This is a genomic window from Neoroseomonas soli (assembly GCF_018129065.1).
Lineage (GTDB): Bacteria > Pseudomonadota > Alphaproteobacteria > Acetobacterales > Acetobacteraceae > Neoroseomonas > Neoroseomonas soli.
In genome coordinates, this window is the sequence record NZ_JAAEDM010000023.1 from 1 (window position 1) to 55482 (window position 55482).

General features: G+C 70.3%; 55 protein-coding genes and 1 tRNA gene (1 of these 56 only partly in view). 42 read left to right on the forward strand and 14 right to left on the reverse strand.

Going from position 1 to position 55482, the window contains the following annotated elements; translation table 11 throughout:
* A partial coding sequence (locus GXW76_RS10675; RefSeq protein WP_211862006.1) for a hypothetical protein occupies positions 1 to 668 on the forward strand: 668 nt, incomplete at its 5' end.
* Between the two features lie 82 nt (positions 669 to 750).
* Here the strand turns inward: GXW76_RS10675 and GXW76_RS10680 are convergent.
* Positions 751 to 1452 carry a ribonuclease activity regulator RraA gene (locus tag GXW76_RS10680; RefSeq protein WP_211862007.1) on the reverse strand — a complete coding sequence of 234 codons (702 nt, stop codon included), beginning with the start codon at positions 1450 to 1452 and terminating at the stop codon, positions 751 to 753.
* A gap of 191 nt (positions 1453 to 1643) precedes the next feature.
* On the opposite strand from GXW76_RS10680, the gene GXW76_RS10685 reads away from it, so the two are divergent.
* The gene (locus GXW76_RS10685; RefSeq protein ID WP_211862008.1) at positions 1644 to 1970 is read left to right on the forward strand and encodes a hypothetical protein; all 327 of its coding nucleotides are present in this window, start codon (positions 1644 to 1646) and stop codon (positions 1968 to 1970) included.
* 35 nt (positions 1971 to 2005) lie between these two features.
* On the opposite strand, the gene GXW76_RS10690 is transcribed toward GXW76_RS10685, so the two are convergent.
* The 3 genes from GXW76_RS10690 to GXW76_RS10700 form a co-directional block, all read right to left on the reverse strand.
* Positions 2006 to 3547, reverse strand: coding sequence for a calcium-binding protein (locus GXW76_RS10690; RefSeq protein WP_211862009.1), 1542 nt, complete (start codon positions 3545 to 3547; stop codon positions 2006 to 2008).
* 447 nt (positions 3548 to 3994) lie between these two features.
* A complete protein-coding gene (locus tag GXW76_RS10695) occupies positions 3995 to 4648 on the reverse strand; it encodes a CoA transferase subunit B (RefSeq protein ID WP_211862010.1) in 654 nt (217 codons plus the stop codon).
* Positions 4649 to 4659: 11 nt separating this feature from the next.
* Positions 4660 to 5397 (reverse strand): CoA transferase subunit A, encoded by a 738-nt coding sequence (locus tag GXW76_RS10700; protein ID WP_211862011.1) that lies wholly within the window; start codon positions 5395 to 5397, stop codon positions 4660 to 4662.
* A gap of 123 nt (positions 5398 to 5520) precedes the next feature.
* Between GXW76_RS10700 and GXW76_RS10705 the strand changes: the two genes are divergently transcribed.
* A tRNA-Ala gene (locus tag GXW76_RS10705) sits at positions 5521 to 5596 on the forward strand.
* Positions 5597 to 5949: 353 nt separating this feature from the next.
* Here the strand turns inward: GXW76_RS10705 and GXW76_RS10710 are convergent.
* Complete coding sequence (locus tag GXW76_RS10710) at positions 5950 to 7920, reverse strand: oxidoreductase (RefSeq protein WP_211862012.1); 1971 nt, start codon at positions 7918 to 7920, stop codon at positions 5950 to 5952.
* Between the two features lie 168 nt (positions 7921 to 8088).
* Here GXW76_RS10710 and GXW76_RS10715 point away from each other — a divergent pair, with 168 nt between their 5' ends.
* From GXW76_RS10715 to GXW76_RS10765, 11 genes are all read left to right on the forward strand, one after another.
* A complete protein-coding gene (locus GXW76_RS10715) occupies positions 8089 to 8919 on the forward strand; it encodes a GntR family transcriptional regulator (RefSeq protein ID WP_211862013.1) in 831 nt (276 codons plus the stop codon).
* A complete protein-coding gene (locus GXW76_RS10720) occupies positions 8916 to 10136 on the forward strand; it encodes an ABC transporter substrate-binding protein (RefSeq protein ID WP_211862014.1) in 1221 nt (406 codons plus the stop codon). Before GXW76_RS10715 ends, GXW76_RS10720 begins: the two co-directional genes overlap by 4 nt.
* Before the next feature lie 65 nt (positions 10137 to 10201).
* A complete protein-coding gene (locus GXW76_RS10725) occupies positions 10202 to 11074 on the forward strand; it encodes a branched-chain amino acid ABC transporter permease (protein WP_211862015.1) in 873 nt (290 codons plus the stop codon).
* Entirely contained in the window at positions 11071 to 12042 is a 972-nt protein-coding gene (locus GXW76_RS10730) for a branched-chain amino acid ABC transporter permease (protein ID WP_211862016.1), read from the forward strand. The genes GXW76_RS10725 and GXW76_RS10730 overlap by 4 nt, the downstream gene beginning before the upstream one ends.
* A gap of 1 nt (position 12043) precedes the next feature.
* Positions 12044 to 12790, forward strand: a complete 747-nt coding sequence (locus GXW76_RS10735) for an ABC transporter ATP-binding protein (RefSeq protein WP_211862017.1) — start codon at positions 12044 to 12046, stop codon at positions 12788 to 12790.
* Complete coding sequence (locus tag GXW76_RS10740; protein ID WP_338150937.1) at positions 12783 to 13484, forward strand: ABC transporter ATP-binding protein; 702 nt, start codon at positions 12783 to 12785, stop codon at positions 13482 to 13484. The genes GXW76_RS10735 and GXW76_RS10740 overlap by 8 nt, the downstream gene beginning before the upstream one ends.
* 47 nt (positions 13485 to 13531) lie before the next feature.
* A complete protein-coding gene (locus GXW76_RS10745; RefSeq protein WP_211862018.1) occupies positions 13532 to 13777 on the forward strand; it encodes a hypothetical protein in 246 nt (81 codons plus the stop codon).
* The gene (locus GXW76_RS10750; RefSeq protein ID WP_211862019.1) at positions 13774 to 15453 is read left to right on the forward strand and encodes a hydantoinase B/oxoprolinase family protein; all 1680 of its coding nucleotides are present in this window, start codon (positions 13774 to 13776) and stop codon (positions 15451 to 15453) included. Before GXW76_RS10745 ends, GXW76_RS10750 begins: the two co-directional genes overlap by 4 nt.
* Positions 15450 to 17510 (forward strand): hydantoinase/oxoprolinase family protein, encoded by a 2061-nt coding sequence (locus GXW76_RS10755; protein ID WP_211862020.1) that lies wholly within the window; start codon positions 15450 to 15452, stop codon positions 17508 to 17510. Before GXW76_RS10750 ends, GXW76_RS10755 begins: the two co-directional genes overlap by 4 nt.
* A complete protein-coding gene (locus tag GXW76_RS10760) occupies positions 17507 to 18121 on the forward strand; it encodes a cysteine hydrolase family protein (protein ID WP_211862021.1) in 615 nt (204 codons plus the stop codon). Before GXW76_RS10755 ends, GXW76_RS10760 begins: the two co-directional genes overlap by 4 nt.
* Entirely contained in the window at positions 18118 to 19515 is a 1398-nt protein-coding gene (locus tag GXW76_RS10765; protein ID WP_211862022.1) for an FAD-dependent oxidoreductase, read from the forward strand. Before GXW76_RS10760 ends, GXW76_RS10765 begins: the two co-directional genes overlap by 4 nt.
* A gap of 70 nt (positions 19516 to 19585) precedes the next feature.
* Here GXW76_RS10765 and GXW76_RS10770 read toward each other — a convergent pair whose 3' ends face one another.
* Complete coding sequence (locus GXW76_RS10770) at positions 19586 to 21967, reverse strand: transketolase (protein ID WP_211862023.1); 2382 nt, start codon at positions 21965 to 21967, stop codon at positions 19586 to 19588.
* Between the two features lie 132 nt (positions 21968 to 22099).
* Here GXW76_RS10770 and GXW76_RS10775 point away from each other — a divergent pair, with 132 nt between their 5' ends.
* Entirely contained in the window at positions 22100 to 22645 is a 546-nt protein-coding gene (locus tag GXW76_RS10775; RefSeq protein WP_211862024.1) for an Lrp/AsnC family transcriptional regulator, read from the forward strand.
* A 9-nt stretch (positions 22646 to 22654) separates the two neighbouring features.
* Here GXW76_RS10775 and GXW76_RS10780 read toward each other — a convergent pair whose 3' ends face one another.
* Positions 22655 to 23095 carry an acyl-CoA thioesterase gene (locus tag GXW76_RS10780; RefSeq protein ID WP_211862025.1) on the reverse strand — a complete coding sequence of 147 codons (441 nt, stop codon included), beginning with the start codon at positions 23093 to 23095 and terminating at the stop codon, positions 22655 to 22657.
* Positions 23096 to 23316: 221 nt separating this feature from the next.
* On the opposite strand from GXW76_RS10780, the gene GXW76_RS10785 reads away from it, so the two are divergent.
* Positions 23317 to 24288, forward strand: coding sequence for a metallophosphoesterase (locus GXW76_RS10785; RefSeq protein WP_211862026.1), 972 nt, complete (start codon positions 23317 to 23319; stop codon positions 24286 to 24288).
* Between the two features lie 11 nt (positions 24289 to 24299).
* Here the strand turns inward: GXW76_RS10785 and GXW76_RS10790 are convergent, their stop codons facing one another.
* Complete coding sequence (locus GXW76_RS10790; RefSeq protein WP_211862027.1) at positions 24300 to 24797, reverse strand: CDP-archaeol synthase; 498 nt, start codon at positions 24795 to 24797, stop codon at positions 24300 to 24302.
* A 107-nt stretch (positions 24798 to 24904) separates the two neighbouring features.
* Here GXW76_RS10790 and GXW76_RS10795 point away from each other — a divergent pair, with 107 nt between their 5' ends.
* The 21 genes from GXW76_RS10795 to GXW76_RS10895 all read left to right on the forward strand — a co-directional run bounded on the left by GXW76_RS10795 (position 24905) and on the right by GXW76_RS10895 (position 44565).
* Positions 24905 to 25681 (forward strand): IclR family transcriptional regulator, encoded by a 777-nt coding sequence (locus tag GXW76_RS10795; RefSeq protein ID WP_211862028.1) that lies wholly within the window; start codon positions 24905 to 24907, stop codon positions 25679 to 25681.
* Positions 25682 to 25688: 7 nt separating this feature from the next.
* Positions 25689 to 26825: an acyl-CoA dehydrogenase family protein gene (locus tag GXW76_RS10800; protein ID WP_211862029.1), complete on the forward strand. Its 1137-nt coding sequence runs from the start codon at positions 25689 to 25691 to the stop codon at positions 26823 to 26825.
* On the forward strand, positions 26822 to 27976 hold the full coding sequence (locus GXW76_RS10805; protein WP_338150938.1) for a thiolase family protein: 1155 nt from the start codon (positions 26822 to 26824) through the stop codon (positions 27974 to 27976). Before GXW76_RS10800 ends, GXW76_RS10805 begins: the two co-directional genes overlap by 4 nt.
* Position 27977: 1 nt before the next feature.
* Positions 27978 to 28394 (forward strand): Zn-ribbon domain-containing OB-fold protein, encoded by a 417-nt coding sequence (locus GXW76_RS10810; RefSeq protein WP_211862030.1) that lies wholly within the window; start codon positions 27978 to 27980, stop codon positions 28392 to 28394.
* The gene (locus GXW76_RS10815) at positions 28391 to 28771 is read left to right on the forward strand and encodes a hypothetical protein (RefSeq protein WP_211862031.1); all 381 of its coding nucleotides are present in this window, start codon (positions 28391 to 28393) and stop codon (positions 28769 to 28771) included. The genes GXW76_RS10810 and GXW76_RS10815 overlap by 4 nt, the downstream gene beginning before the upstream one ends.
* A complete protein-coding gene (locus tag GXW76_RS10820) occupies positions 28768 to 29160 on the forward strand; it encodes a MaoC family dehydratase (RefSeq protein WP_211862032.1) in 393 nt (130 codons plus the stop codon). Before GXW76_RS10815 ends, GXW76_RS10820 begins: the two co-directional genes overlap by 4 nt.
* Positions 29161 to 29183: 23 nt before the next feature.
* Complete coding sequence (locus tag GXW76_RS10825) at positions 29184 to 30173, forward strand: Bug family tripartite tricarboxylate transporter substrate binding protein (protein WP_246514105.1); 990 nt, start codon at positions 29184 to 29186, stop codon at positions 30171 to 30173.
* An 86-nt stretch (positions 30174 to 30259) separates the two neighbouring features.
* A complete protein-coding gene (locus GXW76_RS10830; protein WP_338150939.1) occupies positions 30260 to 30979 on the forward strand; it encodes a TetR/AcrR family transcriptional regulator in 720 nt (239 codons plus the stop codon).
* 145 nt (positions 30980 to 31124) lie between these two features.
* Entirely contained in the window at positions 31125 to 32390 is a 1266-nt protein-coding gene (locus GXW76_RS10835; RefSeq protein WP_211862033.1) for an ABC transporter substrate-binding protein, read from the forward strand.
* A 57-nt stretch (positions 32391 to 32447) separates the two neighbouring features.
* On the forward strand, positions 32448 to 33350 hold the full coding sequence (locus tag GXW76_RS10840) for a branched-chain amino acid ABC transporter permease (protein ID WP_211862034.1): 903 nt from the start codon (positions 32448 to 32450) through the stop codon (positions 33348 to 33350).
* On the forward strand, positions 33347 to 34312 hold the full coding sequence (locus GXW76_RS10845; RefSeq protein WP_246514106.1) for a branched-chain amino acid ABC transporter permease: 966 nt from the start codon (positions 33347 to 33349) through the stop codon (positions 34310 to 34312). The genes GXW76_RS10840 and GXW76_RS10845 overlap by 4 nt, the downstream gene beginning before the upstream one ends.
* On the forward strand, positions 34309 to 35103 hold the full coding sequence (locus tag GXW76_RS10850) for an SDR family NAD(P)-dependent oxidoreductase (RefSeq protein WP_211862035.1): 795 nt from the start codon (positions 34309 to 34311) through the stop codon (positions 35101 to 35103). Before GXW76_RS10845 ends, GXW76_RS10850 begins: the two co-directional genes overlap by 4 nt.
* A complete protein-coding gene (locus GXW76_RS10855) occupies positions 35100 to 35873 on the forward strand; it encodes an ABC transporter ATP-binding protein (protein WP_211862036.1) in 774 nt (257 codons plus the stop codon). The genes GXW76_RS10850 and GXW76_RS10855 overlap by 4 nt, the downstream gene beginning before the upstream one ends.
* A complete protein-coding gene (locus tag GXW76_RS10860) occupies positions 35870 to 36577 on the forward strand; it encodes an ABC transporter ATP-binding protein (protein WP_211862037.1) in 708 nt (235 codons plus the stop codon). Before GXW76_RS10855 ends, GXW76_RS10860 begins: the two co-directional genes overlap by 4 nt.
* A gap of 5 nt (positions 36578 to 36582) precedes the next feature.
* Positions 36583 to 37536: a thiamine pyrophosphate-dependent dehydrogenase E1 component subunit alpha gene (locus GXW76_RS10865; RefSeq protein ID WP_246514107.1), complete on the forward strand. Its 954-nt coding sequence runs from the start codon at positions 36583 to 36585 to the stop codon at positions 37534 to 37536.
* A 3-nt stretch (positions 37537 to 37539) separates the two neighbouring features.
* Complete coding sequence (locus GXW76_RS10870) at positions 37540 to 38514, forward strand: alpha-ketoacid dehydrogenase subunit beta (RefSeq protein WP_211862038.1); 975 nt, start codon at positions 37540 to 37542, stop codon at positions 38512 to 38514.
* Positions 38515 to 38525: 11 nt separating this feature from the next.
* Positions 38526 to 39311 carry an enoyl-CoA hydratase/isomerase family protein gene (locus tag GXW76_RS10875; protein WP_211862039.1) on the forward strand — a complete coding sequence of 262 codons (786 nt, stop codon included), beginning with the start codon at positions 38526 to 38528 and terminating at the stop codon, positions 39309 to 39311.
* Between the two features lie 4 nt (positions 39312 to 39315).
* Positions 39316 to 40497, forward strand: coding sequence for a dihydrolipoamide acetyltransferase family protein (locus tag GXW76_RS10880; protein WP_211862040.1), 1182 nt, complete (start codon positions 39316 to 39318; stop codon positions 40495 to 40497).
* 3 nt (positions 40498 to 40500) lie between these two features.
* Entirely contained in the window at positions 40501 to 41673 is a 1173-nt protein-coding gene (locus GXW76_RS10885; protein WP_211862041.1) for an acyl-CoA dehydrogenase family protein, read from the forward strand.
* Positions 41674 to 41684: 11 nt separating this feature from the next.
* Positions 41685 to 43187 (forward strand): AMP-binding protein, encoded by a 1503-nt coding sequence (locus GXW76_RS10890; RefSeq protein WP_211862042.1) that lies wholly within the window; start codon positions 41685 to 41687, stop codon positions 43185 to 43187.
* Positions 43188 to 43203: 16 nt separating this feature from the next.
* A complete protein-coding gene (locus GXW76_RS10895) occupies positions 43204 to 44565 on the forward strand; it encodes an MmgE/PrpD family protein (protein WP_211862043.1) in 1362 nt (453 codons plus the stop codon).
* Between the two features lie 94 nt (positions 44566 to 44659).
* On the opposite strand, the gene GXW76_RS10900 is transcribed toward GXW76_RS10895, so the two are convergent.
* Positions 44660 to 45292 (reverse strand): glutathione S-transferase family protein, encoded by a 633-nt coding sequence (locus tag GXW76_RS10900; protein WP_211862044.1) that lies wholly within the window; start codon positions 45290 to 45292, stop codon positions 44660 to 44662.
* A gap of 57 nt (positions 45293 to 45349) precedes the next feature.
* On the opposite strand from GXW76_RS10900, the gene GXW76_RS10905 reads away from it, so the two are divergent.
* Entirely contained in the window at positions 45350 to 45781 is a 432-nt protein-coding gene (locus GXW76_RS10905) for a PaaI family thioesterase (RefSeq protein ID WP_211862045.1), read from the forward strand.
* 46 nt (positions 45782 to 45827) lie between these two features.
* A complete protein-coding gene (locus GXW76_RS10910) occupies positions 45828 to 47030 on the forward strand; it encodes an acetyl-CoA C-acyltransferase (protein ID WP_211862046.1) in 1203 nt (400 codons plus the stop codon).
* Positions 47031 to 47172: 142 nt separating this feature from the next.
* On the opposite strand, the gene ahcY is transcribed toward GXW76_RS10910, so the two are convergent.
* A complete protein-coding gene (gene ahcY / locus GXW76_RS10915; protein ID WP_211862047.1) occupies positions 47173 to 48576 on the reverse strand; it encodes an adenosylhomocysteinase in 1404 nt (467 codons plus the stop codon).
* Between the two features lie 144 nt (positions 48577 to 48720).
* Positions 48721 to 49437, reverse strand: a complete 717-nt coding sequence (locus GXW76_RS10920; RefSeq protein WP_211862048.1) for a response regulator transcription factor — start codon at positions 49435 to 49437, stop codon at positions 48721 to 48723.
* A gap of 290 nt (positions 49438 to 49727) precedes the next feature.
* On the opposite strand from GXW76_RS10920, the gene GXW76_RS10925 reads away from it, so the two are divergent.
* Positions 49728 to 50900 (forward strand): GTP cyclohydrolase II, encoded by a 1173-nt coding sequence (locus tag GXW76_RS10925; RefSeq protein ID WP_211862049.1) that lies wholly within the window; start codon positions 49728 to 49730, stop codon positions 50898 to 50900.
* Between the two features lie 178 nt (positions 50901 to 51078).
* Positions 51079 to 51576 (forward strand): L,D-transpeptidase family protein, encoded by a 498-nt coding sequence (locus tag GXW76_RS10930; RefSeq protein WP_211862050.1) that lies wholly within the window; start codon positions 51079 to 51081, stop codon positions 51574 to 51576.
* Positions 51577 to 51822: 246 nt separating this feature from the next.
* On the opposite strand, the gene GXW76_RS10935 is transcribed toward GXW76_RS10930, so the two are convergent.
* Genes GXW76_RS10935 through GXW76_RS10945 form a run of 3 tightly spaced genes read right to left on the reverse strand, consistent with a single transcriptional unit; the run spans position 51823 to position 54018 of the window.
* Positions 51823 to 52329, reverse strand: a complete 507-nt coding sequence (locus GXW76_RS10935; protein WP_211862051.1) for a universal stress protein — start codon at positions 52327 to 52329, stop codon at positions 51823 to 51825.
* Between the two features lie 10 nt (positions 52330 to 52339).
* The gene (locus GXW76_RS10940; protein ID WP_211862052.1) at positions 52340 to 53104 is read right to left on the reverse strand and encodes a TIGR02186 family protein; all 765 of its coding nucleotides are present in this window, start codon (positions 53102 to 53104) and stop codon (positions 52340 to 52342) included.
* Positions 53101 to 54018, reverse strand: coding sequence for a sulfite exporter TauE/SafE family protein (locus tag GXW76_RS10945; RefSeq protein ID WP_211862053.1), 918 nt, complete (start codon positions 54016 to 54018; stop codon positions 53101 to 53103). Before GXW76_RS10945 ends, GXW76_RS10940 begins: the two co-directional genes overlap by 4 nt.
* A gap of 128 nt (positions 54019 to 54146) precedes the next feature.
* On the opposite strand from GXW76_RS10945, the gene GXW76_RS10950 reads away from it, so the two are divergent.
* A protein-coding gene (locus GXW76_RS10950; RefSeq protein ID WP_211862054.1) for a bifunctional metallophosphatase/5'-nucleotidase crosses the window boundary here: on the forward strand, positions 54147 to 55482 show its 5' portion. The gene runs 248 nt beyond the window's last position; the window shows 1336 of its 1584 coding nt (coding positions 1-1336); it begins with the start codon at positions 54147 to 54149; its stop codon lies off the right edge, out of view.

Below are 55482 nucleotides of genomic sequence, written 5' to 3' on the forward strand. Positions count from 1 at the left end.
CGCTCGACGGCGCGGCCGGCCCGGTCACCGCGCCGGTCGCCATCGGCGGCACGGCCTGGGGGCCGTGGCAGCGCATCTGCCGCGAACAGACCCTGCGGCCCGGCCGGCCGCCGCAGCGCGATTGCCTGACCGTGGCGGAGGCCCGGCCGGAGGCTGGCGGCATGCGCCTCCTCCTGCAGCAGGAAGCGACGGGGCTGCGAATTTCCGCGCTCCGGACGGCCGAGGGGCGCATCGCGGAATTCGCGGCCGTGCGGACCGATGGTTCCGCCGAACCGCCCGATCCGGCGCGCGACGGCTTGGTCGCGTCCTGGCGGGACCAGTTCGCGACGCTGAGCCTCGAGCGTCGGCGCATTCCGGCGCGCGAGATCTTCGAAATGCCGATGCGCGGTTCGGCGCGGGGCATGCGGTGTCGCGCGGAAAGCACGGCGGCAATCCGTGGCCGTGCCGTCGTGGTGCTGATCTGCGGCGTCGAGCTTGCGGGCACCATGGGAAGCGACGCCGCTCCCATGGAGGTCCAGATCTCCGTACGCATGGCGGTGGATACCAACACCGGCATGTTGGTCGCGCAATCCTACGCGACCCGGATCGAGCGCTTCGCCGTAGCAGCGGACGGGCGACGCCGATCGATTGGGGTGGTGGTCACGCCGACGCGCGTGACGCTGGAATGAAACCCCAGATGGCCAAGGGTTTGACCTTTGGCCATCCGGCGTGACGCGGCGCACGGGGCCATACCCCGCGCGCCGCGGCGCGCTACTTGCGCGAGGCCTCGTAGCGCGCCTTGGTTTCCGCATTCGGCGGATAGAGGCCGGGCAGGGGGACGCCGCGCTCGACTTCCGTCATGATCCAGGCCTCGAGGCGTTCCTGTTCGACCGCGGCTTCCACCACGGCGTCGAGCATCGCCTGTGGGATGACCACGGCGCCGTCGGCATCGGCGACGATGATGTCGCCGGGGATCACGGTGACGCCGCCGCAGCCGATCGTCTCCTGCCAGCCGACGAAGTTCAGCGCGGCGACCGAGGCCGGGGCGACATAGCCCTGGCAGAAGACCGGCAGGCCGGTGCCGATCACGCCGGCGCCGTCGCGCACCATCCCGTCCGTGACCAGCCCGGCCACGCCCTTCTTCGCCATGCGGGCGCAGAGGATGTCCCCGAAGATGCCGGCCGCGGTGTTGCCCATGGCGTCCGCCACGGCGACGCAGCCTTCGGGCATGTCCTCGATCGCTGCGCGGGTGGAGCGGGGGGAGGACCAGGAATCGACGGTCGCCAGGTCCTCGCGCGTCGGGGTGAAGCGAAGCGTGAAGGCGGGGCCGACGATGCGCTTCGTGTTGCCCGGCACGATCGGGCGCGAGCCGGCGATGTAGCAGAACCGTACGCCCTTCTTGAGCAGCACGGTCGTCAGCGTAGCGGTCGTGACGCCCTCGAGGGCGGTCTTCTGGGCGGCGGTCAGGGTCATCGTGTCCTCTCCATGCGCAGGTGCGAGTGCATCGCAGGGGCCGGGTAAACGGGCAAGGGGGCAAGCCGGCGCCGCGCCGGCGGCCTCGGCGTCAGCGGGCATGCGCCACGGTTTCCGGTTGCCTGCCCGCGCCTGGCGCCGGCAACATTCGGGCGGAGGGCAGCAATCGGGCAACAGGGAGACCGGGATCGATGCAGATCAAGGTTGTCGTGGACGGCACGCTGTCAGAAACCATGGAGTTCCCGGAGACGATCCTGGCGGCGCCGGAGCCGCGCTGCCTCCTCTCGACGCGGGATCTCCTGCATTACGTGCCGGAATACCTCTGGAGCCTGCTCAACGACGCGACGAAGCCGCGCGCGGAACGGGAAGGCTGTGCGAAGCGGCGCATCGCCGAGCGTCTGATGGTCGGCGGGCAGGTGACCGAATCGACCATCCACGACGATCGCTACGACCTCAGCGTCCGGACTGCCACCGGGCACGGCGTCGGGATCGGCTTCTACGGCCGGCCGCTTCCCTGACGCCGGCGCGGCGGGCGCGTCAATCCGGGCAGGCGTCAGCCAAACCAGTCGAGCGATGCCTCCGCCGCGGCCCGCCCCAGCAGCGTTACCGAAATCCCGCCGAAGGACATCGCCACCGCCCCTTCGACATCCGCGGCGGAGGCGACCAGCCCCGCCGCCAGGGCGGGCGTCGCAACATGCAGCAGGTCCTGCTCGGGCGCTTCCACGTAGCGGATGCTCAGGCTGTCCAGCGGCACGGAGAGGATCACGCCGCCGAACGCGGCATGATCCTCGATCTCGATGTGGTCGGCGGGCAGCATGCCGGCCAGGCCCAGGCCGAGGTCCACGCGCTCGGCGTCGTATTCGAACCCGAAGGTCTGCAGCAGGTCCCCGTCGCGGTAGGTGCGGACCTGGCCAATGGTGCCCGAGTGCTTGAGGACGACGCCGCCCTCCACCACGAAGGCGCGGCCGTCGGGGTCGGAAATGCCGAGCGTCCCGGTCGGCGCGCGGATCGATCCGCCCTCGCGCACCGTGACGGCGTTGAAGCCGGTGAACTCCCCGGTGTCGGGGTCGTGCACGGCGCCCCAGGCGAGGCCGCCGTATGCCTCCGGGATCGGGGTGCCGGGCTCGAGCTCGTCGAAGGTCAGGGAGACGCTGCGCGAAGAAGGACGGAAATCGGTGATGGTCGCGGCATCGCCCGGCCGCAGCACGAAGACGTCGTCGCCGGCACCGCCGGTCAGCGTGTCGTCCCCGGTGCCGCCGGCCAGCGTGTCGTTGCCGGTGCCCCCGCGCAGCAGGTCGGCGCCCGTCCCGCCGCCGAGCCGGTCCGCCCCGCCGCCGCCGATCAGCGTATCCGCCCCGTCGCCGCCGTAGAGCGCATCCGCACCCGGGTCGACGTCCGGCGCGCCGGGGCCGGAGATCACGCCACCGACCAACAGGTCGTCCCCCGCCCCGCCCGAGAGGGTGTCGGCGCCGGCGCCGCCGAACATCGCGTCTCCTTCGGTTCCGCCCAGGCCGCTGTCGTCGCCGGCATCGCCGTGCAGCGTGTCGCGCCCCGCACCGCCGACGAGGAGGTCTGCGCCCGCGCCGCCGCGCCCGAGGTCGTCCCCGTCGCCGCCCGTCAGCGTGTCGGCGTCGGCGCCGCCCTCGAGGACATCCGCGCCGCTGCCGCCGAGCAGCAGGTCGCGGCCCTCGTCGCCGAAGAGGGAGTCGTTGCCCTCGCCGCCCAGCAGCGTGTCGTCGCCGGTGCCACCCCGCACCAGGTCCCGGTCGGCGGCACCGAGGAGCAGGTCGTTGCCGTCCCCGCCGCCGAGCGTGTCGTTCCCCGCGCCGCCCAGCAGGGTGTCGTTGCCGGCTTCCTCGCCCGGATTGGCTTCCCCGGCCGGGACGGGGCGGTAGCCGGTCCAGCCGATCACGTCGTCGCCGGCGCCGCCGACGAGCAGGTCGTCGCCATCGCCGCCGCGCAGGTCATCTGAATCCGTATAGCCGAGCAGCGTGTCGTCGCCTGTGGATCCGAGCAGCACATCCCGTCGTGCCGTTCCGTCGCGCCGGAGGCCGGTCGTGGCGGCAGCAGGCCCCGCGGACAGGAGGGCGGGCATTGCACTGCTCATTTGATGTTCTCTCCCCGGCTTGATCGGGAGGACATCACGGGCGCAGCGCGGTGTCACCCTTTACGTCGCGACGACCTCCGGCCCCAGCGGGGCGGGCGAGCCCGTGCCCCACCGCGCTGATCGGCAGCGGTACGACCGCGATCGCGCCAAGACGTCCCGCCCCTGGCAAGGGCCCGATTGGGAATGGCAGCTCTGGCCCTTATCCGGGAATGCGCCATCCGGCGCATTCCCGAACGCTCCCTGACCAGGGCCGATGCCGGACGGTCTCGTAGTCAGCGCCGGCAGTTGCCGCCGCCGCTGCGGCCGCGCGGCGATGGAACTCGTCCAGGCACGCCGCCTCATTGAAGCACGGCGCGACGATCGAGAGGGCGGGCCTGACCGGCGCCATGGTGGTCGGCTTGACTGTGGCTCAGTGCCGCGCCGCGCGGTCCTTCCTCATGCCGCGCGGCTGAGCGCGACCTCGAACTCGGCCTCGGTCTTCTCGCGCATCTCGGTTTCCGTGACGCCCGGGGCGAGTTCGGTCAGCACCAGCCGCGTCGCGCCCTTGCGCGCGACTTCGAAGACGCCGAGGTCGCTGATGACCATGTCCACCACCCGCGCGCCGGTGAGCGGCAGCGTGCACTGCTTGAGCAGCTTCGGCTTGCCCCCGGCGGTGTGCTCCATCAGCACGATCACCTTCTTCACGCCGGCGACGAGGTCCATCGCGCCGCCCATCCCCTTCACCATCTTGCCGGGGATCATCCAGTTCGCGAGGTCCCCGTTCGCGGCCACCTGCAGCGCGCCGAGGATGGACAGGTCGATGTGCCCGCCGCGGATCATCCCGAAGGACTGCGCGGAATCGAAGAATGAGGAGGTCGGCAGCTGCGTGATGGTCTGCTTGCCGGCATTGATCAGGTCGGCGTCCTCCTCTCCCTCATAGGGGAAGGGGCCGAGGCCGAGCATGCCGTTCTCGCTCTGCAACTGCACGTTCATCCCGGCGGGGACATGGTTCGCCACCAGCGTCGGGATGCCGATGCCGAGGTTGACGTAGAACCCGTCCTGCAGTTCGCGGGCCGCGCGCGCGGCCATCTCGTCGCGGTTCCAGGGCATGTGCGCTCTCCTCAGGCCTGGGATTCGGCGCCGGCGGCCGCGGCGGCCGGATGCTTGCGCACGGTGCGCTGCTCGATCCGCTTCTCGTAGCCCTGCGGGCAGACGATCATGCGCTTCACGAAGATGCCGGGCGTGTGGATCTGGTCGGCGTCGATCTCGCCGGGGCGGACCAGGTGCTCGACCTGCGCCACCGTGACCTTCGCCGCGGTCGCCATCATCGGATTGAAGTTCCGCGCCGTCTTCCGATAGACGAGGTTGCCCTCGGCATCGCCCATGTAAGCATGCACGATGGCGAGGTCGGCGACGATGCCGCGCTCCATCACGTAGGTCTCGCCGTCGAATTCGCGGATTTCCTTGCCCTTCGCCACCTCGGTGCCGACGCCGGTCTTGGTGAAGAAGGCGGGGATGCCGGCGCCGCCGGCGCGGATGCGCTCGGCCAGCGTGCCCTGCGGGTTGAACTCGATCTCGAGCTCCCCGGCCAGGTACTGGCGGGCGAATTCGGCGTTCTCCCCGACATAGGAGGAGATCATCTTGCGGATCTGCCGCGTCTTCAGCAGCAGCCCGAGGCCGGCGTCGTCGATGCCGGCGTTGTTCGAGACGACCGTGAGGTCCTTCACCCCCGATTCGCGGATCGCCTCGATCAGCAGGGCGGGGATGCCGCAGAGGCCGAAGCCTCCCGAATGGATGACCATGCCGTCGCGCAGCACGCCCGCCAGCGCTGCCTTGGCGTCAGGATAGACCTTGCCCATGGACATTCCCCGATCACGAACCGTGAGGCCTTCTCCCTACCGTTCCCTGCGCCGCGCCGAAAGGGGGCGATGCCCCCCTTGCGGGGTTTGGCGGCGGAGGTTATACGGCGCGCCTCTTCCCGGGGGGCCATAGCTCAGTTGGGAGAGCGCTTGAATGGCATTCAAGAGGTCCGGGGTTCGATTCCCCGTGGCTCCACCACCCCCGCTTTCTTCAATTAGATCAGTAGGTTAGGGCCTGTTTCCACACAGGCTTTTCCTGCATGCATGGCTGCCGGCCAGGCTGCCTTTCCAGGCCGACAATCCGACACAAGGACCCTCCCGCCACACCCAAGCAGGGCAAGGCAGCGGGTTCCGTCTCTACACTCCGCCACGCGCAATGGCCGCCGAGGCCCACGCAAGGGCGCATAGGTCAGGGCAGCAAGGTACGCCTGGGCCTTCGGCGAAGACGCCGCGCCGAGTTGCGAGGCCCGCAAGCCAGGCGGGTGCATCACGCCAGGCGCGTACGGCCGCCCCGGGCCGCGATCCCGGGGACCGGCGTGCGTGCGATGCGCGTCAGATCGCCCGCGCCAGTTCGTGGCCCTGGTACACTGCCTCCAACGCCGTGCGCGGCGCCAGGCAGTCGCCGATGGGCTTCACCGGCACGCCGAGCGCCTTCAACTCCGCCAGCAGGCCATCATTCGCGATGCGGTGGCGCGCGACGACGAGGCCGGTGAAGCCCGGCAGATCCTCCACCTCTCCGGTGGAGACATCCTCCACGGACAGCCGCGCACCGTCCCAGCGGTGCACCTTGCGCAGCAGCGCAAGCCGCACCTTGCGTTCCCGCAACCGCTTCAGGTTGCCGAGCGTGCTGTAGATCGTCGTGCGCCAGGCGAAGGCCGCCGCCGGCGTGAACACCGTCACTGACCTGCCGAGGTCGGCGAGATACTCGACCAGGCCCAGCGTGCTGAACTCACCCGTCAGGTCGTGGACCGCAATCGTCGTCCCGAGCCGCTCCGGCGCCTCGGTGGCTTCCTCGAGCGTCAGGCTCAGCCCGGCATCGGAGACGGGCGACGGCGCATTGACCGATCCGGTGGCGAGCACGACCTGGTCGGCGCCAAAGGCGGCGATCGCCTCGACGGTTGCGGTGCGGCCGGTTTCCACCTGGACGCCATGGCGCGCGAGCACCGCGGTCTGGGCCTCGACGAGGCGCAGGAATTCCCGCCGCTTCGGCACGCCCTCGAGCCAGGCGAGCTGACCGCCGAGCCTCGCTCCGGCCTCCCACAGCGTGACCCGATGGCCACGTGCCGCGGCGACGCCAGCAGCCTCGAGCCCGGCCGGACCGCCACCGACCACGAGCACGCGCTTCGGTTGCGCGGCGCGGTCGTGCGCCGGCTCCGCCCAGACGCCTTCCATGCCGGCCATGGGATTCACCAGGCAGCGGATCGGAACGTTCTTCTCCAGCATGCCGGCACAACCCTGGTTGCAGGCGATGCAGGGGCGGATCTCCTCCGCGCGCCCTTCGAGCGTCTTCCGCACCAGCGCGGGTTCCGCGATATGCGCGCGGGCCATGCCGATGGCGTCCGCATCCCCGGCGGCCAGCGTCGCTTCGGCCTGCGCGAGCGAGTCGAAGCGGCAGACGGCGAAGACCGGGGTATCGAAGCCCGCGCCTCGCAGCGTGGCACGGATGGCGCGCGGCAACTCGCGGAACGGCGCGACGTCGAAGGCCATGTCGGCGATCTGCGTCGCCAGCGAGTAGCTGCCGTGGTAGGCGGCGTGGGAGACGTTGACGAAATCGACCTTCACCGCCTGCGCCATGGCGGTGACGACCTGCAGCATCTCGTCGAGATGGAGGCCGCCTTCGACATACTCGTCGCCGCTGACGCGGATGCCGAGGCAATAGTCGCGGCCCACCGCCTCCCGCACCGCGCGCAGCACGGCGAGCGGGAAGCGCATGCGGTTCTCGAGCGAGCCGCCGAATTCGTCCGTCCGCTGGTTGGAGAGCGGCGAGAGGAACTGCTGCAGCAGGTGCCCGTGCGCGATCTGCAGCTCGATCCCGTCGAACCCCGCGGCGACCAGGTTGCGCGCGGTGACGACGTGCCCCTCGGTGGCGGCCGCCATGTCCTCGAGGTCCATCGGGCGCGGCGGCGCGGCCGTCGTGGTCCAGGGAATGGCCGAGGCACCCCAGGACACCGTGCGCTCGAAGTCGCCGTCGATGTGCCGGCCGAGGTGGATGATCTGGCCGAGGATCTTCGCACCTTCCGCCTGCACGGCGGTGACGATGCGGCGGAAGGGTTCGATGCAGGCCGGATCGAAGCCGCAGACGGCGGGCGGGCGGCCAAGGGAGTTCCGGTGGACGCGGATGGACTCGAAGATGATGGCACCGACCCCGCCGCGCGCACGGGCGAGGTGGTAGTGCAGGTGCCGCTCGCTCGGCATGTGGTCGTGGCCGAAATTCGTGGTGTGCGCGGGGACCAGGATGCGGTTCCGGAAGGTCAGGCCACCGACCCGGAGCGGCTGTTGCACATGGGGGAATTCGGCCGTCATCCTGTGTTCCCTTCGTTGTCCGTATCCGCCGGCAAGGCCGACCTTGCCCGAACCGGCCCGTTTCCCGGCAAGCCTGTATCAATTGACGGACAGAATGCTGTCTCTGTAGCGTGACAAGCGTCAAGGATGCTGCGGCAGGCAGGCAAACCGGACGCCAGGGAGCAATGCGTGAGCGCCGCGATCGAGCCCAACAAGGCCCGCCGCCTCTACCTCCTGCTGCGCGACCAGATCGCGAGCGGAAGGCTGGCCGACGGGGCGCGCCTGCCGGGCGAGCCGGCGCTCGCGGTCGAGCACGGCATCTCCCGCGTCACCGCGCGGCGCGCGATCGACCTGCTGGCGAACGAAGGCCTGGTGCGCCGGCGTCCCGGCTCCGGAACCTATGTGCGCGGCCAGGCCGGGCCACGGCCGATGGTGGCCGATTTCGCCGACCTGTTGTCCGGGCTGATCCAGATGGGGCGGAGCACGGATGTCCGGCTCCTCGCCTTTGAATACGCGCGGGTCGCGCCGGGGATCGCCGAGGCCCTGGGACTCACGCCCGAGGAGCGCGTGCAGCGTTCCGTGCGCGTCCGCCTGCTCGATGGCGCGCCCTTCTCCTACCTCACCACGCATGTGCCGGAGCGGATCGGCCTGACCTACACGGAAGGCGAGCTTGCGGCGACGCCGCTGCTCGAACTGATGGAACGCTCCGGTCTGTCGGCCGAGCGTGCAACGCAGGAGATCAGCGCGTCGCTCGCCGGCCCCGAAGTGGCCGACGCGTTGCAACTCGACGTCGGCTCGCCGCTCATTTCCATGACGCGCGTGGTCTATGATGCCTCGGGCCGCGGCATCGAGCATCTCCACGCGCTGTACCGGCCGGACCGCTACTCGTTTCGCATGGACCTCCTGCGTACCGGCGATGCCGGGGCGCGACGCTGGGCGCCCGCAGCGGAGGGTCCCGCCAAGCCAAGGCAGCAGGCCAGTTCCACGACTGCCGTCGTCGACAGGAGAGGATCACGATGAAGACGTTCCAGGAAACGCTGTCCCGCCGCGCCCTGATGTGCGGTACGGCGGCAGCCACGGCGCTGCTCGCTGCGCCCGGCGTGCTGCGTGCGCAGGCACCGGTGGTGAAGATCGGCGTGCTCCAGCCCGTGACGGGCGCGCTCGCGAACGATGGCGACCTCGGTCGCCTCGGCGCCGAGTTCGCGATCGAGGACCTGAACGCCGCTGGCGGCATCAAGGCGCTGGGCGGCGCGCGGCTCGAGATGGTGTTCGGCGACAGCCGCTCGAACCCCGAGGCCGCGGCGCAGGAAGTCGAGAAGCTGAACAACGAGGGTGTCTGCGCCATCGTCGGCGGCTTCGCCAGCGGCCTCGCGGCCACCGCAACGCAGGCCGCGGCGCGCTACAACCTGCCCTACATGATCGACAGCGCCGTCGCCGACCAGCTCACCGAGCGCGGGCTGCCCAACACTTTCCGCTTCGGCCCCAGCTTCTCCATGGCCACGGCGGTCGCGCTGCAGAACCTGGTGCGGCTGAACGACAATGCCGGCAAGCCGGCCCGCACGGCGGTCATCGTCCACGAGGACGGCCTCTTCGGTAGCGGCCTCGCCCGGCTGATGCAGGCGGAACTGCCCAGGCTCGGCTTCGAGATCCTCGAGACCATCTCCCACCCGACCCCGGCGCGCGACATGTCCAACGTCGTGCTGCGCATCCGTTCGCTGCGGCCGGATCTGGTGATTCCCTCGCACTACTACGGGGAGTTCGTGCTGATGGCGCGCACCCTGCTGCAGCAGCGGGTGCGGCCGAAGGGCATCTACGCGATCTTCGGCGGCGCCGCGTCCAGCCTGCGCTTCGTCAAGGAGTTTCCGCAGGCGGCCGACGGCGTGATGGACTGCAACCACTGGCACGACCCGAAGAACCCCGCCGCGGTCGCGCTGCGTCCGCGCGTCGAGGCCCGTGGCCGCAGCTACGCCTACAACGTTCCGATCAACTACGGCGCGGTCCACCTGATCGCGGAAGCGCTCGAGAAGGCGGCCAGCGCCGATCGCGCGAAGATCATCGAGACGCTGAACACCCAGGCCTTCGGCAGCTCGGTGATGCCCTATGGCGAGGTGCGCTTCCGCAACGGCCAGAACACGAGCGCCCTGCCGCTCAACACCCAGGTCCAGAACGGCGACGTCAAGGTCATCTTCCCCGAGCGCTACGCCGAGGTGCGGCCGGTCTTCCCGGTTACCGGCTGACCTCCCTGCCGTCGGGCGGCCGCGCGCCGGCCGTCCGCCCGCAACACCCTGAAGCCCGAGGGCGGATGTTCCCCACCGAGATCCTGCTGGAGGCCCTGCTGAACGGCCTCATGACCGGGGCGATCTATGCGCTCATCGCGCTTGGGCTCACGCTCGTCTATGGCGTGCTCCACATCATCAACTTCGCGCATGGCGCGTTGCTGACCTGCGCGATGTTCCTCGTCTGGGGTGGTTTCGCGCTGGTGGGTCTCGATCCCTATGTCGCGCTGCTGCCGGTGGTGCCGCTGATGTTCGCGCTGGGCTACGGCGTGCAGCGCTGGGTGATCGGGCCGGCGAGCCATGGGGAGGACAACAACATCCTCCTCGTCACCCTGGGCCTCTCCATCATCCTCGAGAACGCACTGCTCGCCGTCTTCCGGTCCGACACGAGGACACTGCAGACGGACTACGCCTTCGATGTGGTGCCGGTCGGGCCGCTGCTGCTCTCGACGCCGCGGTTGATCGGCGCCGCGGCGACGCTGGTGGTGACGGGGCTGCTCTGGCTGCTGCTCAACCGCACCGACACGGGCAGGGCGATCCGCGCCGTGGCGCATGAGAAGCTGGGCGCGCAGCTCGTCGGCATCGACGTGCGGCACATCTACGCCGTGACATTCGGCATCGGTACGGCCTGCCTCGGCGTCGTCGCCTGCCTGCTGATGCCGATCTTCTATGTGAACCCGCGCAGCGGCGGCGTCTTCGTGCTGGTGGCCTTCACCATCGTGGTGCTGGGCGGCATGGGTTCGGTGCCGGGGGCGCTGCTTGGCGGGCTGCTGATCGGCGTCGTGGAGAGTTACTCGGCGCTCTATTTCGGGGACAGCCTCGGCCAGCTCGGCATCTTCGTGATCTTCATACTGGTGCTGCTGTTCCGTCCATCGGGCCTGTTCGGGGCACGCGCATGACCCTGCGCGACGTCCTGCCGCACTTGGGCTTCCTGTTCGCGCTCGCCGTGGTGCCGTATCTCGGTGTCTCCGGGCCGACGCTGAACTTCCTGATCGCGGTGCTCATCGTCGCGCTGGCGGCGCAGGGGTGGAACGTGCTCGGCGGATTCGGCGGGCAGTATTCCTTCGGCCATGCCGCCTTCTTCGGTAGCGGCGCCTATGCCACCGCGATCCTGCAGGTGCAGCTCGGCTGGGGCGCGTGGGTGGGGCTTGGTGCCAGCCTTGTCGTCGGCGCCATCGTCGGCCTGGCGATCGGCTTTCTCAGCTTCCGGGCCGGGCTTCGCGGATCCTATTTCGCGCTGGTCACGCTGGCCTTCGCCGAGGTGCTGCGGATCGTCGCCAATGCCGCGGGCTTCACCGGCGGTGCGGCCGGGCTGCTGATCCGCCTGCAGCCGGGCTTCGAGAACCTGCAATTTGCCGACCGGCGGCACTTCTACCTGCTCGTGCTCGGCTTCGTCGGCGTGGCGCTGATCCTCTCGCGTTGGCTGGAGCGCTCCCGCTTCGGCGCGCACCTGGTCGCGGTGCGGGAGAACGAGGAGGCCGCGAAGGCGCTCGGCGTCGACACGCTGCGCGTGAAGCTCGGGGCCATCGCCCTGTCGGCCGCGATCACGGCATGCTCGGGCTGCCTCTACGCCCAGTACTACCTCTACATCGACGCCAACGTCGCCTATGGCACCTGGATCTCGGTGGAGGCGCTGCTCGCGCCCATCGTCGGCGGCATCGGGACCGCCTTCGGCCCGCTGGTCGGCGCCCTGGCGCTGCATGGCGTCGGCGAGGCGACGAAGCTGCTGGCCGGCGGGCGTCCGGGCCTCGACCTGGTCGTCTTCGGCGGCTGCCTGATCCTCGCCATCGCCTTCGCCCCGCGCGGCATCGCCGGCCTCGCGGCGCGGGTGCTCCAAAGCCGGTCCGCAGCGCGGGAGGGCCGCTGACATGCTGGTGGTGGAAGGCCTCACCAAGCGCTTCGCCGGGCTGCTGGCGGTCAACAACGCCTCCCTGTCGGTGGCCGAAGGCTCGATCACCGGCCTGATCGGGCCGAACGGCGCGGGCAAGACGACGCTCTTCGCCATGGCCTCCGGCTTCCTGGCGCCAAGTGCCGGCCGCGTCCTCTTCACGGGGGAGGACATCACGACGGAAGCGCCGCACCGCCGCGCCCGCCGTGGCATCGCGCGCACCTTCCAGATCGTGAAGCCTTTCGCCGGGCTGTCGGTGCGGGAGAACATCGCCGTCGGCGCCTATCTGCGCCACCCGCAACGCGCCGAGACGCTGGCGAGCGCGACATTGATCGGTGAACGCTTGGGCCTAGGCCCGCAACTCGACAAACCCGCCGCAAGCCTGACGGTCGCCGGCCGCAAGCGCCTCGAGGTGGCGCGCGCGCTCGCGACGGAACCGAAGCTGCTGCTGCTGGATGAGGTCCTGGCCGGCCTCAACCCTGCCGAGATCCGCGACATACTCCCGCTGATCCGTGCGATCCGCGACGAAGGCGTCACCATCTTCCTGATCGAGCACATCATGCAGGCGGTGATGACCCTGTGTGAAACCGTGCATGTGCTGGCGCGCGGGGAGATCATCGCCGTCGGCCCGCCCGACATGGTCTGCGCCGATCCAAAGGTGATCGAAGCCTACCTCGGCCCCGGCGCCGCGGCGCGGCTGAACGCGGCGGAGGCCCCCCGTGCTTGAGATCACGGGCCTGCGTGCCGGCTATGGCGGCACCGAGGTGCTGCGCGGCATCGACATGCAGGTGGCGGCCGGCGAGGTCGTGGCCGTGCTCGGCGCCAACGGTGTCGGCAAGACCACGCTGAACAAGGTGATCTCCGGCGTCGTGCCGGCACGCGCCGGCGAGGTGCGCTTCGACGGCCGGCGCATCGACCGCGCGCCGGCGGCATCCATCGTCGCGGCAGGCCTGGTTCACGTGCCGGAGGGACGGAAGATCTTCCCGCAGATGTCGGTGCGGGAGAACCTCGAGCTCGGCAGCTACCGCCGCGCGCGCACGCGGCGCAGCAGCAATATCGAGCGTGTCTTCACCATCTTCCCGCGGCTGCGCGAACGCACGCGCCAGGCCGCGGGCACGCTCTCGGGCGGTGAGCAGCAGATGCTGGCGATCGGCCGCGGGCTGATGGCCGAGCCGCGGCTGCTGATCCTCGACGAACCCTCGCTCGGCCTCTCGCCGCTGCTGGTGGAGGAGATGTTCATCCTGGTGCGCCGGCTCAGTGCCGAGGGGCTGACGGTGATGCTGGTGGAACAGAACGTGGTGCAGTCTCTGGAGATCGCCCACCGGGCCTACATCATCGAGAACGGTGCCGTGGCCCTGTACGGCACCGCGGCCGAGCTGCTTGCCGGGCCCGAAGTCAAGCGCGCCTATCTCGGCCTCTAGAGACGACAGAAGGGGCGCGCCTGGAGCGCGCCGACAGGAAGAACGCCATGAGCCTGAAGCAAGCCCCGCAGGGCGGACGCCTGGTGATGTCCCCGGCCGGCATCGCCGGTGTCCTCGCGCGCACGGTGCAGGACCACGATCGCGCCCTCGCGGGACATGGCCACAACCAACCTGTTCGGCGCCGCATGTTCGAACTCGGGGCGCCGGACGCGTTGATCGGCACGCCGAGGATGCTGGCATCCGGCCAGGATGACGGGCGCTTCGGCGCCGCGTTGAAGGGAGGCCGGGCATGACTGCGATCGATCCCGTCACCCTCGCCATCCTGAACGGAAGGCTGGAGCAGATCGCGGACGAGATGGACGCGACGCTTTACCGCTCCGCCTTCAACCCGATCATCGCCGAGGCGCGCGACGCGTGCCACGGCCTCTATCACGCCGAGACCGGCGACACGCTGGTGCAGGGCACGAAGGGCTTGCCGATCTTCGTCGGCGCCATGTCCTTCGCCGTGAGGTCGGTGATCGCGAAGGTGGCGCGCGAGGGCGGATTGCAGCCAGGCGACACCTTCCTGTTCAACGACCCCTATGACGGCGGCACGCATCTCAACGATTTCCGCCTGGTGCGGCCGGTCTTCCGCAGCGGGTCGCTGTTCTGCTGGCTCGCCTCGGTCGGCCATTGGGTGGATATCGGCGGCAACGTGCCGGGCGGCTACAACCCCAAGGCCACGGAATGCTTCCAGGAAGGCGTGCGCTTCCCGCCGGTGAGGCTGGTGGCGGCGGGCGAGATGCGGCAGGACGTGCTCGACATCATCGCCGCCAATTCGCGCCTGCCGATCTCCAACTGGGGCGACCTGAACGGCCAGCTCAATGCGCTCGACCTCGGGGAGCGGCGCTTCCACGCGCTGCTCGACGAGTACGGCGACGCCACCGTCTCCGCCGCCTTCGACGCCTTCTCCACCCGCGCCGAGGCGCTGATGCGCTCCGCCATCCAAGCCCTGCCCGACGGCACCTACAGCTTCGAGGACTACCTCGACAATGACGGCATCACCGACGAACGGCTGACCATCGCGCTGGACCTGACGATCAGGGGCGATGCGATGGTGCTGGACTTCTCCCGCTCCTCGCCGCCGCCGCAGGGGCCGATCAACATCTCCTACGCGACCAGCGTCGCGGCCTGCTACGTGGCGCTCAAGCACGTCTTCACCGCCGTGCCGGCAAATGCGGGCTGCCTGCGACCGATCGACTTCGTCATTCCCGACACCACGCTGCTCGGCGCCAAGGCGCCGAAGCCGATGGCGGGCTACACGGAGACGATCCTGCGGCTGATCGGCGTTGTCTTCGGCGCGCTGGCCGAAGCCGACCCTGCGCGCGCCACCGCCGCACCCTTCGGCACCATCAACGCGCTCTCGCTGGCCGGCCACCGCGGGGACGGCAGCCGCTGGGTGATGTTCTCCTTCTTCGGTGGCGGATTGGGCGGCAATCCTGAATCGGACGGGCTGAACCACGCCAACAACCCGATCTCGACGGCGACCATCCCGCCGGTGGAGATCCTGGAAGCCGCCTATCCGGTGATGTTCACCCAGTGGGCGCTGCGCCCGGACAGCGCGGGCGCCGGCGAGCATCGCGGCGGTCTCGGTGCGATCTACGAGATCGAGGTGCTGACCGATGCCGACGTCTTCCTGCTCGGCGAACGCGGCAAGGTGCCGCCCTTCGGCGTGTTGGGCGGCGAGCCTGCGGCGACCAACCGATTCACCTGGGACACGGCCGAGGGCAAGGCCAGCCCGCCACTCGTCTCCAAGGTGACGGACGTGAAGATCAGGGCGGGTCGGCGCGTGCGATTGGAAACCCCGGGCGGCGGCGGCTGGGGACCGCCGGCGCAGCGAGATCCGGAGAAGGTTCGCCGCGACCTGCGGCTCGGCTTCATCACGCCGGCAGCGGCTCGGCGCGACTACGGCGTGGAGAGCGAGGCATGAGTGCGATCGTCGGCGTGGACGTCGGTGGCACCTTCACCGACCTGTTCTTCTACGACGAGGCCGCGCGGCAGTTCCGCACTGCCAAGGTTCCGTCCAACCGTGGCGACGAGGCCGTGGGATTCCTCGCGGGCCTGCGGAGCTTCGGCCCGGTGGCGCGGCTCTCCTCGATCGTGCACGGCACGACGGTCGGCACCAATGCGTTGCTGGAGCGCAAGGGCGGGCGCATCGGCCTGATCACCACCGCCGGCTTCCGCGACGTGCTGGAGATGCGCCGCCGCGACCGCCGCCACACCTGGGGCCTGTGGGGCGACTTCGTGCCGGTGGTCGAGCGCGACATGCGCCTCGAGGTTGCGGAGCGCACGCTGGCCGACGGCACGCTGCGCCGCGCGGTGGATCCGGCCGAGGTCGCCGCCGCCGCACGCGCGCTGCTCGGGCGGGGGGCAGAGGCGCTCGCGATCTGCTTCATCAACGCCTATGCCAATCCGGCGAATGAGCTCGCCGCGCTGGAGGCAGCGACTGCGGTCTGGCCGAACGGCAACATCGAATGCTCGGCGCGGATCCTGCCGGAGATCCGAGAGTTCGAGCGGACCTCCACCACCGTGTTGAATGCCTATCTCCAGCCGGTGGTCGGCGGCTACCTGGCCAAGCTCGATGCCGCGCTGCAAGGAGAAGGCTTCTCGGGCCGCTTCCACATCGTGCAGTCGAATGGCGGCGTGATGTCCACCGACACGGCGCGGCGGCTGCCGGTGCGCACGGCGCTCTCGGGTCCTGCGGCGGGTGTGATCGCCGCTGCCGCCATCGCGCGCGCGGCGGGCTTCCCGAACGTGATCACCGGCGACCTCGGCGGAACCTCCTTCGACGTGTCGCTCGTGGTGGAGGGCGCGACCGCACTCGCGGCGCAGACCACGATCGATTTCGGCCTGGTGGTCCGCACGCCGATGATCGAGATCACCACCATCGGCGCCGGCGGCGGCTCCATCGCGCATGTCGATGCCGGCGGGCTGCTCCAGGTCGGCCCGGAAAGCGCCGGCTCCCGCCCCGGGCCGGTCTGCTACGGCCAGGGCAATACACGCCCGACGCTGACGGATGCCAATGTCGTGCTCGGCCGCATCAACGCGGAGCGCCCGATCGGCGGCAAGCTCGCGCGGCTGGACCTGGAGGCCGCGCGCGCGGCGATCGCGAGACATGTCGCGGAACCGCTCGGCCTTGAGGTCATGGCGGCGGCGGAAGCCATCGTGCGCGTCGCCGACGCGCGCATGGCGGGCGCGATCCGCCTGGTCTCGATCGAGCGCGGCCATGATCCGGGGCGTTTCGTCGCCGTGCCTTTTGGCGGAGGCGGCGCGCTGCATGTCGGCGCGCTGATCAAGGAGGTCGGGCTGAAGGGCGCGCTGGTGCCGCGCTATCCGGGTGTCACCTCGGCGCTGGGCTGCGTCATCGCCGATATCCGGCACGACCAGGTGCAGACGCTGAACCTCTCGCTGGGCGGCATGGATGTGGCGGCTCTGGACCGGCGCATGGTGGCCGAGGCCGTGGCGGCGCGCGCCGTGGTGGAGGCCGCCGGGCTGACGGTGGAGGGCATCGACACCGTCTTCGAACTCGACATGCACTACCAGGGCCAGACGCACACCGTCGCCGTGCCGCTGCCCGTCACGATGGACCACGGCACCACCGGCGTCAGCGAGGCCATCATCCAGGCGGCCTTCGAGAAAGCCTACCGGCGCAGCTTCAGCCGCCTGCTGCCCGGCGTCGGCATGCGCATCGTCAACCTGCGCACCGCCGCCATCGGCCGCCGGCCGCATTTCGACCTGGCCGCCTTGGCCCCGGGGGCGGAAGCCTCGATGGAGGCGGCGCGCCTTGGCAGCCGCCAGGTCTGGTTCGCCGGCCAATGGCACGAGGCTGCGGTCCACGACCGCCTGCTGCTGCCCATCGGTGCCGAGGTGCACGGCCCCGCCGTGCTGGAACAGCCCGACGCCACGGTGCTGATCGACCCGGATCTGAAGGCGCGGGTGGATGCGCTGGGCAATGTGATCGTCGAACGCCTGGGAGAGACCGCATGAGTGCCGAACCGATCCCCGTCAACCGCACCGCGCTGCTGATCGTCGATCTGCAGAACGACTTCCTGCACCCGGACGGCGCCTATGGCCGTGCCGGCCAGGGCGCGCCGGAGATCGCCGAACTGCCGGAGAAACTGAAGCCGCTCGCCGATGCGCTGCGTGCGCGCGGCGGCTGGGTCGTCTCCACCCAGTTCACCCTGGTGCCCGCGAAGCGCGGGGAGCCCATCATCTCCCCGCATCTCAGGCAGCTGCGCCCCTTCCTCACGCACGGCGACTTCGAGCCCGGCAGTTGGGGCCATGCGCTGGTGGACACGCTGCAGCCGGCGGATCTCTCGGTGGAGAAGGTCGCCTACTCGGCCTTCTACATGACGCGGCTGGAATGGGTGCTGCGGAAGTGCGGCATCGAGAAGCTGCTGGTCGGCGGTATCGTGACGAATGGCGGTGTCGCCTCCACCGTGCGCGACGCGCATGTGCGCGACTTCGACGTGACGGTGATCGAGGATGGCAGCGCCGCCTTCTCCCCCGCCACGCACAAGACCGCCATCGAGGCGCTGCGCCCGGTCTGCCGCGTGGCGGACATCGCGACGCTGGTGGCCGAGGTCTCCGCGGCGTGACCATCCGCCCCGCCGGGGAGGCCCGATTCGGGGCCTGTGTGCCGGTCGTGGTCGTGGGCGCAGGCGCGGCGGGCCTGGTCGCCGCCCTCTCCGCTCAGGAAGCCGGGGCGGATGTGCTGCTGCTCGAACGCGACGCAGTGCCGCGCGGCTCGACGGCGCTCTCCGCCGGGCTGATCCCGGCGGCAGGCACGCGGTGGCAGCGCGCGGCAGGGGTGGAGGACACGCCGGAGGACTTCGCCGCCGACATCATGGCCAAGGCGGCCGACGAACCTGACCGGGCGCTGGTGGCCCTGCTGACCACGCACATCACGCCGACGCTGGAATGGCTGCACGAGGCGCACGGCCTCGGCTTCTCGCTGGTGACGGATTTCCGCTACCCTGGCCATTCCGCCCTTCGCATGCACGGCCTGCCGAGCCGATCCGGCGAGGCGCTGGTCGACGCGCTGCGCAGCGCCGCCGAAGCCGCCGGCATTCCGCTGCTGTGCGAGACGCAGGTGGATTGTCTCTTCGCCGCCGCCGACGGCCGCATCGCCGGCATTGGCCTGCATCGCCCGGACGGTTCGCGGGAAGAGATCGGTTGCGATGCGCTGGTGCTCGCCTGCAACGGCTATGGCGGCAACCGGGAACTCGTCGCGGAGCACATCCCCGCCATGGCCGATGCGCTCTATTTCGGCCACCCCGGCAACCAGGGCGACGCACTGCTCTGGGGGCAGGCGCTGGGCGCAGCGACGCGCCATCTCTCGGGGCATCAGGGCCACGGCTCGGTGGCGCAGCCGCACGGCATCCTCATCACCTGGGCCACCATCACCGAGGGCGGCGTGCAGGTGAACGCCGAGGGCCGTCGCTTCTCCAACGAGGCGCACGGCTACTCCGAACAGGCCGCGGTCGTGCTGCGCCAGTCCGGTGGTGTCGCCTGGACCATCTTCGACGGACGCATCGCCGGCATTGCCCGCCAGTTCGAGGATTTCCGCAAGGCCGAGGAAGGCGGCGCCATCCTGCGCGCCGACACGCCGGAGGCCTTGGCCCTTCGGCTTGGAATTCCGACCGAGGCGCTGGTGGCGACGCTGGCCGAGGTGGCCGCGCTGAAGCAGGCGGGCGGCACGGATGGTTTCGGCCGCCGCTTCGTGGACATACCGCAGTTGGCCGCGCCGTACTGCGCCGTGCGCGTCACCGGCGCGCTGTTCCACACCCAGGGCGGGCTGGTGGTCGATGACGCGGCGCGGGTGCTTTGCCCGGACGGTTCGGCGCTGCCCAACCTCTATGCCGCGGGTGGGGCGGCCTGTGGCGTCTCCGGTGCGGGACCGGCGGGCTATCTTTCCGGCAACGGGCTGCTGGCCGCGATCGCGCTGGGGCGCGTCGCGGGCCAGGCGGCGGGCCATCAGGTCTGTCGGTAAGGACCGGGGCCAACGACCGACCGCCTACGCCGTTCGACAAGGTCCGGGGCATGCATGTCGTCGGCCGTGATCACACCGGCAGCGGCGCCCCCGGGCTGCCGGCCTGCGCCGCGCGCAGGATCGCCGCGGCGTCGAGGCCGTAGGTCCCGTAGAGTTCCGCGATGCTGCCGCTCTGGCCGAAGGCGTCGACGCCGAGCGCCTTCACCCGGTGCCCCTCGACGGAACCGAGCCAGCCTAGGCCGGCCGGATGCGCATCGGCCACCGTCACCAGGCAGCAATGGCGCGGCAGCGGGCGCAGCAGGCGCTCCACCGGGCTCGGCGCCGGCGCCGAGCCCGCCATGCGCGCCGTCTCGGCGTCGCGCCATCCGGCGAAGAGCCGGTCAGGGGAGGTGACGGCGAGCACGCCGACATCGCGGCGATGCTCCGCGAGTAGGCCCGCGGCCGCGATCGCCTCCGGCGCCACCGCGCCGCAGAACGCGATCGCGACCGCGCAGTTCGGCCCGGGCGGGCGCAGCCAATAGCCGCCGGCGACGATGTCCTCGGCCAGTGCCGGCGTGATGTCGCGCCGCGGCTGCTCGATGCTGCGCGTGGACAGGCGCAGATAGACCGATCCGCCCTCACTGCCGTCCCGCTGCACATGCCCCAGCGCCCAGCGCATGATGACGCCGAGTTCGTCCACGAAAGCCGGTTCGTAGGATGAGAGCCCCGGCTGCGCCATGCCGATCAGCGGCGTGCCGATCGACTGGTGCGCGCCGCCTTCCGGCGCGAGCGTGATGCCCGAGGGCGTCGCCGCCAGGATGAAGCGCGCATCCTGGTAGCAGGCGTAGTTCATCGCATCGAGCCCGCGCGCGATGAACGGATCATAGAGCGTGCCGACCGGGATCAGCCGCGTCCCGAAGATGCTGTGCGACAGGCCGAGGGCGGAGAGCATCAGGAACAGGTTCATCTCGGCGATGCCGAGCTCCAGGTGCTGCCCGCGCGGCCCGGCTTCCCAGCGATAGGCGGAGGGGATCTTCGCCTCGCGGAAGAGGTCGTGCCGCGCCTCCTGCGCGAAGAGCCCGCGCCGCCCCACCCAGGCGCCGAGATTGGTGGAAACTGTGACGTCGGGGGAGGTGGTGACGATGCGTTCGGCGATCGGCGCATCGCTGCGCGCCAGCGCGTGCATGAATTGCCCGAAGCCGGCCTGGGTGGAGGCCTGGGCCTGCTTCTCGATCGCCAGCGTCTCCGGCACCGGCAGGGCGGGCGCGGTGGTGCGGCGCGGGCCGCGCGCATTGAAGGGCACGCGCGCGAGGAAGCCGCGCAGGTCCGCCTCGGTGATGCCGAGGCCCTCGGCGATGTCCCATTCATGGCCCGGCCGGATGCCCATGCCGACGCGCCAGGCGTCCATCTGCGCGGGGTTCATCAGCCCGGCATGGTTGTCCTTGTGGCCGGCGAGCGGCAGGCCGAAGCCCTTGATGGTGTAGGCGAGGAAGCAGACCGGCCGGTCATGGTCGATGCTGCGGAAGGCATCGAGCAGCAGCCCGAGGTCATGGCCGCCGAGATTGGTCATCAGCCGCGCCAACTCGTCGTCGCTGCGCCGCGCGAGCAGCGCGCTGACATCGCCCTGGTCGCCGAGGTCCTCGAGCAGCCGCTCGCGCCAGGCAGCGCCGCCGCGGAACACCAGCGCGGAATAGAGCTGGTTGGGGCAGGCATCGATCCAGTCGCGCAGCCGCGTGCCGCCCGGCTCGGCGAAGGCGGCCTGCAGCAGGCGGCCGTATTTCAGTTCCACCACCTCCCACCCCATGGTGGTGAAGGCGCCCATGATCTTGTCGTTCACGCCTTCGCCGATCACGGCGTCGAGGCTCTGGCGGTTGTAGTCCACCACCCACCAGGTGTTGCGCAGCCCGTGGCGGGACCCTTCGAGCAGGGCCTCGTAGATGTTGCCCTCATCCATCTCGGCGTCGCCCACCAGCGCCACCATGCGGCCTTCCGGCGTGCCGTCGCCCCAGCCATGCAGGCGGACGTAGTCCTGCACCAGGCTCGCGAAGATGGTCTGCGCCGCGCCCAATCCGACCGAGCCGGTGGAGAAATCCACGTCGTCCACGTCCTTGGTGCGCGACGGGTAGGACTGCGCGCCGCCCAGGGCGCGGAACGCCTCCAGCTTCTCGCGCGTCTGGTTGCCGAGCAGGTACTGGATGGCGTGGAACACCGGGGAGGCGTGCGGCTTCACCGCCACGCGGTCCTGCGGGCGCAGCACGGCGAAGTAGAGCGCCGTCATGATGGTGGCGATCGAAGCGGACGACGCCTGGTGCCCGCCGACCTTCAGCCCGTCCGCCGAGGGGCGCAGGTGGTTGGCATGATGGATCATCCAGGCCGAGAGCCAGAGCACCTTGCGATCGACTTCCGCGAGCAGCCGCTCCTCCTCCGAGTGCTGCCGCACGGATGTGGTGGCGAGGCCGATCTGGTCGAGCATGGCGCGTATCCCCTGCGCGGGATGCTTCCTCCCCGCGTGCAGGCCGATCCTGGCGGAGCGCGCGTGGGAATGGCTTGCAAACTTGCCGCGCCGGCGCGCAAATCTGGCAAATCCATCCGGAAGTGGACAGGAATGCGGAAAACAGTCGCGAACGATCTGCTCGACCCCCTCAGCGTCCGGATCATCGAGCAGATGCAGGAGAACAGCGACCTCGGCCTGGCCGAGCTGGCCGAGGCGATCGGCACCACCCCGTCCTCCTGCTGGCGTCGGCTGGACGAGTTGCGCAGCCGCGGGGTGATCCGCCGCTCGGTCGCCGTCGTCGATCCCGAGGCGATCGGCCTCGCCGTCAATGTCTTCGTGCAGGTGACGCTCGAGAAGCAGAACGAAGCCGCGCTGCGCGCCTTCCAGACGCGGATCGCGCGGCGGCCGGAGGTGATGGAGTGCTACCTGATGAGCGGCGACTCCGACTACCTCCTGCGCGTGGTGGTCGAGGACCTGTCGAAGTACCACCGCTTCGTGGTCGATCACCTGACGACGATCCCCGGCGTCGCCAACCTGCGGTCGAGCTTCGCGCTGGAGCAGGTGAAATACACCACGGCCCTGCCCACCGGCCATCTGCACCAGCCCGAGCCGGAGAAGCCGCCCGCGCGCAAGCGGCGTTCCGCCCGGAGCGGCTGAGGGGGCGCCTCAGAGGACCAGGATCGTCTCGAGCGCGGCACGCAGATCGGCGGGCAGCGGCACGGGCCGGCCGGTGTCGCGCGAGACGTAGACGTGGATGAAGTGGCCCTCCGCCGCGGCGGTGGCGTCCTCGCCGCCGAAGATGCCCACTTCGTAGCGCACGGAGGACGTGCCGATGCGCGCGACGCGGATGCCGGCGGTGATCTCCACGGGGTAGGCGAGCGGCCGGAAGTAGCGGCAGCCGGTCTCGACCACCAGGCCGATCACCGGGCTCTTCTGGATGTCGAGCACGCCGCTGCGGATCAGCCACATGTTCACGGCGGTGTCGAAGAAGGAATAATAGGCGACGTTGTTGATGTGGCCGTAGGCGTCGTTGTCCGACCAGCGCGTGGTGATCGCGACGTGCTGGCGGTAGTCGGCGAGCGTGCCGGGGGCGGGACGGTCGGTCATGGCGCCGGCGCCCGTCGTGCAGGAGATTGTCGCGGCATCCGTATGCTCCTTCCCTCGGCCCGGCCTGCGTCACCGGACATGCAGGAAGGATCACGGCGAGCGGGGTGGGATCAAGAGGGCCGGCCGGGGCCGCTCCCTCGGCCTAGCCGGCTGGGGGCGATGGGTGCATGCTTCGCGGCGATGGTTGCGGATCCCCTGCCGCCCACCCGACGGCCGCCCGCATGAGATCGCCCGAGCCGACACCCAGCGAGAGGACCGCCCTGTCGGCGCTTGAACTGCGCCTCGGGCACCTGCACGTGCGGCAGCGGCTCGGTCTCGAGCACGACTACGAGACGCACGTCTTCCGCAAGGGGACGCATTTCTTCCATCTCGAGAACTGGTACTCGGTACATTCGTTCATCCGGGCGGCGCTCTGGCTCGTCGGCCTGCACGGCCGCGGCCGGCGCAACGCGCGCACCATCGAACTGCGCGAGAACGTCGTCCTGATCCCCGGCCTGCCGGAAGCCTTCGAGGACTACACCATCCTCCAGCTCTCCGACCTGCATCTGGACATCAGCCCGGGCTTCACGGAGGTGCTGGTCGAGCGCACCCGCGCCCTGCGCTACGACCTTTGCGTGCTCACGGGGGATTACCGGGCGCGCACCTTCGGCCCCTTCGCCGCGGCGCTCGAAGGGCTCGCGACGCTGCGGCCGCACCTGGACGGCATGGTCTACGCCATCCTCGGCAACCACGATTCCATCCGCATGGTCCCGGCGATGGAGGCCATGGGCTACCGGATGCTGCTCAACGAATGCGTGAGGCTCGTCCGCGGCGGAGAGGCCATCTACCTGGCCGGCATTGACGACGCGCATTTCTACCGCATGGACAACTTCCACCGCGCGGCGCACGACATCCCGCGCGACGCGATCTCCATCCTGCTGTCGCACACGCCGGAGACCTACCGCCACGCCGCGCATGCGGGGTTCAACCTCATGCTCTCTGGCCACACGCATGGCGGCCAGATCTGCCTGCCCGGCGGGGTGGCGGTGCTCACCGACGCGGACAGCCCCCGCAGCCTGGTGCGTGGGCCATGGAGCTACCACGGGCTGGCCGGATACACCTCCGCCGGCGCGGGGTCCTGCATCGTCGATGTGCGCCTGAACTGCCCGCCGGAGGTCACGCTGCATCGGCTGCGGCGGGCGCCTGCCGCCTGAACGGGCGTCCGTCAGCGTGGCCGGCCGCTCGCGCCGATCAGTGACAGCAGGCGCGACAGGACCAGGTCGAGGATGGTGAAGGCCACCAGCACGACGAGGATGTCGGGCACGGAAAGGCCGAGCGCGGACCGCAGCAGCAGCATCGGCAGCAGCGCCTCCGGCACCTGATCGATGCCGGGCGCCTCGGCGTGCGGGGCAAGGCCGAGCCGGCGCTTCACGAAGCTCGAGAACAGATCGCCGGCCATGGCGGCGGCGGCGGCGAGGAAGCCGGTCGCCATCTCGAAGCCCAGCACCGGCGCGACGGCGCTGGTGCAGGCGAGTGCGGCGGCGATGCCGCGTATCGTCTTGGACGTGCCGAAGAGCGGCCGCCCGTCCCGCCATGCCCCCCCGCGGTCGAGCGGCGCGTCGCGCCACCGGCCGAGCAGCCACCCCGTCACCACCGGCGCCCCGTTGGCCACCGACAGCAGCAGGAGAACCCGCAGCACGAGGATCGGATCGATGATGGCCATCGCGGCAAGCATAGACCCGGCGGGCGGCATCTTTGACAGCGGGTGGGGGGTGGGCCTATCGTCATTCGACAAGGAGAAGGCAATTCTCCAAGGAGAATATGAGAACATTGGCCAAGGAAGTCGGCGCCGTCGTCGCTGCCACGCGCATCCTGCGCTTCCTCGCCACGCACCGCCGGCCGGCGGGCGTGACGGAGGTGGCGCGCAGCCTCGCGCTGAACCCCTCCACCTGCTTCAACATCCTCCGCACCCTGACTGCCGAGGGGCTGGTCGCCTTCGACCCGGCCACCAAGGCGTATTCGCCGGGCCTGGGGCTGGCGGAACTCGCTGCCTCGGCGCTGGACGGCGTCGGCGCGGTGCGTGTGGTGCGCCCGCATCTCGAGGCGCTGGCCGACCGCTTCGGCGTGACCATGACGCTGTGGCTGCGCGCCGGCCCCGACCGCGTGGTGCTGGTGGACCGCGCCGAGGGCAGCGCCATGATCCGCATCCACATGAGCATCGGCCAGCGCCTGCCGATGCTGATCGGCGCTCTCGGCCGCTGCATGGCGGCGCATGCCGGGCTCGCCGAGGAGGAACTCGCGCGGCGCTATGCGCTGCTGCGGTCGGACGCGCTGCCGCCCTTTGCCACCTTTCTGCGCCAGGTCGCGCAGGCGCGGCAGCAGGGCTACGCGGTCGATACTGACAACTTCGTCTCCGGCATCACCACCGTCTCCGCAGCGGTGCGCGACGGGGCGGGGCTGCCGGTAATGGCGATCTCGGCCGTCGATCTCTCCGCGCGGCTGGACCGCGCCGCCACGCGCCGCCTCGGCGCCGCCATCGCCGCGGCAGCCGAGGAAGTGGGCCGCGCCCTCGGCGCGCGCCCCCCCGCCATCCTGCCAGCCGCCTGAGGAAAGCATGGATTTCACCTTTACCCCCGAGCAGGAAGCGCTGCGCGAAACCGTGCGCCGCTTCGCCGAGACGGAGCTCGCCCCGCTGGTGCGCGAGGCCGACGACAACGAGGTTTTTCCGAAGCACCTCTTCCGCCGCTTCGGCGAACTCGGCCTGATCGGCGTGCGCTACCCTGCCGAGGATGGCGGCGCTGGCTTCGACAAGGTCTCCGACTGCATCCTGCGGGAGGAGATGTCGCGGGTCTGCCAGGCCTTCTCCTCATCCTGGTCCGGGCACAGCCATCTCGGCATCTGGCCCATCTGGAAGGCCGGGACCGAGGCCCAGAAGCAGCGCTTCTTCATCCCCGGCCTGGCGGGCGAGAAGATCGCCGGCTTCGCGCTGTCGGAACCCGATGGCGGGTCCGACATCCGCGCCATGCGCACGCGGGCGGAGAAGGTGGATGGCGGCTGGCGGCTGAAGGGCTCCAAGCTCTACATCACCAATGCGCCGATCGCGGACTTCCTGACCCTCGCGGCGCGCACCAAGCCGGAGATGACGCCGGATGCCGTGAGCCTGTTCCTCGTGGAATTGCCGAACCCCGGCATCACCATCCACCGGCTGAAGAAGGAAGGCATCCGCGGATCCGACACCGGGCTGCTCTACATCGAAGACGCCTTCGTTCCGGATGACTGCCTGCTCGGCGCACGCACCGGGACCTATCCGCTGCTGATCGAGAGCCTGGTCGAGAACCGCGTCGGCGTCGCGGCGAATGCGCTCGGCATGGCGCAGGGTGCGCTCGAGGCGGCGCTGGACTACGCCAAGACGCGCCTCGTGCGCGGCAAGCCGATCGGGCAGTTCCAGGCCATCGCGCACAAGCTCGCGGACATGGCGGCCGAGATCGAGGCGGCACGCTGGCTGGTCTACTACGGCGCCTGGCGCGTGGACCAGGGTACGCTGGATGCGGCAACGGCAGCGAAGGTGAAGCTGGTGGCCTCCGAATGCGCGGTGCGCGTCTCGGAAGCCGCGATCCGCATCCATGGCGGCGCGGGGCTGATGCGGGACTACCCGGTCGGGCGGATCCATCGCGACTCCCTCGTCTACGTCATCGGCGAAGGGACATCGGAGATTCAGCGCAACCTGATCGCGCGGGGGCTCGGGCTGTGACGCGGCGCGCCATCATCACCGGCGCGGCGGATACCGCGGTGGGCGAGGTGCCTGGCTCCACCTGCATGGGCCTGCACGCCGAGGCGGCGTCGCTGGCGCTGGCGGATGCGGGGCTGAAGCCCTCGGACATCGACGGCGTGCTCTGCGCCTATTCCTTCACCGAGCCGCACCTGATGCTGGCATCGGTCTTCTGCGAGTATTTCGGGATCCAGCCCGCCTATTCCGCGGCGATCCATGCCGGCGGCGCCACCGGCTGCGTCATGGCCATGCAGGCGGCGGCGCTGGTGGAGGCTGGCGTCTGCCGCCATGTGCTGGTGGTGGCCGGCGACAATCGGCTGAGCGGCCTGTCGCGCGACAAGGCCGTCGCGGCGCTGGCGGAGGTCGGCCATCCGCAGTTCGAACGGCCCTTCGGCGTGACCATCCCGGCGCTCTACGGGCTCGTCGCGCAGGCCTACATGCACGAATACGGCGCGACGCCGGAACACCTGGCGGCGATGGCGGTGAACAGCCGCACCCACGCCGCCCGCAACCCCAAGGCGCAGATGCGCAAGCCGATCACGGTGGCCGACGTGCTCGCCAGCCGCTTCATTTCCGAGCCGCTGCGGCTGCTCGATTGCTGCCTGATCTCCGACGGCGGCGCGGCGATCGTGGTCAGCGCGGCGGATGCGGCGCGCGACACCGCGAAGCGGCCCGTCGCCCTGCTCGGAGCCGGGCAGAAGAACACGCATGAGCACCTGGTCGCCGCGCCCAGCCTGACCGAGTTCGGCTGCCGCGACAGCGCCGCCCAGGCATTCGGCCGCGCCGGCGTGACAGCCGCCGACATCGACGTGGCGGAGATCTATGACAGCTTCACCATCACCCTGCTGGTGGAACTGGAATCCATCGGCTTCTTCCAGAAGGGCGAGGCCGGTCCGGCCGCGCTCGCCGGCGCGCTCGACCTGGGCGGTAGGCTGCCCTGCAACACGCATGGCGGCCTGATGTCCTACGCCCATTCCGGCGCCGCCGGCGGGCTGTTCCACGTCGTCGAGGCCGTGCGCCAACTGCGCGGCGAGGCCGAGGCGCGCCAGGTGCGCGACGCGGAACTCGCCTTCGTCCATGGCGATGGCGGCATCCTCTCCGCCCATTGCTCGCTCGTGCTCGGGAGGCAGTGACATGACGGACAAGCTCCTGCCGATCCCCAACGCCGATACGCGGGCCTTCTGGGAAGGTTGCGCCCAGGGGGAACTGCGGCTGCAACGCTGCCGGGCCTGCCGCAATGCGCAATTCCCGCCGCGCGCGCTCTGCGCGGCGTGCCACGCTCCGTCGCCGGTGTGGGAGAAGGCGAGCGGCCGCGGCCGCATCGTCAGCCACACGCGCGTGCATCGGCCGCCGTCGCCTGCCTTCAAGGCGGATGTGCCTTATGTCGTCGCATTGGTGACGCTGGAGGAAGGCCCGCGCATCATGGTGAACCTGCGTGGTGCCGCGGCCGATGCTCCGCGCATCGGCGACGCCGTGCGCATCGGCTTCGACCCGCCGGCGGGTCCCGACAACATCGCGCTCCCCCACGCCGTCGCCGTGGCGGCGCCATGATCACCTACGAGACCTTCTCGCCCGGTCAGGTGATGGGCAGCAGCGAGGCGGTGCTCGACACCGCGAAGCTGCAGGCGTGGCGGGCGCTGTTTCCTGAGGACGACTTCGGCGGCGAGATGCCGCACGGCATGGTCGCCGCGATCGCCATGCGCGCCTATGCCGAGGTGCTGCAGCCACGGCCGCCCGGCAATGTCCACGCTGCGCAGCATTTCGATCTGTTCCGCCTCCCGCGCGCAGGCGAGCGCCTGACGACGACCATCACCTGCCTGGAGAAGGAGATCCGCAAGGGCCGCTTCAGGGTCACGCTCGGCATGGACACTGTCGGCAGCGAAGGCCCCGCCTTCCGCGGCCGCATGACGGTGCTGTGGGCCGCATGATGCCGGAGACGCTGCCCGAGGTCGGCAAGATGGTGGATCGCGCCGCCATCCTCGCCTACGCCGCCATCACCGACGACTTCAACCCGCTGCACGTGGACGAGGCCTTCGCCGCGACGACACCCTTCGGCAGGCCGATCGCGCACGGGATGCTCTCGCTGAACCTGGTGTGGCAGTCGCTGCGCCGCGCATTCGGCGAGGCGATGCCGATCTCGCTGGAGGTCCGTTTCGTCCGCCCCGTGCTGCAGGACACGCAGGTCACCGCCGGCGGACGGCGCCGGGAGGACGGCGCCTACGATGTCTGGGTCCGTGACGCAGCGGGCCTGGATGTGATTGCCGGCATCGCCTGGCCAAGCGGCGCCGGGGAACGCAAGCCGGATCAACCGGCGTGAACGAACAGGAGGAAACGCCAAGGATGAACACGATTTCCCGCCGCGCCGCTCTGGCGGCACCGCTTGCCACCGTGCTCCCGATGCGTAGCGCATCGGCGCAGACCTGGAGGCCCTCCGGCCCCATGCGGATCCTCGTCAATGCCGCGCCGGGCGGCACGACGGACATCATGGCGCGCATCCTGGCCGGCCACCTCCAGCAACGCTGGGGCACCACCGTGGTGGTGGAGAACAAGGGCGGCGGCGGCGGCACCATCGCCACCGCGGAGATCGCCCGCGCAGCGCCCGACATGCTGAACCTTCTCAGCACCAATATCGGGCCGAGCAGCATTGCCTACTCGCTCTTCCGCAACCTTCCGTATCGGCCGGAAAGCTTCCAGCCGGTTTCCAACATGATCCGCGGGCCCAATGTGCTCGTCGTGCATCCCTCGGTGCCGGCGAATTCGGTGGCGGACCTCGTCGGCCTGCTGCGACGCGATCCGGGCAAGCTCACCTACGGCACGGCGGGTGTCGGGCAGTCGCCGCATCTCTCCGCGGCCTGGTTCCTGCAACTCGTCAACGCGCAGGCGGTTCCGTCGCATTACCGTGGCTCGGCGCCCGCGATGCTCGACCTGCTGGGCGGGAACATCCAGTTCATGTTCGACAACCTCTCCACCGCGATGCCGCATGTGCGCAGCGGGCGGGTGCGCGCGCTCGCCGTCACCAGCGCGGAGCGCAACCCCGCACTGCCGGACCTGCCCGCGATGCGCGAGACCATGCCCGAGCTCGCGGAATACGAGGTGAACACCTGGTTCGGCATCATGGCGCCCGCCGGCGTGCCGGCCGATGCGCTGCGGACCGTGAACCTCGAGATCAAGGCCCTTCTCGAGATGCCCGCCACCATCGCCCGCTTCGCGGAGATGGGCGGCGTGCCTGCCTATGGCACGCCGGACCAGTTCGCGGCCTTCATTCGCGGCGAGATCGAGAAATGGGGCGCGGTGGTGCGCCGCGAGGGCGTGCAGCTCGATGTTACCTGACCGATGGGGGGCGTCGCGGGCCCTGCTCTCCGCACCGGCTGCCACGCCCACGCCGTCCCCCGGCGCGGCCTGCGGGGATTGATCGCGTGCGGGCCCCCTTTGACGGCGCGGTGGCGGGCGTGACAGCCTCCGCGCCGCACGCCATGATCAGGACCCCCCGCGCCAATGCCGCCGCGAAGGCGAAGCCCGCCGGACGCACGCGCCGCCAGGAGAAGGCCGAGCAGGTCCGCCTGGCACTGTTCGATGCAGCGGCGCGCGTCGTCGGCAAGCATGGCTATGCCGGAGCGTCCGTCGCGCGCATCACGACGCTGGCCGGCGTGGCGCAGGGCACTTTCTACAACTACTTCGCGTCCCGCCAGGACCTGCTCGACCAATTGCTTCCCGCGATGGGCGAGGAGATGCTGGCGCATATCGCCGCCGAGGTTCGCGGCGAGCGCGACGAGGTGGCGCGCGAGGAGAGGCGCTTCCGTGCCTTCTTCGGCTTCCTGCAGAAGCGCCCAGCCTTCCTGCGCATCCTCAACGAAGCCGAGGTCTACGCCCCGCGCGGCTTCCGCGCGCATTTCGCGAACATCGCCGCGGAGTATCGCCGCGCGCTCGAGCGCGCCCACGAGCGCGGCGCGCTGCCCGGCTTCGCGGATGACGAGATCGAGCCGCTGGTTTTCCTGCTCATGGCCGCGCGCAGCTACACCAGCCTGCGCTATGCGCAGGGGCCCGCCGGCCGGGTAAAGGCACCGCCGGAGAGCCTGATCCGCGCCTATGTGAAGCTGCTGCGCCACGGGCTGGCAGGGGGTACCGCGGGCCCTTGAGCCGCGCGGATCATGGAACACCCTGGCTGCCGAAAAATGAATCATGATTCGGAACTCATCAATGCATTGACCGTCGCGCCCGGGTCGGCCTACGAGTCCAGTCAAAGGGGCCGGGCAGCCATGACGACCCCACGAGGAGGAAGCAATGTCCCAGCATGATCGCGGCATCGACCGCCGTTCCGCCCTGAAGGCCAGCGCCGCGCTCGGTGCCGCTGCCATGACCGGTTTCCCCATGATCGCTCGCGGCCAGGGCCGCCAGCCGATCAAGATCGGCATGCCGACCATCCTCTCCGGCCGCGTCGCCCAGCTCGGCGTCTCCTCCCGCAACGCGGTGATGATGGAAGTCGAGAAGTTCAACGCCGCCGGCGGCCTCGACGGGCGCCCCATCGAGGTGATCGTGCGCGACAGCCGCGGCGTGCCCGCGGAAGCGGCGCGCATCGCGCGCGAGATGATCACCTCCGACCGCGTGGACCTGCTCTTCGACGGCGAGCCGTCCTCGGGCGGCTTCGCGGTGCACGAGGTCGTGCGCGAGACCGGCACGCTGACCCTGCACCTGAATTCGGAGACCTCCTCGCTCACCGCCGACCCGCGGCAGCGCTTCTGGAACGCCTTCCGCGTCGCGCGGCAGGGCATCCATGATTCGATCGCCGGTGGTGCCTATGCGGCGGAGATCGTGAAGGCGCGCAACCTCACGCGCTGGATGACGGTCTCCCCCGACTATGCCTATGGCCGCGACACCACGGCCGAGTTCCTCGAATACCTGAAGGCCTTCGCGCCCAACGTGCAGGTGATCGGCGAGACCTGGCCGCGCCTGTTCCAGCCCGACTACACCGAGAACGTGACGCGCCTGACCCAGGGCCGCCCGCAGGCGATCTATTCCTGCCTCTGGGCCGGCGACCTGGTGACCTTCGTCGAGCAGGCCTCGCTCTACGGCCTGTTCAACCAGTCGCAGTTCTTCGGCGTGAACATGGCCGACTACACGACGCTGCAGCAGATCAAGCAGCTGCCGCGCGGCGTGCATTCGGGCAATCGCTACCTCAAGACCTTCCCCCCGGTGCCGGGCAACCTCGCCTTCGCCGAGGACTACAACCGCCGCTACCAGACCTACCCGACCAATTGGGCCTGGCAGTCGGCGACCGCGGTGCACCTGATCACCGAGGCGCTGAAGAAGGTCGGCGGCACGGATCCGCGCGCGCTGGCCAATGCGCTCAAGGGCCTGACCATCGACAGCCCCTTCGGCGCCGACGGCAAGGTGACGATGCGGGCCGAGGACCAGACGCTGGTCGGCTACGCGATCGGCTGGGGCACCACCATCTCCGCCGATCCCTTCGTCGAGAACATGACCGCGGCCGACTGGACCACCATCTTCCGCCACGAGCAGGAGTGGAAGCGTTCGAAGGGCTGGGCCTGACGCAAGCCGGGGCGCGGTCCGCCGCGCCCCCCTTTCGGCCGTAAGCGGAGCGACCTGATGGACCTCGGCGAACTTGCATCCTGCCTCGGCTCGGCATCCTGTCTCGTCACCCAGGTCTCGGCCGGGCTTACGATCGGATTGCTGCTGTTCCTGGTCGCCTCCGGGCTGACGCTGATCTTCGGCGTGCTGGGCCTGGTGAACTTTGCGCACGGCACGCTCTACATGCTGGGCTCCTATTTCGCGCTGACGGCCTATGGCGCGACGGGAAGCTTCCTGGTGGCGATGGCGGCCGGCGCCCTTGGCGTCGCGGTTGTCGGGCTGCTGATGGAGCGCTTCCTGCTGAGCCGCATCTACGGCACGGACGTGCTGATGCAGCTCCTGGTCTGCTACGCCATCATCCTGATCGTCGATGACGTGGTGAAGATCGTCTGGGGCGGCGACTTCCTGAAGATGGACCTGCCCGACGCCTTCCGTCGCCCGCCGATCATCATCGCGGGTGGGATCATCCCCTACTATTACGTGATCCTCTTTGCCATCACGGCGGTCATCGCGGTGGTGCTCGCCTACGGGATGGGGCGCACGCGCTTCGGCCGCACCGTGCGGGCGGCCGCGGTGAACCCGGGCATGGTCGGCGCGCTCGGCATCAATACGGCGGCCATCTTCGCGGCGGTTTTCGGCATCGGCGCAATGCTGGCGGGGCTCGCGGGCGCGCTGTCCGCGCCGATCCGCTCGGTGGTGCCCGGTGCCGGCGTCTCCATCCTGATCGAAAGCTTCATCGTCACCGTCATCGGCGGCATGGGATCGATCTGGGGCGCGCTGATCGCCTCCCTGTTGATCGGCTTCACGCGGTCCTTCGGGTCGATCGGCTTCCCGCTCTTCACCGAGGGCATGATGTTCCTGATGATGGCGCTGGTCCTGCTGCTGAAGCCGAGCGGCCTCGCCGGGAAGCGCCAGGCATGAGGACGACGCTCTCCTGGCGCGGCGACATGCTGGTCGCGGCGCTCGCCTTCGCCGCCCTGGCGGTCCCGGCCTTCGCGCTGGGCATGCAGTCGGTGCTCGACTTCGCGGTGCGCTTCGCGATCTTCGGCCTGCTGGCGATGTCCCTGAACCTGCTCATCGGCACGACGGGCCTCGTCTCCTTCGGCCATGCCGCCTTCTTCGGTTCGGGCGCCTATGCCTTCGGGCTGCTGATGCAGTCCGGCGGCTGGTCGGTGCCGATGGCGATCCTTGCCGCCATGGCCTTTACGGCGCTGCTGGCGCTCGTGATCGGTGCGCTATGCGTGCGCCTGTCGGAGATCTACTTCGCCTTCCTGACGCTCGCCTTCCAGATGCTGATCCATTCGATCGTCATCTCCTGGGTGTCGCTGACGGGTGGCGACCAGGGGCTGATGGGCGGCGTGCCCAAGCCGCCCTTCCTGGGGATCGACCTCGGCGACGGGCGGCATCTGGCGATGTTCTCCGCCTTCTGCCTGCTCGCATCGGTGGTGGCGCTGCGGCAGATCGTGCGCTCGCCCTTCGGCGCGGCACTGCGCATGCTGCGGGACAATCCGGAGCGCGCAGCCTTCCTCGGCATGTCCATCTTCCGCTATCGGCTCGCTGCCTTCGTCATCGCCGGGACATTCGCGGGGCTCGCGGGTGTGCTGATGAGCCTCTACGTCTCCGGCGCCTTCCCGACCTTCCTCTACTGGACGACCTCGGGCGAGGCGATCTTCATGATCATGCTGGGCGGGATCACGGTATTCCTCGGGCCGCTGGTCGGAACGGCGATCTTCCTCGTGCTCAACGACCGCATCACCAACATCACGGAGCACCACGGGCTGGTGATGGGCAGCATCCTGCTGGTGCTGGTGCTTGGCCTGCGCAAGGGCCTGCTGGACTACATCGTCGATGCATGGCGCGAACGCCGGGAGAAGCGGGCATGAGCGAGCAGACCTTCGCCGGCAAGGTGGCCGCAGTCACCGGCGGCGCCAGTGGCATCGGCGCGGCGTGCTGCCGCATCCTCGCAGCACGCGGCGCGAAGGTGGCCGTGACGGACCGCGACATTACGCGCGCCGAGGCCGTGGCGCGAGAGATCGGCGGCGTGGCCTTTGCTCACGACGTCGCCACCATGGCCGCGAACGACTCAGCCGCGGCGGCGGTCGAGGCGCAGCTTGGCCCGGTGGACATTCTGATCACCTCCGCGGGCGTGATCCAGCGACCGCTGCGGGCAGAGGAGCTCTCGGAACGCGACGTCGAGGACGTGATCCGCATCGACCAGATCGGCACCTGGAATTCCGCGGTCGCATTCGGCCGCCGCATGGCGGTGCGCGGCCGCGGGGCGATCGTGACCATCGCCTCCATCGCGGGCATCCGCTCCATGCCGCTGCACGCCTATTCGCCGGCCAAGGCTGCGGTGATCGAGATGACGCGCTGCCTCGCCGCCGAATGGGGGCGTTCGGGCGTGCGGGTGAATGCGGTCTCGCCGGGCTTCACGCGGACGCCCGCGCTGCAGGCGGCGATCGACAAGGGGGAACGCGACGTCTCCCTGCTCGAAGGCAACAGCGCCCTCGGCCGCATGGTGACGCCCGAGGACATCGCGGAGGCCGTCTGCTTCCTCTGCTCCGATGCCGCGGGCGCGATCACGGGCATCAACGTGCCGGTGGATGCCGGCTGGTTGGTGACGGGGTCCTGGGCCAGCTATGGCGGCCTTCCCGGCCCACGGGGGAATGCATGAGAGGCGGGCGGCTCGAACTCCAGGGCCTGCGTCGCACCTTCGGCGGCGTGGTGGCGACCGACAATGTCTCGCTCGACTTCGCTGCGGGCACGCTGTCGGCGATCATCGGACCGAACGGCGCGGGCAAGACGACGCTGTTCCATCTCATCAGCGGCCGCACCAAGCCGACCGCCGGCCGCGTGCTGCTGGACGGGCAGGACATCACCGGCCTCGATCGCCAGGACATTGTTCGCCGTGGCATCGGTCGCGCCTTCCAGGTGGCGAACCTCTTCCCCAGCTTCACCGTCGCGGAAAGCCTCGCTGCGGCGATCCTGACGCATGAGGGACGCACCGCGAGCCTGTTCCGTGCCTTCCCGCCACCCGATATCGCCGCGCGCGCGGCCGAGGTGATGGAGTTGTGCGGCCTGGCCGACCTCGCGGATGTGCTCGCGAAGCATCTTTCGCACGGCGACCAGAAGCTGCTCGACATCGCCTTGGCGCTGGCGCTCGACCCGAAGGTGCTGCTGCTGGACGAACCGACCGCCGGCATGGGCCCGGAGGAACGCTGGCGCATGATCGAGCGCGTGCATCGCCTCTGGGAAGCGCGGCGCATGACGCTGGTCTTCATCGAGCACGACATGGACATCGTCTTCCGCATCGCCGAGACGGTGCGCGTGCTGCGGTACGGCTCCGTGCTCGCCCAGGGCACGCCGGAAGAAGTGCGCCGCAACCCGGCGGTGATCGAGGCCTATCTCGGCGCCGAGCATGCGCTGGAAGGCGGCGCGGCATGACGGCCGAACTCTCCGTCGACGGGCTCGATGCCGCCTATGGCGCGAGCCAGGTGCTCTTCGGCGTGAAATTCGAGGTCGAGCCCGGCGAGACGCTGGCCCTGATGGGCCGCAACGGCGCCGGCAAGAGCACGACCTTCAAGGCCATCGCCGGCCTGCTGCCGCCGCGCGCCGGTCGTGTGGCGCTGCGCGGGCAGGACCTCGCCGGGGCCAAGCCTTATCGCATCGCCCGTGCCGGCATCGGCTTCGTGCCTGAGGACCGCCAGGTCTTCCCCGAGCACACGGTCGAGGAGAACCTCGAGATCGCCCAGAAGCCCGGCCCTGGCGGCGGCAACTGGAATGTCGAGCGCGCCTTCGAGGTCTTCCCGCTGCTCGTGCCGCTGCGCAAGCGCATGGCGGGGCGCCTGTCCGGCGGCGAGCAGCAGATGCTGACCATCGCACGCAGCCTGATGGGCAACCCCGCGGTGCTCCTGCTGGACGAACCTTCCGAGGGCCTGGCGCCGCTGATCGTCGCGCAGATCGGGGAACTGATCCGCAAGCTGCGGGAGATGGGCACGACCATCGTCCTGGCCGAGCAGAACAGCCGCTTTTGCCTCGGCGTCGCGACGCAGGTCGCGGTGATCGACAAAGGCACGATCGTCTGGCGCGGCAGCGTCGAGCAGTTCCGCGCCGATCCGTCGATCCAGGCCCGCTACCTGCAGGTGTGATGCGCATGTCCGACCCGATCGCCCTGTTCCGTATGATGCTGACGATCCGCGAGGCGGAACTCGCCCTCGCGCGCCTCTTCGCCGATGGCGAAGTGCCTGGCTTCATCCATCTGTCGGTCGGGCAGGAGGCGGTGGCGGCGGGCGTCTGCGCTGCCCTCGGACCGCAGGACTCGGTGGCGTCCACGCATCGCGGCCATGGCCATGCTCTCGCGCGCGGCATGGCGCTCGAAGGCTTCTTCGCCGAGGTGATGGCGAAATCCACCGGCCTTTGCGGCGGTCGCGGCGGCTCGATGCATGTCGCCGACCTCAAGCGCGGCATGCTCGGCGCGAATGGCATCGTGGGCGCAGGGCCGCCGATCGCGCTCGGCGCCGCGCTGGCCCACCGCACGCGCGGCACGGACGGCGTCGCGGTCGCCTTCTTCGGCGATGGCGCGCTGGCCGAGGGCACGATGCACGAAACGCTGAACATGGCCGCAATCTGGCGCCTGCCGCTGCTGCTGGTGTGCGAGAACAACGGCTGGGCGGAGTTCAGCCGCAGCGACACGCAGGTGGCCGTGAATCTCCCTGCCTGGACCGCTGCCTATGGCGTCCCGCATGTCGAGGTGGACGGCAATGACGTGCAGGCCGTCGCCACCGCGGCCGCGGACGCGGTCGCCGGCCTGCGCCGTGGCGAGGGCCCGCGCGTGATCGAGGCCCGCACGCATCGCTGGCGCGGCCACTACGAAGGCGACCCGCAACGCTACCGCGACCCCGAGGAAGCCAGCCGCATGGCGGAACACGATCCCATCGCCCGTGCGCGCGCAGCGATGATCGCGGCCGGCGCGGCGGCAGCCACGCTGGATGCAGCGGAAGCCGAGGCCCGCGACGCCGTCGCCGCCGCCATCGCCGCCGCGCGCGCCGCGCCGCCCGCCGACTGGATGGCCGCGCTCAACGGCGTCTACGCGCCGGCGGAGGTCTGAGTCATGGCGGAACTTCGCATGGTGCAGGCGGTCAATCGCGCTCTCGCCGAGGCGCTGGCGGAAGACCCGACCGTCATCCTGCTCGGCGAGGATATCGGCGCCGCCGGCGGCCCCTTCGGCGCGACGCGAGGATTGCAGGAGAAATTCGGCCCGGACCGCGTGCGCGACACGCCGATCTCCGAGGCCGGCATCGTCGGCGCTGCCGTCGGCGCCGCGCTCTCGGGGCTGAAGCCGGTCGCCGAGATCATGTTCATGGACTTCATCACGCTGGCCATGGATGCGCTGGTGAACCAGGCGGCGAAGGCGCGCTTCATGTTTGGCGGCCAGCGCGGCGTGCCGATGGTGCTGCGCACGCCGCATGGCGGCGGGCTTTCCGCCGGGCCGCAGCATTCCCAGTGCCTTGAGGCGTGGTTCTGCCACATCCCTGGCCTCAAGGTCGTCTGTCCCGCCACGCCCGCCGACGCGCACGCCCTGCTGCGCGCGGCGATCGCCGATCCCGATCCGGTGGTGGTGGTGGAGAACAAGGCGCTCTACGCGATGAAGGGCGAAGTCGAGGACGCACCCGCCCCGCTGCCGATCGGCCGTGCCCGCATTGCCCGCCCTGGCCGCGATGCGACAATCGTCGCCTACGGCGCCGCGGTGCACTGGGCGACGGAAGCGGCCACGGCCCTCGCGCAGGACGGCATCGAGGCGGAGGTGATCGACCTCCGCAGCCTTCAGCCCTGGGACGAAGCGACGGTGCTCGACAGCCTCTCCCGCACCCATCACCTGGTCATCGCGCAGGAGGCTGTGGAAGCCTTCGGCGTCGGCGCCGAGATCGCCGCGCGCATGGCGGATATCGGCTTCGACGAGCTCGACGGCCCCATCCTGCGCGTCGGCGCGCCCTTCACCCCGGTGCCCTTCGCCAAGGAACTGGAGCGCGCCTATCGCCCCGACGCCGCGCGCATTGCCGCGGCCGTCCGCCGGACGCTGGACTAGAGGACACCCCCATGGCCGACCCCGTCATCCTCTCCGAGACCAAGGGCGCCGTCGCGGTGCTCACCTTCAACCGCCCGGCCGCGCTGAACGCCATCGACGCGGCGACGCTGAAGGCTTTTGAGTCTGCCTTCGTGGCGGCCGAAACAGACCCGGCGGTGCGCGTCATCGTCATCACCGGCGCGGGCGAGAAGGCCTTCGTCGCGGGTGGTGACATCGGCGACCTGGAGAGCCGCCAGGGCCTGCCGCACTACATCGAGTTCGGCGAGGAACTGCACCGCGTCTTCAACCGCGTCGAGGCCTGCGACAAACCCACCATCGCGGCGGTGAACGGCTTCGCGCTCGGTGGCGGGACGGAACTGCTGCTCTGCACCGACATGCGGCTGGTGGCGGATACGGCACGGCTCGGCTTGCCGGAGATCAACCTCGGGCTCTTCCCCGGCGCGGGCGGCACGCAGCGCCTGATCCGCGAGATCGCCCCCTGCCGCGCGCGGGAGATGATGTTCACGGGCAGCCAGATCACGGCGCAGGAGGCCGTGGAACTCGGCCTCTGCAACCGCGTCGTGCCGAAGGCGGAGCTGATGGCCGAGGCGATGAAGCTGGCGGAGCGCTGCGCCTCCAAGTCTCCGCTGATCCTCAAGCTGCTGAAGCGCACGCTGCGCCAGGGCGCTCAGATGCCGCTGCCGCAGGCGCTGGCGCATGAGCACGCGATGATCGGCCTGGTGCTGGACGCGGCCGACGCGCATGAGGGCTGCCGCGCCTTCCTCGAAAAGCGTCCGGCCAACTTCACGGGACGCTGACGCGATGACGGCGCTCGCCGAGATCGTGATGCCGAAGCTTGGCCTCACCATGACCGAAGGGCTGCTCGCCGAATGGCGCGTGCAGCCGGGCGCGCGGGTGGCGGCGGGCGATATCCTCTTCGTCGTCGAAACCGAGAAGATCGCGACCGATATCGAGGCCTCGGGCGACGGCGAGATCGTCGAGCTGCTGGTCGCCGCCGGCAGCACGGTTCCGGTCGGCATGCCGGTGGCGCGCTGGACGGGCGCCGCTGCGGGCGCGCCGGAAGCACCGCGCGCGGCGGAGCCTGCGCAACCCGCCGCGGCGCCGCTGCCCGCCGCATCGGGCGGCCGCATCCTCGCCACGCCGCTCGCCCGTCGTCTCGCGCGCGAACGGGGCGTCGATCTCACCGGCGTCAGCGGCAGCGGTCCGCGCGGCCGCATCAAGGCGAAGGACGTGCCGGAGGCGCGAGCGCAGGTCCCGGCATCCGCAGCCGTGCCGACGGCGGGCGAGTTCATCGCGCTCGACCGCGTACGTGCCGCCTCCGCACGCCGGCTGACCCAGGCCAAGCAGGAGATCCCGCATTTCTACGTCGGCGCCGCGGCCGAGATCTCTCGCCTGCTCGCGCTGCGGGACGAATGGCGCGACATTCCGGACGCGCCTCGTATGACCGTGACGCATGCCGTGCTCGCTGCCATCGGCCGCGCCCTGCATGCGATGCCGGAGCTGAATCGCGTGTGGGAAGGCGAGGGCTGGCGGCGCCTTTCATCGCCGGATGTCGGCCTTGCGGTGGATACGCCGCGCGGGCTTTTCGCGCCGGTGCTGCACGATGCCGGGCGGCTTTCGCTCGGCACGGTCGCCAGCCGGGCCAATGGGCTGGTCGAGCGCGCGCGTGCCGGCCGCCTCTCGCCCGACGAGCTTCGGGGGGGCAGCATCACGCTCTCCAATGTCGGGATGCATGGCGCACGCTTCCTCGTGCCCATCGTCAATCCGGGACAGTCCATGATTCTGGGCCTCGGTGCGATGGAATCGCTGTTCCGGCCCGATGCGGAAGGCGCGCCCGCGCTGCGGCGGGAGATCACGCTCGTGCTGGCCGCCGATCATCGTGTGCTGGACGGCGCGGCCGCGGCCGCCTTCCTCGCCCGCATCGTCGCGTTTCTGGAAAAGCCGCTGGCCCTGCTGATCGCGCCGGCGGAAGGGAGCATCTGAGCCATGGAGTTCCGGCTGTCCGAGGACCAGCGCATGCTGGTCGAGACCGCCCGCAAGGTGGGCGAACGCTTCGGCCCCGAATACTGGCGCGATCTCGATGCGCGGAAGGCCTATCCGACCGAAGCCTGGACGGCGATCTGCGAGGCCGGCCTCTGCGGCATCACCCTGCCCGAGGAATACGGCGGCTCCGGCCTCGGCATGCTGGAGATGGCACTCGCCATCGAGGCGCTGACGGCGGCCGGCGCGGGCGCGACCCTGGCACAGATGTTCATGCTCAACCCGATCTTCGGCGGCGTCAGCATCGCGAAGTTCGGCACTGACGAGCAGAAGAAGGCGCTTCTGCCCGGCCTCGTCAGCGGCGAGATCACCTTCTGCATGGCGCTGACGGAACCCGATGCCGGCACCAACAGCCTCGAAATTCGCACCTTCGCCCGCGCCGACGGCAATGGCTGGCGCCTGAACGGCCGCAAGGTGTGGATCACCGCCGTGCCGCAGGCGAAGAAGATGCTGGTGGTCGCGCGCACCCGGAAGGTCGAGGAGGTGCAGCGCCGTACCCAGGGCATCAGCCTGTTCATGATCGAGCCCGACCGCGTCGGCGTCAGCCATGCCGCGATCGACAAGCTCGGCACCAACACGCTGCCGTCCTCCTCGGTGTTCTTCGACGATGTGCGGGTCGAGCCCGACGATCTGATCGGCACGCTGGACGATGGCTGGACCGCGCTGCTCGACGTGCTGAACACGGAGCGCATCGTCACCACGGCGGGTCTTGTCGGCACGGTGGAACTCGCCATCCGCAGCGCCGTCGCCTACGCGCAGGGGCGCAAGGTCTTCGGCGGCAAGCCGATCGCCTCCTACCAGGGGCTGCAATTCCCGCTCGCGCAGGCACATGCGCTGGGGGAGGCGGCGCGCCTGCTCAATCACAAGGCCGCGACGCTTTGCGACCTCGGAGAGTCCTACGGTTCTGCTGCCAACCAGGCGAAGCTGCTCGCCGCCCAGGCCGCCGCGCAGGCGACCGAGCGCGCCATGCAGACCATGGGCGGCATGGGCTATGCGAAGGAGTTCGACGTGGAGCGCCTGTGGCGCGATGCGCGGCTGTTCCGCTTCGCGCCCGTCTCCGAGGAAATGGTGCTGAACTTCATCGCCATCCACGACCTGGGGATGCCGCGCGGCTACTGAGGGGCCTGAGCATGCTCAACCTGTCCGCCTTCGTCGCCTTCCACGCGCGGCAGCGGCCCGAGGCGCTGGCCATCGTCTACGGATCGGAGCGCATCACCTACGCGGCGCTGCAAGGGCGGACGGAGGCGCTCTCGGCGCTGCTCGCCTCGCGCGGCGTGCAAGCGGGGCAGGTGGTGGCGGCGTTCATGAAGAACTCCGCCGCCTTCGTGGAACTCGCGATCGCCACCAGCCGCATCGGCGCGGTGTTCCTGCCGATCAACTTCCGCCTGGCGCGCGAGGAAGCCGCCTACATCCTGGAGAACGCCGGCGCGCGGCTGGTCTTCGCCGATGCCGAGTTCGGCGCGATCGTCGGCGGCCTGCCCGGCCTCGTCACCGTCGATACTGCCGCGCAGGAGGATCCGACGCGCCTGGTACCGGAAGGGCTGCCCGTGCCGCCGCCGGCCGCGCGGCAGGAAGGCGACCTGTTCCGCCTGATGTACACCTCCGGCACGACGGACCGGCCGAAGGGCGTCATGCACACCTATGGCAACTTCTACTGGAAGTGCATGGAGCATGTCGTCGCACTCGGGCTGACCTCGGCGGACCGACTGCTGGTGGTCGGGCCGCTCTATCATGTCGGCGCATTCGATCTGCCGGGTGTCGGCGTGCTGTGGGTGGGTGGGATGCTCTGCATCCTGCGCGACTTCGATGCCGCCGCCGCCGTCGACGCGATTGCGCGCGAGGGGCTCACCGGCGCGTGGATGGCGCCCGTCATGCTGTCCCGCACGCTGGAATACGGCAATCCGGACGGGCTCGACCTCACTTCGCTGCGCTGGTGCGTCGGCGGCGGGGAGAAGACGCCCGAGGGCCGCATCCGCGCCTTCACGGGCCTCTTCCCGAATGGCCGCTACATCGATGCCTATGGCCTGACGGAGACCTGCAGCGGCGACACCATGATGGAAGCGGGGTGGGAGATCGCGAAGATCGGCTCCACCGGCCGCGCCACGCCGCATGTCGAGATCACCATCCGCGACGACGCCGGGCACCTCCTGCCCGTCGGCCAGGAAGGCGAGATCTGCCTGCGTGGCCCGAAAGTCTTCAAGGGCTACTGGCAGGATCCGGCGAAGACTGCCGCCTCCTTCCATCCCGATGGTTGGTTCCGCAGCGGCGATGTCGGCTACCTCGACGACGACGGCTTCCTGTTCCTGACCGACCGCAAGAAGGACATGATCATCTCCGGCGGCGAGAACATCGCGAGTTCGGAGGTGGAGCGCGTGCTCTACGCCATGCCCGAGGTCAGCGAGGCCGCCGTGATCGGCGTGCCCGACCCGCGCTGGGGCGAGACGCCGGTGGCCGTGGTCGTGCCGCGGGAAGGCGCGACGATCGACCTCGCCGCAATGCAGGCGCATTGCCGCGCGCACCTGGCCGGCTTCAAGGTGCCGAAGGTGCTGGAACTGCGCGACGCGCTGCCGCGCAACCCGTCGGGCAAGGTGCTGAAGCGCGTTCTGCGCGAGGAACTCGCGCGCAAGGATTAGGGGAGGAGACCACGCCATGACGGATGCCGTTCCGCTTGCCCGCGCGCTCGCGCGCTTCATCGATGGCCTTGGCCCTTCCACCATCCCGCCGGAAGTCGAGGACAAGGCGCGCGCCTGCCTGCTGAACGGCTACGGCATCGCGCTCGGGTGCCACGCGACGGGGTTCGCGCCCGTGGCGCGCGCCGCCGCCGTCGCCATGGAAGGCGAACAGGCGAATGGCGCGACGCTGTGGGGCGACGGGCGACGCACCACCATCGCCGGCGCTGCGCTGGCGAATGCGGCGCTCTCCCATGGCCGCGCGCAGGAGGACGCCTGCGGCGCTGCGCATCTCGGCGCCATCCTGATCCCGCTGCTGACCGCCCTGTTCGAGGTGCGCGACCTGCCCCTCGGCCGCCTGATCCCTGCCCTCGTCGCCGGCTACGAAGCCGGTGGGCTGTTCGAGAAGGCGCATGCCGGCCACACGACGCCGGCCGGGCTGCGCGCCTCCCCCATCTACGGCACGGTCGCCGCCGCGGCCGCAGTGGCGAAGGCGATGGCGCTGCCGGAGGACCGCATCGCCGCCGCGCTCTCCTACGGCGCGCATTTCGCTGGCGGCATCCTGCAGTCCTTCGCCGACGGCACGGATGAATGGCGTTACCAGGTCGGCCAGGCCGGCGTGAACGGACTGATGGCGGCGGAACTGGCGCGCCAGGGCGCGATCGCCGCGCCGCATGCCTTCGAGGGCAGTGCCGGCTACATCCGCGCCTTCGCTCGTGTCGCGCCGGATGCGGCGGGGCTCGCGGCAAGGCTCGGCACCGAATGGTCCACCATGCGCGTGGCCTTCAAGCCCTTCCCGGTTTGCGCCTTCAACCAGACGCCGGTGACTGCCGCGTTGCTGTTGCAGGAGAAGATCGCCGGCCGGAAGATCGCCGGCGTCACGGTTCGCATGAACCCCTACGAGATCGGCTACGCCGGCATGGACAGCAAGGGGCCGTTCAGCACGGTGTCCGGCACGCTGATGTCCATCCCCTTCTGCATCGCGGCCACGCTGCTGCGCGGCACGCCGACCATGGGCATCATGACCGACTACGACGACACGCCGGTGAACGCGCTGATGCAGGCGGTCGAGACGGTCGCGGATGCCGCTGTGCCGACGCTTTCCGCCGTCATCGCCGTGCGGCTCGCGGACGGCACCGAGATCGTGCAGGACCAGCGCATGACCGCCGCCGACTACAGCTACGACCGCGCCCGCACCATGGAACTGGTACGCCGCATCGGCGCCGAGGAAGGCGTGCCCGCCGAGGCCTATGACCGCATGGAAGCCTTCGTCATGGGCCTGCCGGGCGGCTCGGTGAAGGATCTCGTCGGCTGCTTCGCGCTGCTGCCGCGCCAGGATTGACGCCGCGACCACATCTGGCGCGGATCGCGGGATGAACTGATCCGCTCGGGCATCACCTTCTTCGAGACCAAGGGTGGCGGCGCCGCCGGCCCGATCAGCGCATCGGCGGCGCCGCGCCACCCATGCCCGCCGGCGGCACCGTCTGCGCCACGGAAGGCCGCGCCTGCGCCGCGTCAAACAGTTCCGACAGCGCCGGCCGCCCCTGGCGCCAGGCGAAGGCCGTGTGGCGCTGCTCGCAGTAGCCGCAGAGCGAGACCAGTGCGAGGAAGGCCGCATCCTTCGCCGCGAAGGCGCCCGACGCCACGTCGCGTTCCAGCGCATCGGCCACGCGCACCGCACGCAGCGCCTCGAGCGAGATGACGCCGGGCGAGCGTTCATGCGGCGGTCGCCGCAATTCGCGGTTCCACACCGCGATGCCGTCCATGGCACCGAGCACGCGCCCATAGGCGGCGAGTGCGCGCGGCCGGTCCGGCGCTGGCAGGAGGCGCCGCTCGGGCTCGACCAGGCTGTCGAGCATCGTCAGCACCGGCGTCGTCTCGGTGATCGTCGTGCCGTCGTCGAGCACCAGTGCCGGCACGCGACCCACCGGGTTGAAGGGCAGCAGGATGGAGAAGGGGTCGCGCAGCGTCGCCTCCTCCACGGCAACGCGATCCTGCAATCCAAGTTCGATCACCGCCATGCGGGCGATGCGGGCGTAAGGGGATCCGGGGGCGTGAAACAGGCGCATGGCCGCACGTTATCACTCCCCGTTGACGTCGCCAGCCCGGCAGGCGAAGCGAATGCCATGACCGACTCCCCCACCCCGTTCGACCCCGCCGCCGCCGGCTGGAAGCAGTTCCGCTGGCACGAGGACGGCTTCCCCACCCTGGTCGGCCCCTTCTGGTCGAAGAAGGAAGGCGATGGCTTGGCCTATGGCCTGCTCGCCGAACCGAGGCATGGCAACGCCCATGGCATCGTCCATGGCGGGATGCTGGTGACGTTCCTCGACCAGATCCTCGGCGCGACCTGCTGGGAAGCGGCGCATCGGGCGCCGGTGGTGACCATCCAGCTCAACACGCATTTCGTCTCCGCCGCCCGCGCGGGCGAATTCATGGAAGCGCGCGGCGAGGCGGTGCGCGCCACCAAGTCCGTGGTCTTCGTCCGCGGCCAGATCACGGTCGGCGACCGCATCGTCGCCACCGCTGATGGGGTCTGGAAGCGGCTGGGCGCGCCCTGATCGCTTCGCTACCCTGTCGGCAATAGTCGACAGGGAAGGAAGCGCCATGCGCAGCGCCGTCATCGTCTCCACTGCCCGCACGCCGATCGGGCGTGCCTATCGCGGTGCCTTCAACGATACCAACGCGCAGACGCTGGGCGGCCACGTGGTCCACGCGGCCGTGCAGCGCGCGCGCCTCGACCCGGCGGAAGTCGAGGACGTCATCATGGGCGCCGCCCTCCAGCAGGGCTGCCAGGGGTCGAATGTCGGGCGCCAGGTGGCGCTCGCCGCCGGCCTGCCTGACACGGTCGCGGGCATGAGCGTCGATCGGCAGTGTTCTTCGGGCCTCATGGCCATCGCCACCGCTGCGAAGCAGATCATGCATGACGGCATGCAGGTCGCCGTGGGCGGGGGGCTGGAATCCGTCTCCCTCGTGCAGAACGAGAAGGCGAACTGGTTCCGTCGCGCCGATCCGACGCTGATGGAGCGCGTGCCGCATCTCTATATGTCCATGCTGGAAACGGCCGAGATCGTCGCCGACCGCTACGGCATCGGCCGTGACGCGCAGGACGAATACGCGCTCTCCAGCCAGGTGCGGACTGCCGCAGCCCAGCAGCGCGGCGCCTTCGATGACGAGATCGTGCCGCTCCCCACCGTGATGAAGGTGGCCGACAAAACCACCGGCGAGGTGCGCGACGTGCCCACCACGCTCGCGAAGGACGAGGGCAACCGTGCCGACACGACGCTCGATGGCCTGAAGTCGCTGAAGCCGGTCTTCAAGGACGGGATGAAGGTGAAGGAAGGCCGCTTCATCACAGCCGGCAACGCCAGCCAGCTCTCAGACGGCGCATCCGCCGCCGTGCTGATGGAGGAGCGGGAGGCCTCCCGCCGTGGCCTGAATCCCTTGGGCATCTACCGCGGCATGACGGTCGCCGGCTGCGACCCGGGAGAGATGGGCATCGGCCCCGTCTTCGCCGTGCCGAAACTCCTGAAGCAGCACGGGCTGAAGATGGACGACATCGGCCTGTGGGAACTGAACGAGGCCTTCGCCTGCCAGGTGATCTACTGCCGCGACCGGCTCGGCATTCCGATGGAACGGCTGAACGTGGATGGTGGCGCGATCTCGATCGGCCACCCCTACGGCATGTCAGGGGCGCGCATGGCCGGGCACGCGCTCATCGAAGGCAAGCGGCGCGGGGCGAAATTCGTGGTGGTGACGATGTGCGTGGGCGGCGGGCAAGGGGCCGCGGGGTTGTTCGAAGTCGCCTGAGCAGGTCGGGGGGAGAAGAGAACTTCTCCCCCCGAACCCCCCTCAACCTTCTTTGGCTCTTGGGAACTGACCGCAATGGTCGGCGCCAAGTGACCAAAAAAGGGAGGGGGTTCGGGGGAGGTTCCCCTCCCCCGACCTTCACTCAGTACCGATACTGCTCTGCCTTGAACGGCCCCTGCTGCGACACGCCGATATACGCCGCCTGCTGCGCCGACATCTTCGTCAGCGTCGCACCCACCTTGGCGAGGTGCAGCGATGCCACCTTCTCGTCCAGGTGCTTCGGCAGCACGTAGACCTTCTTCTCGTACTTGCCCGGGTTCGTCCAAAGCTCGATCTGCGCCAGCGTCTGGTTGGTGAAGGACGCGGACATTACGAAGGACGGGTGGCCCGTGGCGTTGCCGAGGTTCACGAGGCGCCCTTCGGACAGCAGGATCATGCGCTTGCCGTCGGGGAACTCGATCTCGTCCACCTGCGGCTTGATGTTGTCCCACTTGAAGTTGCGCAGGCCGGCGACCTGGATCTCGCTGTCGAAGTGGCCGATGTTGCACACGATCGCGCGGTGCTTCATCGCGCGCATGTGGTCCACGGTGATGACGTCCACATTGCCCGTGGCAGTGACGAAGATGTCGGCGGCGGAAGCGGCCTGCTCCATCGTCACGACCTCGTAGCCTTCCATCGCGGCCTGCAGCGCGCAGATCGGATCGACCTCGCTGACCATCACGCGGCAACCGGCGTTGCGCAGGGACGCGGCGGAACCCTTGCCCACGTCGCCGAAGCCGCAAACCATCGCGACCTTGCCGGCCATCATCACGTCCGTGCCGCGGCGGATCGCGTCCACCAGCGACTCACGGCAGCCATAGAGGTTGTCGAACTTCGACTTGGTGACGCTGTCGTTCACGTTGATGGCGGGGAAGAGCAGCTTGCCCTCCTTCGCCATGTTGTAGAGGCGGTGAACGCCCGTCGTCGTCTCCTCCGACACGCCCTTGATCGCGGCGGCGAGCTTCGCGAACCAGCCCGGCTTGGTCTTCAGGCAGTCCTTGATGAGCGCGAAGAAGACCGTCTCTTCCTCGTTCGTCGCCTTGTCGAGGAAGGCCACGTCGCCCTGCTCGGCGCGCAGGCCGTAATGGACCAGCAGCGTCATGTCGCCGCCATCGTCCAGCAGCACGTTCGGCGTGCCGCCATCGGCCCATTCCAGGGTGCGCTTCACGTACTGCCAGTATTCGGGAAGCGTCTCGCCCTTCACCGCGAAGACCGGCGTGCCGGTCGCGGCGATCGCGGCCGCGGCGTGGTCCTGGGTCGAGAAGATGTTGCACGACGACCAGCGGACGTCGGCCCCGAGCGCCTTCAGCGTCTCGATCAGCACGGCGGTCTGGATGGTCATGTGCAGGCAGCCCGCGATGCGCGCGCCCTTGAGCGGCTGGCTCGCGCCGTATTCGGCGCGGGTCGCCATCAGGCCGGGCATCTCGTCCTCGGCCATCGAGATCTCCTTGCGGCCCCAGCCGGCAAGGGAAAGGTCCTTCACGACGTAGTCGGCGGCAGCGGACATGCGCTCTCTCTCACTCTCTTCACGGCGGGATGTGCCGCGCCGGTAGCACGGGCGGGCCTGGGAGGCCAGCCTTAGCGACCAGTCATAAGGATATCTTTATGAGATACCCGCCAGTGACCCGCTCTCCGCCACGCAGACGCGGGATCAGCCCGCCTCTGCCTCGGCCGACGGTTCGAGGCGGTATCCGCCGCCCTCGGTCACCAGCAGGCGTGCCTCGGCCGGGTTCGGCTCGATCTTCTGCCGCAGCCGGTAGATGTGCGTCTCGAGCGTATGGGTGGTGACGTTGCTGTTGTAGCCCCACACGTCATTCAGCAGCACCGTGCGCGGCACCGGCCGCCCTCCGGCGCGATAGAGGAACTTGAGGATCGCCGCTTCCTTCTCGGTCAGGCGGATCCGCTTGCCCCTTGCCGGGTCGTGCAACTGCTTGGCGGAGGGCCGGAACAGGTAGGGCCCGACCTTGAAGACCGCGTCCTCGCTGCTGTCATAGCCGCGCAACTGGGCACGCATGCGCGCGAGCAGTTCGTTCAGCCGGAAGGGCTTGGCGATATAGTCGTTGGCGCCGGCATCGAGGCCGCTGACCACGTCCGACTCGCTGTCCGAGCCGGTCAGCATCACGATCGGCATCCGATGGCCGAGCCGCCGCATCCGGGCGCAGAACTCGCGCCCGTCGCCATCGGGCAGGCCGATGTCGAGCAGCACGATATCGAACCGCGCGCCCTCGGCCGACAGCTTCGCATCCGCATCGGCGAGCGTGGCCGCCTCAACCGGCGCGAACTCGCCCTCAAGTGCCAGCTGCTCGGCGAGTGTCGCCAGGAGCGCCGGGTCATCGTCCACGATCAGCACCGGGCGCGGACCGGTCATGCGCCAACTTCCCCCATTCCAATTCTCAACACGGCCGCCCGGCACGCATGCCGGAACGCCGGGTCCCCCGCGGAGGTATGGCTTGTAAGCGAGGCTTGTGCCATATGCGAGACAGACCTGACGGCGTCCTCGCGGCAGTGTGATTGCCGCTTCACGCATCTGGACGCGCCGGCGTTCCGTACCACATCCAGGCTGGCAGACGCGACGACATGTGCAGCACGCCAAGGGAAGACGCCACGCGCAGGCCATATTCCAGGCGCGCGATGGCCTGAGGAATGGAACGCCAGACGATGACGCCAACCGCGAGCCCCGCATCAGAGCCGGCCACGGGCGCGCCGGTGCAGGCCGATCCGCTGGCGCTTGCCCTGCGTCACGTGCATCGGGCGGCGACGGAACTGCGGCGCGGCACGCCGGTGATCCTGCGCGGAACCGACACGGCGCTGGTCGTCGCCGCCGCCGAGACGGTCGGCGGGCGGGGCTTGGCGGACATCGCCGCGGCGGCGCTGGCGCCGGCGGTGCTGCTTCTCGCCCCCGTGCGTGCCGCGGCCGTGCTGCAGCGCCCCGTCCCCCACGCCGCCGATGAGGAAGGCGCCGTCGCGCTGCGCCTGCCGCCCACCCTGCTGGCGCCCGAGGCGCTGCGCAGCCTCGCCGACCCTACCGCCGAACGCCTGCTGCCCGAGGTTCCCGAACGCGTCGCCGCCCCCGCCCTGGCGCAGGCGGCGATCGCGCTGGCGAAGCTCGGCCGGCTGCTGCCCGCCCTGGTCGCCGCGCCGGCGACGGAAGGCGCGGCGGACCGTCTCGATCTGATGCAGGTGGCGGCGGCGGACGTGCTCGATTATCCGACCACGGCCGCGACCACCCTCGCGCGCGTGGCGGAGGCCCGCGTGCCGCTCGAGGACGCGCCCGAGGCCCGGATCGTCGCCTTCCGCGCCGCGGACGGTGGCATCGAGCACCTGGCCATCCTGGTCGGCACGCCGGAGAAGACCGCGGCAGAGGGCGGGGCCCCCCTGGTGCGCGCCCATTCCGAGTGTTTCACCGGCGACCTCCTGGGTTCGCTGCGCTGCGATTGCGGCCCGCAATTGCGCGGCGCGATTGCCCGGATGGCGCAGGATCCCGCGGGTGGGGTGCTGCTCTACCTGGCGCAGGAGGGGCGCGGCATCGGCCTGGTGAACAAGCTGCGCGCCTATACGCTGCAGGATGGCGGGCTCGACACGCTCGATGCCAACCGCGCGCTGGGCTACGGCGCCGACGAGCGCAGCTTCATGGTCGCCGCCACCATGCTGCGCGCCGTCGGCGTCGAGCGCGTCCGCCTGCTGACCAACAACCCGGACAAGATCGGCGGCCTCGTGGCCTGCGGCATCGAGGTGCTGGGCCGCGAGGCCCACGCCTTCGACCCCAATGGCGTGAATGACCGCTACCTCCGCACCAAGGCGGAACGCTTCGGGCATCTCCTTTCGGGCTGAGAGACCGTTTGAGAATGCCGGCACCGGCCCTCCGGCCAGACCGGCTGCGCACGTCGAGGGCGCGTCGGGCGCGGTCGCGTTCCCGGCTCGGGGGGTGTGGCCGCGGGTGGCCTGTTGGGCCGCGTGCCCGTCGGGATGCTAGGCGGGATGGCATCATGATCCTGCGTCCAGACACTCCATGACCGGCATCGCCCGCGTCACCCCCGACGGCCTGCTGCGCTTTCGCGGCGAGACGCTGCGCTGCGCCCTCGGCGCCGGCGGCATCCGGGCCGACAAGCGGGAAGGCGACGGCGCCACGCCCACCGGCCTGCTGCCGATCCGCCGCATCCTCTGGCGCGCGGACCGCGGGCCTCGCCCCGCCTGCACGCTGCCCGCCGAACCGATCGCTTCGGAGGATGGCTGGTGCGACGACCCCGGCCACCCCGACTACAACCGGCCCATCCGGCTGCCCCACGCTGCACGCCATGAACGACTGTGGCGGGACGACGCGATCTATGACGTCATCGCCGTGCTGGGCTGGAATGACGCGCCGGTGCAGCGCGGGCGCGGCAGCGCGATCTTCCTGCACGTCGCGCGGCCAGGACTGGCACCGACGGAAGGATGCGTGGCCCTGCCCGAGAACGACCTGCGAAGGCTTTTGGCGGCAGGGTTGGGGGGGCTTGAGATCGTAGGGTGACGAGGGGGGCGCCGCCCCCCTCGACCCCCCGCCAAAGGCCGAAAGGCCTTTGGGAACCAGGATCTTGCTTCGGCTCCGGACCGGGGGTGATCATGGGCGTCGCGACGATCGGTCCGGTTTCTGCCGTTCCAGCCGCAGGGCGCGTATGCCGCGGCGGGATGCAGGGATGGCGTCGCCCTGTTCGCTGTCGGCGGCATCCGGACGGCGTCGAGCCGCCTGATACGCCGGGCAATGATGCCGGCCGTATCAGGTGATCCGGTCCAGTTCCTTCTCGTCCATCGTCCCCGGCACCAGCGTCATGGGCACAGTCAGCCGGCCCGAGTAGCGCCCGGTCAGCGCCGTCACGAGCGGCCCCGGCCCGCCGCTCCCCGGCGCCATGGCCAGCACCAGGATCGAGATGCGCGGGTCTTCCTCGAGCAGCTTCAGCAACTCGTCGCGCGGCGTGCCCTCGCGGATGATGAGGATGGGGAAGCCGCCGGTGATCTCATTCACCTCGGCGGCGAGGCCGGAGAGCATCTTCTCCGCTTCTTCCCGCCGCTCCTCCTGCATCATCACGCCGACCCCGGCCCATTCGACCAGGCCCACGGGCTCGACCACGCGCAGCAGCGCCACGCGCCCGCCGCCCTTGCGCGCGCGCAGGCAGGCGTAGCGCAGCGCGATGGCGCGCTCGGGGCTGTCATCCACCACCACCAGGAAGATGCGGTCCCGCTTCGCGGCGGTGGCGGCGGCGGCGGATTCCTCGCTTCCGGGCATGGAGCCCCCCTCAGCCTCGACGGAAGATGACGCTGCCGAGCCACCCGGCGAGGGCGGCCAGCAGGATGCACCCCACACCATAAACGAGCGGCATGGCGCGCGCGACCTGGGCGATGGAGGCCGCCGTGCCCACCCGGTCCACGCGCAGGAACAGCGCCTGCCGCGCGACGATGCGGCGTTCGCGCACCAGCAGCACCTCGATCCGGTAGTCGCCAGTCTGCACCGTGTCGGGGAAGTAGATGCGGGCCGAGAACAGCCGCCCGCCGGCCACCGCGACCGGTGCCGCATATTCCTGCCAACGCCCGTCCTGCTGCTTCAGTTCGAGCAGCGCGGCGCGGAAGGCCGGCGCCTGCGCGCCCACCGCGCGCAGCGGCAGGGCCTCCAGCCCGAGGCGCGCGGTGCGGCGCGTCTCCTCGGGCAGCGCCTCCCACACGGGCCGCGTGGCGGCGATGGCGTAGAAGCCCGGGATCTCGGGGAAGGTGGCCGCCGGGCCGTTCACCCAGAAGCCCATCACGTTGACCTTGCGCCGGACCACGGTGGGCTGCGGCGGGCCCCAGGCGAGGACGACCACGTCCTCCCCGGTCTCCGACCCGATCAGGTTCTCGGTGGCGCCGAAGACGAGGACCGAGGCGCCGGTGAAGCCGGTGGTGATCTCCACCCGGTCGGTCGAGAGGTCGGCCGTCAGCGCCGGGGTGGTGACGGGCGCGGGCGCCTGCGCCGCCGCCGAACCGGTCCAGCCCAGCAGCAGGGTGAGCAGGAACGCCGCCGCCCTCACCGCGCCGGCCCGATGGCGAAGAGGTTATCCGGCGCGCGGATGAGGCCCCAGGCGAGGCCGAGCGCCACCGCCAGCACCAGCAGGCCGAGCAGGGCGCGCGTCTCCTCGCCACGCAGCTTCGTGCCCATGGCGGCGCCGAACTGTGCGCCCGCCACGCCGCCGGCCAGCAGCAGCATGGTCAGCACGATGTCCACCGTGCCGACCTGCCAGGCCTGCAGCAGCGTGACGTTGGCCGCGACGAACACGACCTGGAACAGGGAGGTGCCGATCACCACGGAGGTCGGCATGCCGAGCAGGTAGATCATCGCCGGCACCAGCATGAACCCGCCACCCACGCCCATGACGGCGGAAAGGATGCCGATGCCGAAGCCCACCAGCGCCGGCGGCACGACGGAGATGTACAGGCGCGACTTTCGGAACCGCATCTTGAACGGCATGCCGTGCAGCCAGGTGTGCTCGTGCGCCTTGGGCGAAGCCGCGCCGCCGGTGCGGCGACGGCGGATGATGGCCCGCACGCTCTCCCGCACCATCAGCAGGCCGACGGTGCCGAGCACCACGACGTAGAAGAACGCCACCGCGAGATCGACCTGCCCCAGCCGCCGCAGCAGCGCGAAGAGCTGCACGCCCAGCGAGGACCCGACGAAGCCGCCGGCCAGCAGCACCACCCCCATGCGCGCATCGACATTGCCGCGCCGCCATTGCGCGATGAGGCCGGAGACCGAGGCGCCGATCGTCTGGTTGGCGCCGGAGGCGACCGCGACGGGCGCAGGAATGCCGATGAGGATGAGCAGCGGCGTCAGCAGGAATCCGCCGCCCACGCCGAACAGCCCCGAGAGCCAGCCCACGCCGAAGCCGATGCCCAGCAGCAGCAGGGCATCGACACTCATCTCGGCGATTGGCAGGTAGACCTGCATCGCGCCCTTCGTCCCGACTGGGGTGGATCTTGGACAGGCCGGGTTTGGACCCGGTCGCCGCAAGCGGCAAGGGACAATCGCCGCGCCGCGAGGCAGGATTGCGGCAATCCGAATCCGAAAGTCGCACCATGTCCTTCTCCCGCCGCCTGTTGCTCGGCACCGCCCTCGCGGCACCCTTCCTGCGCCCCTCGGCGGCACAGGCGGCGCGGCGCGTGCGCATCGTCCACACCAACGACTTCCACAGCCGGCACGAACCGGTGGTGCGCGCCACCGGTGCCGCCTGCCGCACGGACGATCCCTGCCTCGGTGGCTCGGCGCGGCTCGCCGGCGGCATCGCCGCCGCGCGGGCGGAGGCGGCGGCGGATGGGCGCGCCGTCGTCGCCGTCGATGCCGGCGACCAGTTCATGGGCAGCCTGTTCTACACGCAGCACCGCGGCGCGGCGGAACTCGCGGTGATGAAGGCCTGGGGCTGCGAGGCGATGACCCTCGGCAACCACGAATTCGACAACGGGCCGGAGAACCTGGCGCGCTTCGTCGCGGCGGCGGACTTCCCCATCCTCGCCGCCAATATCGACACGCGGGCGGAACCGGCGCTCGACGGCCGCTTCCGCCCCTGGTGGGAGACGACGCGCGGCGGTGCGCGGCTGGCCTTCATCGGCGTGGCCACGCCGGAGACGCCGGCGCTGTCCTCCCCCGGGCGCAACCTGCGCTTCACCGACCCGGCCGAGGCCGCCGCCCGCGCCATCGCGGAGATCCGCGCGACCGGCCCGGCGACGGTGGTGCTGCTGTCCCACAACGGGATCGAGGCGGACCGGCGGCTGGCGGCACAGGTGGCCGGACTCGACGTCATCATCGGCGGGCATTCGCATACGCTGCTGGCCGCCGAGCCGGATGCGGACGGTCCTTCGCCGATGCTGGTGGACGGGCGGGACCGCACGGTGCGCATCCTGCAGACCGGCGCCTATGGGCGCTTCCTCGGGCGGCTCGACCTCGACCTCGCGGCGGATGGACGGATCGCGGCGCAGGGCGGGGCGACCATCCCGATGGGCGCGAACATCCCCGAGGATGCCCGCGTCGCCGCCCTGGTGGCGGAATTCGCCCGGCCGCTGGAGGAAACCCGCCGCCGCGTCGTCGGCACCCTGCCCACCGCCCTGTCCAACGCCGATTGTCGGCGCGGCGAGTGCGCCCTCGGCAACCTGGTGGCGGAGGCGATGCTCGCGCGCATGCCCGGCGCCGAGATCGCCATCACCAACGGCGGCGGGCTGCGCGCCGGGCTGCCCGGCGGCCAGGTGACGGTGGGCGACGTGCTGACCGTGCTGCCCTTCGGCAACACCATCGCGGTGATGGGGCTGCGCGGGGCGGATGTCGTGGCGGCGCTGGAACATGGCGTGTCGCAGGGCGCCGGCACGGCGGGGCGCTTCCCGCAGGTGGCGGGCATCCGCTTCGTGTGGGATCCCGCCGCGC

Coding starts and splice junctions, on each gene's coding strand:
- GXW76_RS10680 (WP_211862007.1), bottom strand. CDS start 1,452: ATGACCCTGACCGCCGCCCAGAAGACCGCCCTCGAGGGCGTCACGACC.
- GXW76_RS10685 (WP_211862008.1), top strand. CDS start 1,644: ATGCAGATCAAGGTTGTCGTGGACGGCACGCTGTCAGAAACCATGGAG.
- GXW76_RS10690 (WP_211862009.1), bottom strand. CDS start 3,547: ATGCCCGCCCTCCTGTCCGCGGGGCCTGCTGCCGCCACGACCGGCCTC.
- GXW76_RS10695 (WP_211862010.1), bottom strand. CDS start 4,648: ATGCCCTGGAACCGCGACGAGATGGCCGCGCGCGCGGCCCGCGAACTG.
- GXW76_RS10700 (WP_211862011.1), bottom strand. CDS start 5,397: ATGGGCAAGGTCTATCCTGACGCCAAGGCAGCGCTGGCGGGCGTGCTG.
- GXW76_RS10710 (WP_211862012.1), bottom strand. CDS start 7,920: ATGACGGCCGAATTCCCCCATGTGCAACAGCCGCTCCGGGTCGGTGGC.
- GXW76_RS10720 (WP_211862014.1), top strand. CDS start 8,916: ATGAAGACGTTCCAGGAAACGCTGTCCCGCCGCGCCCTGATGTGCGGT.
- GXW76_RS10725 (WP_211862015.1), top strand. CDS start 10,202: ATGTTCCCCACCGAGATCCTGCTGGAGGCCCTGCTGAACGGCCTCATG.
- GXW76_RS10730 (WP_211862016.1), top strand. CDS start 11,071: ATGACCCTGCGCGACGTCCTGCCGCACTTGGGCTTCCTGTTCGCGCTC.
- GXW76_RS10735 (WP_211862017.1), top strand. CDS start 12,044: ATGCTGGTGGTGGAAGGCCTCACCAAGCGCTTCGCCGGGCTGCTGGCG.
- GXW76_RS10745 (WP_211862018.1), top strand. CDS start 13,532: ATGAGCCTGAAGCAAGCCCCGCAGGGCGGACGCCTGGTGATGTCCCCG.
- GXW76_RS10750 (WP_211862019.1), top strand. CDS start 13,774: ATGACTGCGATCGATCCCGTCACCCTCGCCATCCTGAACGGAAGGCTG.
- GXW76_RS10755 (WP_211862020.1), top strand. CDS start 15,450: ATGAGTGCGATCGTCGGCGTGGACGTCGGTGGCACCTTCACCGACCTG.
- GXW76_RS10760 (WP_211862021.1), top strand. CDS start 17,507: ATGAGTGCCGAACCGATCCCCGTCAACCGCACCGCGCTGCTGATCGTC.
- GXW76_RS10770 (WP_211862023.1), bottom strand. CDS start 21,967: ATGCTCGACCAGATCGGCCTCGCCACCACATCCGTGCGGCAGCACTCG.
- GXW76_RS10775 (WP_211862024.1), top strand. CDS start 22,100: ATGCGGAAAACAGTCGCGAACGATCTGCTCGACCCCCTCAGCGTCCGG.
- GXW76_RS10780 (WP_211862025.1), bottom strand. CDS start 23,095: ATGACCGACCGTCCCGCCCCCGGCACGCTCGCCGACTACCGCCAGCAC.
- GXW76_RS10785 (WP_211862026.1), top strand. CDS start 23,317: ATGAGATCGCCCGAGCCGACACCCAGCGAGAGGACCGCCCTGTCGGCG.
- GXW76_RS10790 (WP_211862027.1), bottom strand. CDS start 24,797: ATGGCCATCATCGATCCGATCCTCGTGCTGCGGGTTCTCCTGCTGCTG.
- GXW76_RS10800 (WP_211862029.1), top strand. CDS start 25,689: ATGGATTTCACCTTTACCCCCGAGCAGGAAGCGCTGCGCGAAACCGTG.
- GXW76_RS10810 (WP_211862030.1), top strand. CDS start 27,978: ATGACGGACAAGCTCCTGCCGATCCCCAACGCCGATACGCGGGCCTTC.
- GXW76_RS10815 (WP_211862031.1), top strand. CDS start 28,391: ATGATCACCTACGAGACCTTCTCGCCCGGTCAGGTGATGGGCAGCAGC.
- GXW76_RS10820 (WP_211862032.1), top strand. CDS start 28,768: ATGATGCCGGAGACGCTGCCCGAGGTCGGCAAGATGGTGGATCGCGCC.
- GXW76_RS10825 (WP_246514105.1), top strand. CDS start 29,184: ATGAACACGATTTCCCGCCGCGCCGCTCTGGCGGCACCGCTTGCCACC.
- GXW76_RS10835 (WP_211862033.1), top strand. CDS start 31,125: ATGTCCCAGCATGATCGCGGCATCGACCGCCGTTCCGCCCTGAAGGCC.
- GXW76_RS10840 (WP_211862034.1), top strand. CDS start 32,448: ATGGACCTCGGCGAACTTGCATCCTGCCTCGGCTCGGCATCCTGTCTC.
- GXW76_RS10845 (WP_246514106.1), top strand. CDS start 33,347: ATGAGGACGACGCTCTCCTGGCGCGGCGACATGCTGGTCGCGGCGCTC.
- GXW76_RS10850 (WP_211862035.1), top strand. CDS start 34,309: ATGAGCGAGCAGACCTTCGCCGGCAAGGTGGCCGCAGTCACCGGCGGC.
- GXW76_RS10855 (WP_211862036.1), top strand. CDS start 35,100: ATGAGAGGCGGGCGGCTCGAACTCCAGGGCCTGCGTCGCACCTTCGGC.
- GXW76_RS10860 (WP_211862037.1), top strand. CDS start 35,870: ATGACGGCCGAACTCTCCGTCGACGGGCTCGATGCCGCCTATGGCGCG.
- GXW76_RS10865 (WP_246514107.1), top strand. CDS start 36,583: ATGTCCGACCCGATCGCCCTGTTCCGTATGATGCTGACGATCCGCGAG.
- GXW76_RS10870 (WP_211862038.1), top strand. CDS start 37,540: ATGGCGGAACTTCGCATGGTGCAGGCGGTCAATCGCGCTCTCGCCGAG.
- GXW76_RS10875 (WP_211862039.1), top strand. CDS start 38,526: ATGGCCGACCCCGTCATCCTCTCCGAGACCAAGGGCGCCGTCGCGGTG.
- GXW76_RS10880 (WP_211862040.1), top strand. CDS start 39,316: ATGACGGCGCTCGCCGAGATCGTGATGCCGAAGCTTGGCCTCACCATG.
- GXW76_RS10885 (WP_211862041.1), top strand. CDS start 40,501: ATGGAGTTCCGGCTGTCCGAGGACCAGCGCATGCTGGTCGAGACCGCC.
- GXW76_RS10890 (WP_211862042.1), top strand. CDS start 41,685: ATGCTCAACCTGTCCGCCTTCGTCGCCTTCCACGCGCGGCAGCGGCCC.
- GXW76_RS10895 (WP_211862043.1), top strand. CDS start 43,204: ATGACGGATGCCGTTCCGCTTGCCCGCGCGCTCGCGCGCTTCATCGAT.
- GXW76_RS10900 (WP_211862044.1), bottom strand. CDS start 45,292: ATGCGCCTGTTTCACGCCCCCGGATCCCCTTACGCCCGCATCGCCCGC.
- GXW76_RS10905 (WP_211862045.1), top strand. CDS start 45,350: ATGACCGACTCCCCCACCCCGTTCGACCCCGCCGCCGCCGGCTGGAAG.
- GXW76_RS10910 (WP_211862046.1), top strand. CDS start 45,828: ATGCGCAGCGCCGTCATCGTCTCCACTGCCCGCACGCCGATCGGGCGT.
- ahcY (WP_211862047.1), bottom strand. CDS start 48,576: ATGTCCGCTGCCGCCGACTACGTCGTGAAGGACCTTTCCCTTGCCGGC.
- GXW76_RS10920 (WP_211862048.1), bottom strand. CDS start 49,437: ATGACCGGTCCGCGCCCGGTGCTGATCGTGGACGATGACCCGGCGCTC.
- GXW76_RS10925 (WP_211862049.1), top strand. CDS start 49,728: ATGACGCCAACCGCGAGCCCCGCATCAGAGCCGGCCACGGGCGCGCCG.
- GXW76_RS10930 (WP_211862050.1), top strand. CDS start 51,079: ATGACCGGCATCGCCCGCGTCACCCCCGACGGCCTGCTGCGCTTTCGC.
- GXW76_RS10935 (WP_211862051.1), bottom strand. CDS start 52,329: ATGCCCGGAAGCGAGGAATCCGCCGCCGCCGCCACCGCCGCGAAGCGG.
- GXW76_RS10945 (WP_211862053.1), bottom strand. CDS start 54,018: ATGCAGGTCTACCTGCCAATCGCCGAGATGAGTGTCGATGCCCTGCTG.